This is a genomic window from Vibrio sp. 10N.286.49.C3 (genome assembly GCF_041469545.1).
Classification (GTDB): Bacteria; Pseudomonadota; Gammaproteobacteria; order Enterobacterales; family Vibrionaceae; genus Vibrio; species Vibrio tasmaniensis_A.
In genome coordinates this window covers 1-42,770 of the sequence record NZ_JBFRKT010000017.1, presented here as the reverse complement: position 1 = coordinate 42,770, position 42,770 = coordinate 1, and the positions used below count along the sequence as shown (strand labels likewise).

The window sequence follows — 42,770 nt, the reverse complement described above, 5'->3', positions numbered from 1 at the left end:
AAATACGCGAAACGGGGTAGCTCTATCTCTAAATTTAATTACGCAACAAAGCCGCAAGGAGGCTACCTAATACTTACAAATGCAGAAAGGCCGCTAAGCGACCTTTCTACGATAATGTTACGGACATTACTCCGTATTATCTGGTGTTCTATAAATCTGCAACCAATGTCGCGCTGCAGTACTTGTTGGAGGCGCTATTTCATGATCACGGATAGTACAATACCGACCATATTTTACTACAACCGTATGATTTGTTGTATTAATTTTACACTCTTGAAAAGAGCCCCATCTCGCCCGACTTTATTACCAGGCGCTACATAGATAGCCATACAAAACCTTTAAACTAGTTTAACAGCAATATTGTTCATATTTGATGTAGTGATGAATCTAAGAAAAACAAGGTTATCCGTAAAAAGACATACGTTTTAAAAAACTCACTAAAAAAAATTATTGGTGTTCATTATTCCTATGTTCAATTGCGTGACTCCGTAACGCAGAACAGCTCCTAATAGGGAGCTGTTCTTGTGTCTAAATTTGGGCCACACTAAGTGCCGTTACGTTAAATAAATGAAACAACTAGTCTACCGAGCTAAACGTGTATCCCTCACGAGGGATAAACGGAGCTCGGAAATCGCCTTTTAAAAAGTAATAGATATCTTGTGAGTTATCATGGACAACCTCGTAGCAGCTTTCCCCACTACCAAAGTTTGAACAATATTTATTATTTTTAATGCGCCATGTGCCTTCGCTGGGTTTTACATCACCACTACTCATCCACCACGTTGTGCCTGAATCGGAAAAATATTGAACTGTTTTTTTCCCGTAATGAACACCATGAATAGTATTATTGCTAAGCAACAAATCTACTTCTGGTGAATTAACCGGCACTTCTTTAGCTAAGACAGAACATGTTACTCCTAGAAGTATTACTGCAATGATTTTTTTCATTTATATCTCCATTATATTTATAATTACGTTAAATCGCATATATAGAAACCCAATTCAGATTTAATATCAATTTAAATTTAATATCAATTCAAAAAATGAATAATTAGAGCAAATTTGATTGGTATTTATACCCGTGATCATTGAAGATGCTTGATTTTCTTTAGAATCAGGATCATGCTACGAGCCATGAAAATTGCACTGACTCCTCAACAGAAACTACAACTCGGACAAATGCACGACAATGAACGTGACAGTCGAGTTTGCGACCGTATTAAGGCTGTTTTGCTAGCTTCTGAAGACTGGAGTCAGACTATGATTTCACAAGCCCTTCGTATTAATGAATCGACCGTTGCACGTCACCTCAGTGACTACGTTCTTTCTGAAAAACTTAAGCCTGAAAATGGCGGAAGCCAAAGTAAACTTTCTGCTACTCAAACCATGCACCTAATCGAGCATTTGACTGAGAAAACCTATTCTCATACTCATCAAATTGTCGCCTATGTTAAAGAGACATTTGGACTTGATTATACGGTTTCAGGTATGAACAAATGGCTTCACCACAATGGCTTTAGCTACAAGCAGCCGAAAGGCGTTCCACACAAGTTTGATGAAGCAAAACAACAAGCCTTCATAGATGGTTATAAATCACTAAAGGCAAGCTGTGGTAAGGGTGAAACGATAGTTTTTATCGACGCTGTTCACCCAACCTTATCAACCAAAATATCTCATGGCTGGATACGTACTGGTCAGGATAAAGTGATTGAAACAACGGGTGATCGCAGCAGATTGAACATTATTGGTGCACTGAACCTGTCGGATATTGGTGCCACCATTGTTCACGATTACGAAAGCATTAACAGTGAAAGTATTGTTCGCTTTTTCTGTAAGTTAAGAGAGAGCTATCTGTTAGCCCATAAGCTTCATATCATCTTAGATGGTGCAGGATATCACCGCAGTGACTTAGTCAAAGATGCGGCGTTTGTCCTAAATATCGAACTGCATTATCTTCCACCTTATAGCCCAAACCTAAACCCAATAGAGCGGCTATGGAAAGTAATGAATGAGAAGTCGAGGAACAATGTTTACTTCAAAAGCAAACGGGACTTCAAGGCGGCAATAGGTCAATTTTTTACTGTGACTCTTCCAGAGATCGCAGGCTCTTTGACATCTCGAATTAATGATAAATTCAAGTTCTCAAGCCTGCATCTTCAAGTTGATTGGGTATATAGCCACTATCATTATGTTCAATCGTGTGAATCTGTTCTTGTAGGCGTTGTTGATCAAATCAGCTTGAGGTTCAACGACGCCATATTTGACTAATAGTTAGCTTCTAACAGGCATACCTAGTCCTATGACTTTGTTTATAGCTTTGACATTCGCCCTAATGATCTGCTCCAGTTAGACTGGAGAAGGTATTAAGCGACATATTGTTTTTCAAAGTTAATTGGGCTTAGATACCCAAGAGCCCTGTGCCTTCTTGTTCGATTATAAACAACTTCGATGTATTCAAAGAGTGCTTGAAGCATCTCTTCTCGCATCATTATCGGCTCGTCTTGGACAGCTTCTACTTTCATTGAGTGGAAAAAGCTTTCAAAACAGGCGTTCCAACAATTACCACGACGGCTCATGCTTTGAGTTATACGATATCGACAAACTCTCCGCTTGCCATCTGTCTTGCGTTTTTGACTTTCCATTCACCTTCGCCATCAACCATTGGCCAGTCGCATCAATGGCTAGGTGCTGTATTGCTTTTCTCGTTTTTGGCTTAAATGAGACCTCTACTTTCTTTGCTCTACGATTGAGCCTGGTGTAATGCACAACCAATAGCTTACGGAGAAATGGATCATTTTCATGTCTTAAAAATTGTATCTTCAAGTTGAGTGAGTCGAGTACTAGCGATATTTACCTTGAACCACATAGTTTTCTCGCTTATTGCTCTTCAGATTGCTCCAGAGACGCAACCCAGCGCAGGATCTCTGCGGTGGCTTCAATAAGATCGCCAGGAATGTATTGGTCTAACTGCCCATCCGCATATAACGCACGTGCGAGCGGTACTTTCTGCATCACCGGAACCCCTTCTTCTTTGGCAATCGCAATCATACGCTTTGCCATCGCATCAGTCTCTTTTAGGGTAATCACAGGCAGAGGTGTTTCGCCCTTTTTATAGTACAAACCGATGGCAATGTGTGTTGGGTTTGTAACCAGCACATTCGAGCGTTTAACGTTATCTCTTTGGTTAGAAGTTTGCATTTCTTGGTGCAGTTGACGACGTTGACTTTTTATTTCAGGGCTGCCTTCCATCTCTTTGTATTCACGTTTCACTTCATCTTTGGTCATCTTTAACTGTTTAGTGTGGTCGAACTTTTGGTAAGAAAAATCGGCTGCGGCAATCACAATAAAGCCTACCGCAGAGATAATCATCAATTGTTTGATTAATACGCCAGTGATGATCGGTACACACTCTAACCCACAGGTAGGTATCTGCAGTAACGTGTTTAAGTTACCTTTCAGCGTTATCCAAATAATGCATGAAAGTAACGAAACTTTGAGAATGGACTTAATAAACTCAATGATACTCTTTAACGAAAAAATTCGCTTTGCCCCTTCGACTGGATTGATCTTCTTGATGTCCGGTTTGACAGACTCGCCACTAAATAGAAAGCCGAACTGTCCCATGTTAGCCATGATGGCGACTAAGGTTGCAATCAAGAGGATCGGCGCAAGCAGATAAACCATTTCTTTGGCGATGGCGATAGCTACGTCGAGTAGTGCATCTTGAAAGCCCTGATATGCCAATTTGCTTGGCAGTAAAATTAGGGCAGATATGTGCGACATATAGTAATCGGCGAATGCAAACAACACGACAATCAAAGACAGAATCAATGAAGATGAAATGATTTCCTGACTTTTTGCAACTTGCCCTTTTTGGCGGGCATCCCTGAGTTTTTTTGGGGTGGGGAGTTCAGTTTTTTCTCCGCTCATTATTAGGACCTGTTTATTTATTTTGGTTGAATTTTGTTCGAGATAAAGCGTTTTAATCAGGTGAGAGGCGGACGGCTAATTCCTTTTCGCCGAATCGTTCTAAGTAAATCCCTCTCAACAAAGAGTAAAACGTTTTAGCTGAACTCTTTGGACGGCGTTTGTGGTTTCTTTCCACTGCATTATAGGTTTATCGAATAGAGTTACCACATTTCAAAGCATCTATTTTTGCAAGAACAATCTACAAGTCGCTGCAAAAATAAGTTCGAGAGATAAGCAGACTCTAGCGATTACCAAATAGTGTTTAGCTGCTCTGAGAACAGTGCGATTTCAGAGAAAAGTGCTTGAAAGTGGTTCATCATCAGAGCCAGATACACAATCAATAACACACTGGCGATGGCACTTTTGATCGGCATTGCCAAGAAGAAAACGTTGAGTTGTGGTGCGAATCGGCTGATGAGCGCAAGCCCAAACTCGGCAAGGAACATCGCCAGTACTATAGGCGCAGACATCAAAACTCCAAGCCACATTAATTGCTCAAATTGGTCGTAGAAAAAGCGTGCCCACCCTTCTGTTATGGTTGGAAAAAAACCTATCACAGGCCATGACGAGTAACTGGAAAATAGCGCATAAAGAAAAGTGACAAAGCCACCGCCCGAGAAGAACAAAGTGATCAGAGTTTGAGTCAACAATACCGCCGTTGGCGTCGATTGCGAACCGAGGGTGGGGTTAAACATGCTCGCCATGGCTGCGCCTCGCTGGTTATCCACGAGAAAGCCTGCCGCCTCGATTGCCCAAAAGGGGATCGCCGCAATAAAGCCAATGAGCAGACCCAATAACACCTCTTTCCCCAAGATAACCATTAACCAGATTCCATCCGTTTCTGCAGGTAAATTTTGTTGATTAATTATAGGAAATATAAAAAGTGCAAGAGAACACAAGATTCCATTTCTCACCATGGTGCCACCCAGCATTTGCTTGTTTAAGATCGGCAGGAATATAAAACAAGCCATTAACCTAGGAAGCGTTAAGCTGTACAGGAACAGTGCGTGGTGCAAATCATCGTAACTCATCGTATTTGCGGGATTTTATCTAAGGTCAATGTTGCAAACGAATGCAGCTCGGCGCCCAACCACTGTGCGGTAACAAACAAGGTAATTATGACGGCAATCAGTTTAACGACAAATCCCAACGTTTGTTCTTGAACTTGAGTCAGTGCTTGGATGAGTGAGACTAAGGTGCCAACAAACGCCGCAACCAGAATCGGTGGCAGCGACAAGAATAGAACAAGCGTTAAAGCCTGAGTGGCAAAGTGGATTATTTCGGCCGGATTCATATTTCTCTCCTCACTATCCGTAGCTGAGTACTAAGCCATGAGTTAGCTTGGTCCAACCGTCAAGTAACACAAAAAGCAGTAGTTTGAATGGTAGCGAAATTGTCATCGGCGATACCATCATCATCCCCATTGCCAGTAGGATGTTGGACACGATTAGGTCGACAGCGATGAAGGGCAGATACAACAAGAAACCAATCTCAAATGCCCTAGTTAGTTCACTGACCGTGAAGGCGGGGAGTAACAACAATAAGCTGTCTGACTCTAAGCGGTCGAAGTACTTCTGTGGCCACAAGGTTCTCGCAGCATCGGTAAAAAACACCGTTTCAGTTTCACGGATGTGTTTTTTCAAAAACTCTCGATATGGCTGCAGTCCGCTTTCAATCAGCCCTTCAACACTGTCGGAATCTTCTAGGGATATTTCATGTTGTGTAACGTAGTCGTAGGTTTCAAATCCTACTGGTGCCATAATGAAGATCGACAAAATTATCGCCAATCCGTACAGCGCCATATTGGGTGGTATTTGTTGTACACCCAGTGCGTTTCTCAATAGAGAGAACACCACAGCAAGCTTTACGAAAGAGGTCGCCATCATTGCAATGAAAGGAACCAAAGCAAGTAGGGCGAGCGTGACGATTAGGTTCAGTTCATCAGGTAACTGGATCATGCTGGCTCCTGACTACCGCCAAACAATTCGAGAACGCGAACACCTAAGCGTTCATTGATGCTCACAAGTTCACACTCACCAATAATTCTTCCGTTTGCTCGCATAGTGACCGGGTTTGAAATTGGCTGGTTAAGCTCAAAGGTAAAGCCAGGTTGTAGCGCGTTAAGTTGTTCTAAAGTTATGGTTTGCTGACCAACATCAAAAGTGAGTTCAATTGGCAGTTGCTTGTGGTCGGTAAGTACTTCAGAGCTATTGATATCGTTCATATTGGTTTCTTTATCTAGGATGTGGAGTATGGTTTCGTCGAGTTGGCATCGCCAAAGGTTTTGATTGGATATCTGAAAGAGCACTTGATGTTGTGCGATGTGGCAATCATCGAAAAACACCACATCCCCCAATTCCAGTTGCTCGAATTGGCTGACTGCCAAACGTGTTTTGCCAAAACTCAACCAGAATGGTAGTGCAATATTTTGACTTAGGTAAGATGGTGCTTGTGGCAACGCGCCAAGTAGCACATCTCGACCTTCATGCACCCAGAGGCTAAGAGATGCGTCATCACGGTTGATGGTGAGCATCAATACATTCTCTTGCTGAGTTTGCTGTTCAAGAGGTTGTAACTTGCTTAAGACAGGAAGCTGCCCAAAAAGACGTTTAATCACATCGGTGTATGGTTCAATCTGGCTATTGAGTAACGCCAATTGCAATGAGTTTGGTAGTGATTCAAAAGCCGTTGAGTCAAGCATGTCATGTAACCACAACTGTAATTGCGCACCACAAAAATCTATTTTGATCGTTTGCCCTCCAATGAATAACGCCAAACGATAGCCAGTAAATTGAGGTTTTGGCCCTAGCGTAACCGACAGGCTGTTGCTCAGGCTATCTTGAAAGTGGCATTGTTTCGCACATAGTTGATTGCTTAGCGAGATGCTTGATGCGTCGACTTTAGGGAAATTAAGTATCATCATTCGTCCTCAGGCTTCCATTCATCATAAATACTGCGTTGTTGTCGAGAACGTTGTTGATCTTGTTGTTGGTTCATTTGCTCGCTGATTGAGATTCGAATCGGTTGTTCAATCCCCAAGCGTTGTAAGCGCTCAACCAATTCTTGTTTAGCGTTTGGGTTGATTAGCGAAAGGGCATGCTCTTGTTTAATTAAGACGCTGTAACCAGAACTGTCGTGCTTAATGGAGATCTCACCACCTTTCAATTGACCTTCATTGAGAAACAGTCGGACCTCCTTCTCGTTCGCTGTTGGGAGAGAAACATAGATCTTTTCGACCAACTTACTAATCAGATCGTTCACGTTTCTTGCCGAGCTGCGAGGTGTTTGCGCTTCCATACTCTTTAGGATCACATCACCTTGAGTAGTCGGTTGGTTTATATTCGCCGCCGAGTGCAGTTTGGTGCCCACTTCAGAGGTTGAATGATGTAAATCAATGCGCTTTAAGGGTTTTAGCTTCTCTTCAAATGCGGACAACGTAGCTTTCGCTTCTGTGTTAATCTGCGCGTTACTTAAGGTTACCGCTTCTTTTACTGTCGTATCGGGCTTTAGTCGCTGACCATTCAAGACGTTTTGCACAGAGGTAGCGGCTTTACCATCAAACTGGATTGGCGCTGGTTGAGTATTCAAGCCTTTTGGGAAACCGTCAATAATGTCTTTGGGATCGAGATACAAGCCATCAAGAGATGCGCTTGAATCCGTTGAATCCGTTGAAACCGTTGAAACCGTTGAATCCGTTGAATCAGTTGAATCAGCTTGGTCTTTGGCACTCTTTTGCTGAAGATTGGCTGGCTGAGTTTTAGGCTTCAGAGCATTGTTAAAGATAGACTCAAGTTCTTCCGAGACGTTAGTCGCGGGACTCTGTCGAACCTTTTTGGGAAATCCTGCTGTGTCTGGGTGATCGTGTTTGACTCGCATTTTTACCTTCTATGAAACAATGGCACTACGAAACTCTTCTTGTTCGAGCTCTTCTTGGTACTGCACTTGACGTATTTGTTCAGCGATTTCTTGTTCGTTTAGCTGAATGAATTTTTCTTTGGTTTTATGAGCGGCGATTGCTTCTTTTTTTCTCTCTTTGAGCCGTTGAGCTTCTTGCTCCAATACTTTTTTGGCTTCAGCGGCTCGCTGCTTTAAATCGGCTTCTCTTTCCCTCAATAGTGCGATTTCTTGTCGCAATATCTCGAGTTCTTTTAGCACCACCATTTTCTGCTTCGCTTTGGTAAATCGTCGCTCTTCTTCTTCTTTTCGCCATTGGTGATAATCGACTACGGACTGCTCGGATTTTCGCCTTATAGAGAGGGCGTTGTTGACTCGGTACTCTTGCTGCTGAACTGCACTGTCAGCTCGCTCGGCACGAATCGTTTTGATCTCTAGTAACTGCTCGATCATAAGCCCGCGAGTCCTTGTAACTGAGTCACGGTTTCGTCGAGCTCACTTGTTTCGTGTGTGCCTTGACGTAAAAACGCTCGGATATCATCACTTTGATCAATGGCCATATCCGCGCGGTTATCAGCACCATGTTGGTATTCGCCAATTTTAATCAGCAGTTCAACTTCTTCATATTTTGCCAGCATTTCACGCATATGAGCTGCCGATGCTTGATGAGTTTTATCCACGATTTGGTTCATTACACGGCTTGCTGAACGAAGCACGTCAATGGCTGGGTAGTGGTTCATTGCGGCCAGTTTCCGAGAAAGAATAATGTGACCATCAAGTATTGATCGGGTCTCGTCGGCAACTGGTTCTGTCATATCGTCACCTTCTACAAGTACGGTGTACAGAGCGGTGATGGAGCCTTTGTCTGATTGGCCAGCACGTTCCATCAGTCTTGGCAATGCAGCAAAAACAGAAGGCGGATAACCTCGTCGTGTTGGTGGTTCACCTGCTGCCAAGCCGATTTCACGTTGAGCTCGGGCAAAGCGAGTGACAGAATCCATAAGCAGTAGGACGCGTTTACCTTGGTCACGGAAGTACTCTGCGATGGAGGTGGCCACAAACGCAGCTTTGGCACGTTCCATTGCAGGTCTATCTGAGGTTGCTACGACTAACACCGCCCTTGTCATGCCTTCTTCACCAAGGTCGTGTTCGATAAATTCTTTAACCTCACGCCCCCTTTCGCCGATAAGGGCGAGAACTGTGACATCAACGTCAGCGGAGCGGATGAACTTGGCGAGTAGGGTACTTTTACCACCACCAGCCGCGGCAAAAATACCCATCCTTTGTCCTTCGCCGCAGGTGAGTAATCCGTCTATCGAACGAACCCCCATGGAGATGGGATTTTCGATCAATTTTCGTTGCATCGGTGGCGGTGCATCTTTGTAAACTGGATACCAAGCACTCGGTTCTTTATTTTGGGTGCCATCAAACGGGCGACCCAGTCCATCCAGTACCTTACCTAACAAGTGGTTGCCAACGCCTACTTCATGCATTTTTCCAAGTGGACTCACTTCGGTGTTGGAGGAAATACCAAGCATGTTTCCAAGTGGAGTAAGTAACGCGTGATGTTGCTGAAAACCAACCACTTCCGCGAGAAGCGACAAGGTTTGGTCAGGGTTGCGCAACTCACAAAGTTCCCCAACACGAACACCAGGAACCACGGCTTTGATGATGGTGCCAGTAACTTGAGTAACTCGGCCGCGGATTTGTATCAAACGAGTTTGTCTGATAGCAGATTGTTGCGTTTCGGTGATGTATGAGAAATCGTTCAATTTAGGAAATATGCGTAATAACTGGTAGTGATAGAGTAGAAAGGATGGGGCAGTATTTATAGTGACTATTGGTCGGGAGTTTTTAGAAAACTAAAAATGCCCTAAAAAAACACGTCTGATTTTGACAGCCTATTGCAAATACAACATTTACACTCAAGTCATATTGTACGAAAGGAGTGCAAATGAGTGAGTATTATCAACAATCAAATTGCAACGGGTAACAAGTTTGACACGCCAATTCGAAGCGGTCATGAGTACGTACGTTCTGGGGAGTCAATTGGTGGAAACTATCGAGGCGAGAGCGTCCGAGTACACAATGCTACTCAATCATTATTTGACGCAATGGAGGAGCTGACGTCATTAGGCTCAGAAAAAGCAGAAAAAGATCTAACCAAACGTAAAGTAAAAGATGGTGGTCTTCGGGTTAATGAAGCTCATGAGTTGGTGTCTGAATATTTAAGGAAAGTTCCTGATCTTGAGAAGAACCAAAAGATCAAAGACCTTGCTACCAAGATGGCGGGTGGCAACTTATCAACGATCGCGCAGCTACAAGCTTACCTTAATGGCTTTTCTGAAGAGAAGAGTCACCAGTACCTTGCATTAAAGGCGGTAAAAAAGTTTCTCGGAGCGAACCCAGAAAGTAAGAATCTGTTGGCGCTGATTGACCAAGCCCTTCTGAACTTTGAGCAAAATCCAGATTCTTGGTCTCAGATTGATACCGAGATTCGTGTGTCGAGCTTTGCTGATGAATATAGCAAAGAGCAAGACTTTAGCAGTTTGCACCAACTACGCGGTTTCTATCGTGACACAGTACACAGTTACCAAGGCTTAGGCTCGGCATACAAGGATGTGGTTGAGCGATTTGGTGAAAAAGAGGTGTCCACCGCCGTCGACTTTATGTTGCAAGGTATGAGTGCAGATTTAAGTGTTCAAGGCAGTAATATTGATTCGGTTAAGCTGCAGCTTTTGATGTCAGATATGCAAAAACTTAAGACGCTGAATACCCTTCAAGATCAAGTTAGTAATATCTATCAGATGTTTAAACCTCAGCAGGCAAGCCATGGCTTATCAAGTTACTGATTTAATGTCGGATGTCATCGACTTAGTTGAGCAGCGCTGGGTGGGAAGCGAAGAGATATGGAACTTAGTGAACGCCATGAAGTTGGGGGCCATTGAGCGACAAATTAGTTTTTTACGAGAACTGCACAACTTAGTTCGGCATATTTCCATTGATGTGTTTAACGACGAAGAACAGCGGCAAAACCTAATACAAGCAATACAAAAAGTGCTTGATGAAGCGATTGATTTAGAAGAAGAGGAAATTTGGAACGATGAATTGGATTGATGCGTCAGTGGATGATTTTTGCCGAGGAATGGGGCTTGAAGCCGTAAATTTCTCGTCGGCTGGACGTGTTCAGTTGAGCTTTGAACAAAGCGGCACCTTGTACCTTGAGAAATATCAGGATTGTTTGTTTCTTATGTTGGTAAAAGCGCTGCCATGGCATCAATCTAATGAGTCAATTAAAAAGGCACTGAGCTTTTGTCATTCAGGGCAAGGGTGGCCATTCACTATTAAAACTGGGCTGTTCGATGAACAAGCGTTAGTTTTCTCAGCGCAAATTGAAGGCGATGAAGTTACCTTACCAACCATAGAACAAGCATTCGCGTTGCTAGTTCGTTTGCATAACGACGTGGTGAACTCATGAATCGGATTAGTACATTAAACGTTGGTATTGAAAGTTTTGCTCATATCTCTCTTGAGCAAGTCGAAAGCGACTTTCCACAACGTTTTCAACTGCTACCTGACGGTCAAGCCATCGCGACGCACCTAGAGAAATTGTATGAACTTCGCCCTTCAGAGCAGTACTTGATGCCACTCGCTAAGCCAAAGATTACACATACAGACTTACTTCGCCCAGAAAAATACCGTCAGCAGTTTGATATAACTCTGCAAAGACTTCAAGACTTGGCGAAGAAAAATGGTTCTCATACGCTAACTCAAGCAGCGGAAACGTTGCAAACTACTCAATTAGATCAACGTTATCTCACCATGGCGTTGAATCTACTGATTCAGGTTTAACTCCCATGTTACAAGCAAAAGATGTGGAGCTATTGCTTATCCACGGGGCTCTCCAAGTTCAATATAAAAAACCTAAACAAGCAATTATGTTACTCGAAGCGCTGTTGGAAATCGAACCTCAGCATAAAGAAGCTCGCCAAACATTAGCGGTAGCATGCCTGGATTTAGGGCGGTACGCTCGTTCAATCGAACTGTGCGAAAGCTTGTTGGAAGCCAACAACTCTAATGAAGCTGGTTTATGGTTTTGTCTTAGCCAAGCCCGCTGGAAACAAGATGATGTTGAGGGCGCGCGCCGCGCTCATCGCTGTTATATAAAATCTCTAAATAGTGAACCAAATGAATAAGTTGATCGATATTATTAACAAGGTTGGGCAGCGTAAAGACATCATGCTTGCCGTGATGCTACTGGCAATCGTCTTTATGATGATCTTGCCTTTACCTACGACATTGGTGGATGTACTTATCGGTACCAACATGAGTATAGCGGTCGTCTTATTGATGATTGCTATCTACATTACATCCCCCCTAGAGTTCTCTGCATTCCCAGCGGTTCTGTTGATCACTACACTATTTCGCTTGTCACTTTCTATCACTACAACACGACTTATCCTGCTGCAAGGTGATGCTGGTCAAATCGTTTCTACCTTTGGTAACTTCGTCGTGGGTGGTAACCTGGTCGTGGGCATCGTAGTTTTCCTGATCATCACAATCGTTCAGTTTATGGTGATTACTAAAGGTTCAGAAAGGGTAGCGGAAGTCAGTGCTCGATTCTCCCTTGATGCGATGCCAGGTAAGCAAATGAGTATAGACGGCGATATGCGCGCCGGGGTAATCGATGTTCATGAGGCGCGTCATCGCCGTTCAGTGATTGAAAAAGAAAGCCAAATGTACGGCTCTATGGACGGGGCGATGAAGTTCGTAAAAGGAGACTCTATTGCTGGTCTGGTGATAATCGTGGTGAATATTCTTGGCGGTGTAACCATAGGTGTGACTCAAAAAGGCATGTCAGCGTCGGAAGCATTGGAGCTATTTGCTGTTTTGACCGTAGGTGATGGCCTGGTATCGCAAATTCCGGCTCTCTTTATCGCGATTACTGCCGGTATTATTGTGACGCGCGTTTCGAATGAAGAGTCCTCTGACCTAGGCTCAGATATCGGAGCACAGGTTACAGCACAACCAAGAGCTTTGTTGATTGGCGGTGTGTTGCTAGTGTTGTTTGCGCTTATTCCCGGTTTCCCGAAGGTTACCTTCTTTGTTCTTGCTATTGTAGTCGGTGGTGGCGGCTTTTTCTTACTCCATAACAAAAAACAACAAAGTAAATTAAGCAGTGCCGACTTACCAAGTTTTGTTGCCCAAGGCGCGGGCTCGCCAGCCGCCAAATCGAACAAAGCGGCACCTCAGCGCAACAGCAAAGGAAAACTAGGTGAACAAGAAGAGTTCGCTATGACGGTACCGCTGCTAATCGATTTGGATGCTCGCTTACAAGAGAGCTTAGAAGCCGTCGCTTTGAATGATGAGCTCGCACGAGTAAGACGAGCGTTGTACCTAGATCTCGGCGTGCCGTTCCCGGGGATTCACTTACGATTTAACGAAGGGATGAGCAACGGTGAATACTTGATTCAATTGCAAGAAGTGCCAGTTGCCCGCGGTCGGATTCAAAGCTTAAAACTGCTGGTGACAGAAGATAATGAGCAGATCGATTTGCTTGGTATACCTTACGAGAAAGATGACGATTTTCTACCGGGAATTTCGAGTATTTGGGTAGACCACAGTCATAAAGTAAAACTAGAAAACAGCCAAGTGGGCTTTTTAACTCCCGACCGTATTTTGACTTACCACCTATCTCATGTGCTAAAAGAGTACGCCCAAGATTTTATCGGTATCCAAGAGACTCGTTATTTGCTAGAGCAAATGGAAGGCAGTTATTCCGAATTAGTAAAAGAGACACAGCGTATTGTGCCTTTGCAAAAAATGACGGAAATCCTACAACGCCTTGTCTCTGAGGATATTTCTATTCGTAACTTACGAGTGATCTTAGAAGCAATGGTGGAGTGGGGACAAAAAGAAAAAGACGTGGTTCAGTTGACTGAATACATCCGTTCAAGTTTGAAACGCTATATTTGTTACAAGTACGCCAGCGGTCAAAATATGTTGCCAGCATACCTGTTAGATCAGAGCTTGGAAGATATGCTCCGTAACGGTATTCGTCAGACTTCGTCGGGCAGTTACTTAGCGCTTGACCCTTCCGTTACTCAACAGTTTGTCAGCGACGTTAAGCAAGCAGTTGGTGATTTGAGCCGTATGCCAAATAAACCAGTGTTAGTGGTGTCAATGGACGTACGCCGTTACGTGCGAAAATTGATTGAATCTGAATACTACGATCTGCCAGTGCTGTCTTTTCAAGAACTAACGCAACAAATTAATATTCAACCTTTAGGCAGAGTGGGAATGTAATGGCATGTGTACTCAGTCAGTCTTTAGTGACGTCAGGAATCAAAGTGAGGCCTTATTTCTGGCAGAAAAGCACTATCTTACTTGGCCATCGCTACGAATACGACGGTATGGAGCTCGTGTTCCGAGTAGACGATGGTGAAATTATCATCGTTTTGTTGCGAAGAATTACTCCAAACCAAGGTTTGAGCAATCCTTTCTCTGCACTGTTTTTACTCGCAGAACATGCTATCCGATTGTACCCACTCAACTGGATCATTCGTGGCAACGTTGACGTATTGCGTGGTAGCAATATGAGTAACCAAAGATTAGCGCAATTCTATTTGGGAGCCTGTGGTGCGAGTCACGATGAACAAGATGATTGGTACTACTTGCGCCTGAGTGACTACCGCCCACTTAAAAAGAGAAAGAAAGTAAAAACTCTCGACTGTTACTGACAGCATCTAATAGATGCTTCGCTTTAATATAGGTATCAAGATGAAGCAACCCTTTACCGAAACCATTGAAAAATCAGAACTTGCTATCCTTACTGCAGATGACAGAGCTGAAGTGTTCAATGAACTACTTGAAGGATTAGGTGTTGGTCCAGTAGCAGGAAATATTCTGCTTGATGGGTTAAACGCCGATCCCAAACTGATGAAACAAGCAGAACATGAATTGCTCGAGGAAGTACAACGCCGCAGACAACAACAACATCCGCTCCACGGCACTAATGCCGAAGGCTCTAGGCGCAAGCGGCCTGTGTTACTTCGTGGCATAGTAATTTAAAGGTTTTTAAATGACGGATATAAACAGAAGAAACCCAGTAGGTGGGGTAGGACCTCGACCAGAGCCGCAGACCTCATTTCAGGATCGTTTGGCTGATAAATTGGCTAATATTTTAGGGGAGCCAAATGCGGCTAAGTTGAAGGCGTTGATTAGTCAATTGCCTAAGGTGTTAGGGCGTAGTGAACAAGATAGCCTTGATCTTTATGCCAATTCATTGAGGAAACTACTAGAAAAACAAGCAGCATTTACTGGCACTGCTGCAGTTGATACTGCTGCTCATTGGATGAAATCGTTGCAAAATCAAGCGGTGAATGGTCAGATTTCACCTCAAGACTTGGTAAACGGAGTCAACAAAACACTTACTTACCAATTCCGAACTTGGTTCGAAAAGCAGTTAAGTGACAAGGTAGACAATTCGCTCCCTACAGACTTTATCAATCAGTTCCGATTAGGAAGCCAGAGTACCCAAGAAGAACAAATAGCTAACTTAGATGCCGATGCACTTAAACAAGCTACTGCGAAGATCAGTGTGTTTATAAATTCACTTTCTCAGCAAATGAGCTCTAGTAAGGTTCGTGAGAACGCTATTTCTTTTTTGCGTAATGCATTTCGCAATCTAGGTTCGGTAGACATCAACGAGCTAAATAACTCGGATTATTTATTAACGAAAGAAAGCTTCAAAGCAGCAGTTTTAGCACAGCTTACTAGATCTTTAAATAATGCAGGTCTTACGCTAAGTGGCAGTGATGCACAACTTTTGGCAAATAAAATCACTTGGCTTCCAGGTATGTCTAAGCAGGAGCTTAGAGGAGGGCTGAACGATCTGGTGAACCAAGTAAAAGGTCAATACGCAAATGCTTATGGAGCTGGTTCGGTTAGTAAGCTGCAAATAGTACTTGATGCGGCAATTGCAAAGCTAAGGAGCTCATCTACGGATATAACGCTCTCTAGCTTATTCTCGAATATGGCTGTGAGTCTTATAAACACTCAAGTCGATGCCTTTTATAGCAGTCTTCACGAAGTGCAGAAGTTCCAAACTCCACAACAACAGGTTGACCAAATAAAACAGCATACAGCACGAGATATAAGATTTCAGTTTGAAAAAATGATGTTGAGGAAAGATGTTGGTATCGACTTTGCCACTCGTCATAAAAAAATGATGAGTAACCTAGCCGCTCTGAAAGCTCGTTTAAGTAAAATCACAGAAGATGAAAAGAAAATAACGGTAGGGACTGACGGTCAAAGGAAAGCAGATGTTAAAGCTGAGCACTCGTTAACCTCTCGTGATTTGTTATCTGTGATTGATTCGACTATTGGCGATCGTTTTGATGAGCGCGTGCTGTTTTCTTTAAATGAGCGTCGAGTGAACCGTCTTGAAAAGCGTAACGAGAAGAAAGAGGAACTCCAAGAGCTTACGACTAAACTAAAAATATTTGGTCAAGTCCAGACTACCATCAGTACAAAGTTATCGGAGATAATTAACTCAAGTACTGGTGGTGGGCATTATTATCCAGACAGGCAGCATTTTACTTATAAACATTTCGGATATGAGACTCAACAAAAGTTTGAAAAAGGTAAGGAGTTTAAGTATTTAGAAAAACATATAACTCCAAGGGTTGGTTCTGATGGAGTTAAATACTTTACTCACAAACAATTTTTAGAGCATGCAGGAGTGACTGTTAGTCGCGATGTATATTATAACAATACAGATAACAAATACCTTAGTAATTTTTCTAGCTCGGTTTCAAGTAAGTCGAAGCCAATTAACGATTCTGTACAGTTAAAAACTACTGCGTTAAGCGACATCAGTTCCCAATACAACGCAACTGTTGAAGCTATGAACAAATTTGTTCAAAAGTACCACAATATTTTGCAAGCAATCCTACGAGCGATTTAAGGATAAATAACCATGACTACACAAAACCCGGTAACTGACCCATCTCAAATGCAAGCAGAGGAACTCCTTTCGTTTCTTGAGGAAGGTGGAACGTTAAAAATGCTGCACGATGTATCAGCAGATACCATTGAGCACATTTACGCTGTTGGATTCAATTTTTTCCAATCAGGAAAAATAGAGCAAGCCGGTAAGATATTCCAACTGCTTAGCATGCTTGACCACTACCAAGCACGATTTTTTATTGGTTTAGGAGCTGCTCGTCAAGAACTGGGTGAGTACCTGCAGGCGATTGACGCCTACAGTTATGCAGCGCTTGTAGATATTAATGACCCACGCCCACCTTTCCACTCTGCAGAGTGTTACCTAAAACTTGAGCAATTAACAGAGGCAGAGAGTGGGTTTTACAGCGCGAAGGGGATGTCTGCCGGAAAACCAGAGTATGCAGATTTGCATCAACGCGCAGGCATCATGTTAGAAGCGGTGAAAAACAAAAGGAGTAACTAGAATATGAATTCTATCGCACTAGACCGCACTCAGAGTCAGGCATACTTACCGGATTCTGGTCAAACAATGTTAGATAAGGTTACTAAGACTGCATCTCACGTGTCAGCTTCAGTAACGGTTGAAAACGTAAAAGGTAAAAAATCTGAAGTACCGAACACTGGTAAAGTTAAAGTTCAGCTTGATGCACCGAACGCTGCAGTTAGCGATAAGGTCAATGAATTAACGCTGAAAGCCATGAATCAACTACAAAAAATCGTTGATTCGATTGCCAAGGTTTTACATGCGGTCGCCGACAACACGGGCTCACTAGCAGTGAAAATCCTGGCAGGGTCAGCCGATGACTTTGAGGTAGAGCTAGCTGCTATCACAGACAAACTGAAGAGCGTACAAAACAAGCTTAAGATCCAAGAAGTAAAAGTAGCGAAAGCGAAACACGAACAAGAAATAAAGGATAACGAACAAAAACTCAAAGAGTCTGAAGCTGCGGCTAAAGAAGCGAAAAAATCGGGTCTGGTTTCCAAGATATTTGGGTGGGTCAGTGCCGCAGTTTCGATTATAGTGGGCGCTGTAATGGTGGCAACTGGTGTTGGAGCAGCAGCTGGTGCACTAATGATTGCCGGTGGTGTATTGGGTGTAGTCAGTATGGCTATGCAAGAACCAGCTGTTCAAAATGCAATGAAAGAAGCTGGCATTAATGTCGATGCTCTCAGCAAAGTTATGATGGCTTTAGAGATTGCGGTTGCGGTTATTGGGGCTGTTGTGACGTTTGGCGGCGCGGCTGCGGGCGGTATTGCTAAATTGGCGGGGAAAAGTGCCAGTAAAGTAGCACAAAAAATCACTGATATTGCGACTAAAGCGGCAGCTAATATGGCAAAAGTTGCAGATATGGGTTCTAAAGCAGCCACGACGACAGCTAAAGGTATTCGATTTGCTGCAGAGTCATTAGATCTTCTTTCTAATGTTGGTAAAGGCTCTGCCGATAGTGTTCATTCCAATAATAAAGCTAAAGTGACAGAAATTAATGCGGATCTTACTCAGCAGAAAGCGGAGAAGGTGCTGACTCAATCGGTTATTGATAAGCTTAAAAAAGAAATCGCTAAGATGATGGAAGGTTTCCAAGAGTTGATGAATGTCATCATGCAGATGATTCAGGCGAAAAGCGAAACGATGGAAACGGTAATGAATCGTCCAGCGACGGTTTAAGGAGAATTTATGTTAGATAAAATTGGTAAGACTGGGAATGCAGATCTATACGGTTTGGGTGAGATAGATAAAACGACTAAGGTTGAAAAAGCCCCCGAGACAAAAACCGAAGCAGCGGTTCGTGGTAACGATGAGACGGCGGTGTCAGGTGCTAAACATTATCTTTTGGAAAGACCTAAAGCGCCGAAAAGTGGAGAACAAGCTCGCGTGGTTGAAAAGCTGATGACCGCTTTGGCACCAACAGCAAATCTGCTTATGAAAACCCTAGAAAAAGCACTTCATGGTCAATCTGGAACTCAATCATCGTCAAATACGGTTTCGGAATCTCTTGCTTTGATGACCTTACTGTACCAAGTTTCGAAGTTAAGCCGAGAACAACAAACACTTGAACGTGAAATCGCGGTTGAAGCGAATGTAGCGAGCCTTAAGAGTCAAGCACAAGAGCTAAATAAATCTGCTAAAGCGATGATCGCAATGGCTGTAGTTTCAGGAGTTCTAGCCGGTGTAACGGCAATTTTGGGCGGAATAGGTTCTGCTAAAGCTGGTAAACAAATTAAAGCGGAAGCATCGACTAATACATTACTGAAAACACAAAAAGCTGGTGTAGATAAGGCTAATGATTTGTTGAACAATGGTGGGTTATCGAAAACTCAACAGCAACAGTTAAAGCGTGTTCAGGATGTCGGGCAAGACCGTCTTGGTAATTTGACTGATAAATTGACAAAAGGGGGGCGAAAGTTTGACAAAGCTACCACCTCTAATCAAGCGCGAAATTCGATTCTTCAGTCTCTTAGTCAGATGGCAAACTCAGCATCAAATGTAGAGCAAACTAAAGCTCAGGCTCGCGGTAAAGAAGATGAAGTTCTAGCGACACGTGCACAAGCATTGAAACAGAAAGCTGACGAAAATATTGGTTTTCAAGATAGTATGCTTAAAGAGCTGCGGGATCTGTTTCGCTCAATTGCTGATAGCCAAAACCAAGCATGGCGAGCATCTGCTCCTACCGTTTAAAACCACTGCGGATTAGAGTCCCCTTCTTCTAAAGTAGGTTGGCAATTTTTAGTAAGTCAGTAATGCAAGTTACTGGCTTTTTTCATGCATTTTATTTGGCAAATTCACACCTAGACTGAAATGCCGCCTAATTTCGTTAGACGTATGTATCAACTCTTCAATAAGCGTTTTAACTCGTTAAGATTTTTGTCCTGAGTCAGCAAGAACTCTTCCTTGAGGAGATCATTGACACGCTTATCTACGCTTTGTTGCGATTATCAACCCAATAATAAAACCCACTCCTAGCATAAGTTCATAGCCATTTTACTTTAGATTTTCCGCGATGTGTGGAATCCACTCATTCTCGGCGTTGTTGATCAAATCAGTTTGAGGTTCAACGACGCCAAAAACTTTGAGACCAGTCGAGTCAATCGCTATATGGCGAATAGCTCCTTTGGATTTATTGCGATATTTGACCTGAACTGTCTTCGAACGGTTGCTGATACAGGTGTAGTCAGGGGACGTCAGTGGAACATCCAATAGCTCAAAGATAGAACCAATAAAGCCTTGAAGAGCACGTAATGGCGGATAGAAGATCCCCTTAATCATCAAGGCAGTTTCAATCGCGGTATCAGAATACTGGAAACCTCTACCACGCTTGCACAGAGCCTTATTGTATTCCGCCCAGTTAGTTATCTTCTTTTCCGCTTTACCCATGTCACCACCGTTCTAACTACCATAAAGGATCAGATCACAAGACTTGGAAAAGGTTCAACTGATTTAAGCAACAATGCATTCATTCTCTGTTACTAGGAGGACGATGAGCTTAAGAAATTACAATGCACAGGTGGGTGAAACTTATGCGATGAGCAAAGCGTTGAACAAGCTTACTGGGTTATAAAACTTGTCGTATTGACTAAGAAGCACACGAAACGGTGCGAATCTGTCTCTAAACTAAATTAAGCATCAAAGCCTCTTAAAGTTCATTGAGTATAAAAACTTCCGCCCGTATTTAATATCTTGCCATTCCCTCATCTTTATAATTCTTCTCACTACGAATAAGAACCCTCAGAAAAATACACAGAAGGAACACAATGGATATTTATCAGGAAAGTATCAGTTTTTTAGGTAACGGCGTGGATTTTGATGAAAACGGATTATTTCAATGTGAGTTATCATCGGATACGAATAATCATGATGAAGCACTTTTCTTAACCGTATTTAAGAACGAAACCACCATTAGCTTACACATGTCTCTCACCAGCCCTGTGGAGTTGCCAACCCCTCTTCCAGAAACGATTGCTATCGCGATTGGTGAACATGCTCTGGAACCTTTCCGTGGTGGTTTCGGTATCGGTCTAATGCCTGATAGCCGAAGGTTAACGAGCTACAAGGTTATTTTTCTCTCAAACAAACCTCAAGATTATGTGCAGAACACTTTTCAGCAACTGTTAGAAAGAATGGAGCAATGGCACCATTTTATTGAGCAAGCGGATAACGCAGAGACAATCCCAGAAACACTTCCTGCTGGGATCTTTGTTTAAGTTCCCTTATTTAAAATACGAGTTTAATGTATGTCTACAATTCAAATTAATAGCCAGCATCGAGGTAATTTAGACCTCGCAGATATTCAAAATATTAAAAGTAGCGCCAAAGAAGGCGATACCGTTAAATTTGGTTCTGTATTTGGTAAAGAGTACAGCGTAACTAAAAATAGCGATGGTGACGTTACTCTAAAACAAAAAGAAAACCGAAGCTTTTTTAATCGTTTCTTTAGTAAAGCCGATTCTTCAAAAAACGGTGATTTAAAGCTGAATCAGATGAATCAACAACTGCATAAAAAAGAAGGCAGCGGCAACGTTAAGGTCTTAACTTTGACCTATAACCAAGCAAACCAAAAGATGCCGGAAGACACAAAGAACTACTTCCAGAACCTGATTCAAAAAGGTGACTATGATGTGGTTTTGTTTGCGGAACAAGAGTCTAAATTGCTTGCTAACGATCTTGAGCTTGATGGTATGAACCTTCTGAGTCAAAACAAAATGAAAGTTATGACGAAAGGTCTTGGTGAAGGTGTTAGCTACACTTCAATGTCCGTTTTTGCAAAAGACGGCGTCGATATTAACGTCAAAAAAGAGTCTGAATACCGTCATGGTATCGGTGGTCGAAACATGGAATTCTTCATGGGTATCACTGGTAACAAAGGTGGCGTAAAAACGGCTCTAGAGATCAATGGTCAAGCTCTAAACGTCATTTCTGCACACTTGGATTCTAACAAAGAAGTCAAACGTGAATTCGAAGGTAACAAGTTGATGGAAGGGAGCAAACCGCATGAAGAGGTTCTGATCACTGGTGATCTGAATGAGCGTGAAAAACGCACCGCTCAAGGTTCTGATGTGATGTACGATCCAGTCGCACATGATGATACGCATTTAGCCAAGCATGGCTTTAAGTTCAATCCTCTTAATAGTCACACTTACATGCAGCTTGATAAGCACACTGGTAATATTAAACAAAAAGAAGGTCGTGACCGACCTGACTTCGGTGAGCTCGATAATACTGGCTTAACAAATAAAACAGGCAACTTACAAAACCATGAAACCAGTGTTATCACTGAAGGGTTTGATAATGTCAGCGACCACAAGCCAGTACAGTCTACATTTGAAGTAAGAGGCTCCTCTCAAAAGCTGATTGAAAACGCACAAACACATACAGCAGAAGACTTCAAAAATGAAGCAGCGTACTTAAATCCTGGTACTGATCCGGCAAAAGCGACGTTTGATGATGTGACCTCAGCGAATCAAGCTCGCCTTGGTCTAGAAAACTTGAGTAGCGATGAACAAGCGTTTGTAAAAGAGAACTTCACTAGCTTTATCATCGGCAAAGATGCCATCTTTAGCCAGCTAACAAATGGCTTTATGGAAGAGATGCGTCAGCTTCACACTGCTAACCTGACCACCGGTCAACTACAGACTCAACAAATTGAATTGACCGAGAAATACGAACAGCTTAACCGCAAAGTAAACGCTCAGTTTAACCAGCAGTTCATTGCCAACCTTTAAGATAGACTCACCAGAATACCTATTTGTGAATCTATCTAGATGAATAGGAATGATGAATACAAAAGGTGATCGTAAGATTGCCTTTGCGTTCGATAGTAATCAACCTATATATACTCAAAAAGCGTTTGACGCATTTCGTTTCTTGTCATGATCTGCTCGCCTTGGCTCGCTTCAATTTTAGCTGGATAGAAGAAGTTTAAACTCAAGAATTTGTCGATATAAAGGATTAACGAGTGGTTAAAACTGAATTACGCAACAAAGTCGTCTGCTGTCAATAAATTATAATTTTGGATTGTTAACTTTAGCTAACAAGACCTGTTTACGACAGAAATGTATTCCCTTCGTTGTGAGTGATGGCGGGTAATAAGGATAAAACTAAGTGGTATCTAGGACTTTTTTTTTATTTTTTTGTTGTTAAATTATTGATTTTATTGATTTGTGTAAAAGTGATGCAATCGAGTTCATCCTTTATTTATAAAGATATTTCATTAGAATATAGATAGTTAGCAAGAACGGATAGAAAGCATGTTGCATATCGAGGGTTCAGCGCATTATATGATGAGGTCAGTTATGTTTTTGAGAAGCATGATTGCTTGATTTACTTTGGCGAACTGCCAAAGCAACGATTGCCCTTTTCTAAATGGTGCCAGTAAACGATGTATTTCATAAGTAGATAGTCGCGACCGTGCAAAGAGGCTATGCGTGCTCCATACGAAGGGGGGTCTCTGTATTGATGATACTAATTGCAGTGGTCAAATTGCTCCAGCCCTTGATAGATAACAACGGATAACCATAGCGAGTATAGCGAAATGCCCCTTATTACTGGATTAAACCGCTTTGATGCCATGGGTAACCATAACTTTGTCACTGACAATTTAGATGAATACTTGTCTCCTATGAAAAAGAACTCTTATTGCTTAATATTCCTTGCATTGATGCTAAGCGGTTGTGCAACCAAAAACCCAGTGTCAAATGGGTTTTCTAATCATCTTCAAGGAGCACTATTTGGTTGGATAACGTTTGATAATTACACCGCTCCAGTGAGTACATTTCTAAGCGTCGATGTGTGTCAGGTTTTAGATAGTCAGTGTTTTACTGTTTTACAACAAGAGTATCAAGGGGTTCAGTTACCCGTTCAATACTCGTTTGTTATTGCTCCGATTCAAGCTGGAAATGGCGAGATGAAAGTGCGCGCGATATTGCGTTATCAAGGTGAGATTATCGCAAAAAAGGAAGAGCGATATATCTTTACGCAAGGCAGTGTATATACCAACTTAAACCTAGAGGCTTATAATAATTACTAGGAAGTAATATTTTCCTTTATTATTATGTTTAATGCGTTGGAGGATATCCTAGTTCTAGGTATATTTAAAATAAGGTCATTGGGTTTTTTATTATGTAAGCATCAGTTCCTTTGAATATATATGGCTATCCCCAGGTGCTTTAATAAAGCATGTCGCACTTATTGGTTGGAATGTAAATCAAGCGAACTTTAAAAATACCACGTTCATGTGTTTAATGTAAAATTTCTTTTTGTATCACTAGTTGAAAATTAGAAAATACTAATTAACTATCAAAAATATGTCACGACGATATCAAAAATACTTTTTTGCCAGAATTATTTTTGCTATCGAAGTTAGCGCTTGGTTATTCGTTATTATTCGGGTTGGATGGTAGTGTTATGGACTATTTATTGGTAATCGGTCTGCATTTGCAATCGCACTGCTGGCTTCGACAGTTTCTCTTGTTTGAACTGGAGGAATTAAAATTATGAAGGGTAGAAAATGGATGTGTTAGGCCGACTAAACGCCGAAAGGGTCGACTCGCACTTGCGAAAAATTCATGGTGCGTGCTGCTATGAAAAATACGATGAAGTGTTTCATTCTAGCCAGTCTCATATTGTTATCGTTCACAATGGTCAATTGAGGGTGCAAACCGGGGGTTGTACGCTAGACGTGGTCGCTGGTCGAGGGGTTTATCTTTCTCAAGGGGATTACTTACTAGAATACACACCGATAGGCGGTCAATATGCGGCTTCGGTTATCGAATTTGACAATGAACTGGTGAGTCAACTATTGCAAAAGCATAGTGACCTTTTGATGTCGTTGCCAAAGGTTGAGGATGTACAGTCTGGATTATTCCCTTTTACTCTAAACTTATTGATAGAACAGACGTTATTAGGGATTAATACTCTAGAAGAGCAATCTTTTCCTGATGCTATTATGCGCTTAAAGTATGAGGAAATGCTCATCTTGTTACTGCATGGTGACCAAGGTGAACACCTCTACGCGTTGTTATCACAACTGACAAATCGAACCTCAGAGAGACTCCGTCGCTTTATGGATCTTCATTATCTTAAAGAGTGGAAACTGACAGACTATGCTCAAGAGTTTGGTGCGAGTCTGACTACGTTTAAAGAGCTTTTTAACGAATATTATGGTATCTCCCCTAGAGCTTGGATCAGTGAACGTCGTTTATTACACGCTCACAAACTATTGCTCACAAGCAAGATGAACATTGTCGATGTTGCGATGGAAGCGGGGTTTTCAAGCCAGTCTTACTTTACACAAAGTTACCGTCGTCGCTTTGGAACGACACCAAGTAAGGTCCGTTCTGGAGATGATCCGGTAGTAATTGTTAAGCGAAATGTCTGACGACTAAAATTTTCTGACTAATTTTGAAAGGCATTAACGGGTGTAAACCCTATTATGCTCAGCGTAACGATGAACAAAACTATTATCTCTACTTCCTTCTGGATTGCTCGAAGTAGATACGGAGAAGATTAAAATGAAAAAGCAGCATTGGCGACGCCGTTCGCTTTTTCCTAACAACATTGTGCTGCAGAGGAAGGTCACTGTATTGCAGCGAGGCGCAAGGTACGAGGGCTTACCTAAATCAACACAAGAGCTTAACGTTGTTAATGTAAACCACAGACAGCTACTCAGTGAAGGTGTTCTGAGTTACGACCAATTGTCTTTACTGCAGCGCTTGCTTGATCGTAATGTTGTTGATTGTTTATGTGCAAGTCAGCTAATTAAAACATATCAAAAGCTTGGAACGTGTTTAGACCGCTCTGCTATGCGCCTTTTCTTAGAAGTGGGTGGGCAACTAAGTGACGAACGGGTGTTGAACTCTTTTGAACAAAGACTGGATTACATTAATCAGCGATTAGGTTACCGCTTCAATCTAGCGTCACCTAAGACACTAATTCTTTCGATGTATTTAACCTTAAATGAATGGTGCAATCAGCAAACGGATCAGAGGGCGCTACAAGACTCCATCAAGCTTGAACAGTTAATCAATCAACTGAGTATTCAGAAAGAGTATTGGATGAGATTGTCCGGAGAAGCGAGTAGCACATTTTTTGCTGAACAACAGTTGGATCTCATTGAGAATCAGCATAGTGAATTGCATGACCAACTTCGCGTTCTCAATGAGCAACAAAATCAAGTTATTGAATCTCATCGAGCACTAGTTGAAGAGTGGAAGCCAACTCTAGATAAACTCAAGGACTTATATGAGTACAGTAGAATATCAGATAAATTTATATCTGAATGGAAAATATGGTGTAGCCAGGCTCGAGTACAAGCTCCTGAGCTGAGCGATATTTGGGATGCATGTGAGCTTGTGTTCAGCGATCTAAATGCCGTCGCTAAAATTTGGCAATGGTTTCAAGATATGCAAACCGTTGGCAGAGTGGATCATTACTACGTTGATATTCAAAACAATGAGTGCGGGCAAGCTTGTAACAATCTCAGGCAGATTTAAATAGGACTAAATATGTTAGATAAAATGATGAAATCCCTAGCGGAAACGTTAAGGGAGGGGGATTTTATTGCCTCAAGTAATGGTTCCTATGATATCGAAGTTGACCAGATGCAGCTTAATATTAGCCAGCACTCATCATGGATCTTGTGGGAAACCGTACTCCCATTTTATTTTGAATCGCACCTTGATTTTCAAAAAGAGCAGGCGCTAAAACATTGTATGCAGCTCTCCTTGAAAACGTTGCGAGATACACGCAGCACGTTGACGGTGAATGACAAAGAACAGTTGATTATGCAAGGGAAGATGATTATGGAAAGTGCAACGACAGAAGAGCTTTGCACGCAGCTTGCTCAGCACGTAAATTTAGTGGAGCAGTTCAATGATTTGCTCGAACATCAACGTGTTAATCATACTGTTAGTCACAGTGTTTGGATCCCATAATGCTTGCAGTTTTAAAGTCACAAATAAGCAGAATCGTGCTGTCAGTAGTGTACGTTTCAAGTTTGATAATAGCAGTTCCTTCACATACCTCTGAGCTTGATTGGGTCGATCAACCGTTTCGTTATTACGCGGACAATGATTCACTAAAAGAACTGCTGAATAACTTTGGCGCAAACTACCGTGTTTCAGTGTCGGTTAGCGACAAGGTAAATGACCGAGCCAGTGGTCGATTTTCACCAGAAGATCCAGCCGAGTTTCTCGATTATCTGGCACAGGTTTACAACTTGATGTGGTACTTCGACGGTGCAGTGCTGCATGTATACAAAGCGACAGAAACCCGTTCACAATTGTTGCAGCTCGAACTGTTAACAGCTCGCGAATTACGTAGCACCCTGATCTCGACAGGAATTTGGGATTCTCGTTACGGCTGGCGTGCAGCGGAAAATAAGGGGCTGGTTTACTTAGCTGGCCCACCGAGATACGTCGATTTAGTTGTGCAAACGGCAGAAGCACTGGAAAGCAGACTGGTACAGAAATCCAATTCAACAGATGAATTGTTTGTCGATATTATTCCCTTGAAGTATGCATCTGCGACAGATCGAGAGATCAGTTATCGTGACCAAGGTGTCACGGTTCCTGGGATTGCTTCGGTACTAAGCCGAGTGCTTTCAGGTGTTCAAACTCAGGTTAAAGTGGCGAAAAAGAACGAAGAAGTAATAACCAATACGCCTAAGAAAATTGCTAATGATGTCTCTTTACATAGCGGTGCATCGGTTGAAGCAGAACCAGGTTTAAATGCAATCATTGTGCGTGATACAAAAGCTCGATTACCGCTGTATCACAAGTTGGTGGCGCAGTTAGATCAACCGCAGTCAAGGATCGAAGTCGCACTTTCTATCGTTGATATTAGTGCTAATGACTTAAGTCAGTTGGGTGTTGACTGGCGAGCTGGTCTTGCAGTGGGTAACAACAGTATTTTGGACCTCAAAACAACTGGTGACGTAGGTAATGTTGATGTCAAGCTTGGTAGTGGGCAAAATTTTAAGTCTCTGCTTGATGCGACGAACCTAAATTATTTATTGGCTCAAATTCGTTTGCTTGAATCTAGAGGTAGTGCGCAAGTGGTTTCCAGACCAACCTTGTTAACACAAGAAAATGTGGAAGCGGTCCTTAATAACAGCAGTACATTTTATGTCAAGTTGATAGGCAAAGAAACCGCAGCACTAGAGAAAGTGACTTATGGAACGTTATTGAAAATTGTACCTCGCATCGTTGGCGACCGTTTGGTTGAAAGACCTGAAATCAATTTGAGTCTGCATCTAGAAGATGGTGCGGAAATCCCCGATGGTGACATTGATGGTGTTCCTTCAATTCGTAAAACAGAAATTAGTACTTTGGCAACGGTAAAGCAGGGGCAAAGCTTGCTGATTGGTGGAGTATACCGTGATGAAATTAGCAACAAGCTTCGAAAAGTTCCTTTGTTAGGAGATATTCCATACCTCGGCGCTTTGTTTAGAAGCACGGAAAGCTCCACGAGAAGAACAGTACGTATGTTCATTATAGAACCAAGAATTGTTGTCGATGGTATCGGAGACAACGTACTTATCGGAAATGAATATGACTTAAGGCCAAAGATTGGCACGTTGAATAGTATTTCCAATAACAGTGCAGGCCTTAAATCAGCACTTGCTTTGTACAGCTGTACAAAGGAAGTACAAGCAGTACGTTATCAGCAAGATTTGTTGTCACAAGGAAAGTCATCGTTGTTAGCAGAATGTGAGCTTCCTACGGGGCAGAAAGGGTGGAGAGTACAAATTAAAGAGTGTAATGGCTCAGAGAATCATTGCGTTCGACCATTAGAGGAGCAGTAACCTCAATGCAACAATGGAAAATTCGTATTCTTTCCGGTGTTCATTCCGGAGTGGAAGTCACTTTACCCAACGATTCATTGGTATTGGGTAGTGATGACTTTACCGCTGATTTAGTCTTAACCGACTCTGGCATTAAAGCAAGTCACCTCGTTTTAGTTTGCGATGGTGAAACGGTTTCACTACGTGAGTGTGAAGAAGTCTCAGTCAATAACGAAATTATCGCCGTTGATGCCGGTGGCGTTGATTTGTCGCGAAAAGCCTTGGTTTCTGTGGGTCGTTTAACATTTGCTGTTGGTTATTTGGAAGATGATTTAGTTATTGAGATGGCAAATGACGTAGCAAGCAAGCAAGCGAAACCAATTGGCCATAAACCATCATCGGGTTGGAAGAAAATGCTGCTCATCGGATTGATTTGTGGCCTGATCCCAAGCGTTATCTTTATAGGTATTTGGTACGACCAAGTGCATGCGAGCGACAAAGACGTAATCACAGAAGCGGAGCCGATAGTCTTGGTACGTAATATTCTTAGTGAACTCGAGTTGAACGATGTTCGCGTTGAATGGAATGCCAATGCTCTACAGGCTGTACTTGAAGGTTACGTAGAAGATAGAACGCAAAAGGTACAACTGCTTGGTCGAATTGATGCATTAGGTATCAACTACAAGAGTGACCTGAGAACGATGGAAGAGATACGTCGTGGTGTGCGTTTTATCTTACGAAACCTCGGTTATCACCAAGTAAAAGTAGAAAATGGTAACGAGACAGGTACGCTGCTGTTAACGGGTTACATTGATGATGCAAGTCGTTGGAACCAAGTTGAGCAGATCTTAGAACGAGATGTCCCAGGGCTTATCGCTTGGAAAGTAGAGCTACAAAGGGCGGGGGCATACATGGTTACTCTAAAAGAGTTGTTAGGAGAAGCGGAGCTCTTAAAGAAAGTTCAGCTTGTTACTAGCGGTGATCGTATTGAAGTTCGTGGCGAGCTTGATGATGTTGAAACAACTCGATTTTATGGTGTAACGAGAGATTTTCGAGAGCAGTATGGCGAGAAACCATATCTTGTCTTGAAATCTATTCCTAAAGTGAGCAAAGGAACAAACATCGATTTTCCGTTTCGTAGCGTGAATTTTGGCCTATTTCCTTATGTCATCCTCACTGACAATGTTCGTTACATGGTAGGAGCTCGCACTCCTCAAGGGTACCGTATTTCAAGCGTTACTCCGGCAGGAATTGAACTCGTAAAACGCGGGCGGGTAATCACTATTGATCTAGAGTATGAAGGTGAAAATAACAATGACTAATCTTGAGCAGTTATTACAAGGCGATTCAGGGCAGCAAGAAAAAGAGGTGATCATTTTTAAGTTCAAGCAAGCGCAATCAGCGATAAAGCGTCAGCTCCATCTTGGCTGTTCACCAAAAGAATACCAGTTGCTACACAAACAGCACGAGGCTTATCAAGCAGCATTAGCGGTAATTGAAACATTTCTAGACAACAAATAAAAGAAGGCGATATATATGTCATTTTATGATTCGAGTAAAGGCGTTAACCTCGACGCAGTTAAAGCTAAATTGTTACAGCAATCAAAAACAGCGAATGAAGCGGTAAACACCGCGATCAAAAACTTAGAAACGAACGCAGACGATCCTTCAAAGCTTGCAGAGCTACAGCATACAATCAACAAATGGTCTGTGGTATATAACATCAATGCGACCACAACACGTGCAATCAAAGACGTGATGCAATCAATTCTGCAGAAGGTATAACCTATGGATAAAGGCATGTGTTTACTTCTGGCTGAGACAGCGTTGATGGCAACCGGTCTGCATCGTCATGAAGAGGCAAATACCATTGCGGAATGCCTTGAGTTGCAAGGTGATGCAGAAGAAGTCGTTGCTATGATTCGTTCAATGAGTTTGATGAATCGTGGCTTGTACGAGGACGCTCATCGTTTACTTGAACCGCTTTGCGTGACACGCCCAGACTTAATCGGTCTGGCTGCGCTAGCGGCAGGAAAAGCTGGGCTCTTAAGCAAAGCCGAATCGTGGTTAGATATGGCATTAAAAGGCAATGAAGAAAACCAAGCCTTTGCCATGAGTTTTTCTAAAGACATCAGGAACCTTTAATGAAGGTTGAAAGCCACGGAATCAACAACATGCTCAGTCAGGTGCCGAAAGCACCCCGGAATGATACACCTGATGCGAACAAGATGAACCGTTTGATGAGTGAGAACCCACCAGATAAGAACATACCGACTACGAAAAAAAATACGGATAGTGTCACGCGGTCTAAAGGTAGAACAGCAGCTATTAAAGAGTGGTACGAAGCACTAAAACGTTCTGGAGACTTCAGCGCAGCAGCGCTTAGCAGAACGCTTAAAGACGCGTTTATTTCGCCTAGTGAGAAAAAAAAAGCCTTATGGTATGCCTTTAGTCAGGAACAAAGCGCAAAAGGCACTGATAAAGCATCACCAGAATTGTTGGCATTATTTAAGCATGAGCTGTTGGGCAGTTTTTCAGGGCGCTTGCTAGCGACTCCCCCTAAAGACCGCCGAGAGTTGAAAGCGTTGCTTTCTGAACATTTCCCACTTGGTGCGCAAAAAGAACAAGCGCTTTGGCACTGTTGGGGTGAGTTGAAAGACATCCCTGCCCAAGCTCCAGTATTGGAGGTGGTCCGAAAAGAACTGAGCTTTGTTATACAAAAGAATGCCATGGTCAAGAACATGTTGAGTTACAGCCACAAACTAGACCTCTCATAGGAACGGATATGATTAATACGCAGTACACAGAAGTGATGCAAACCAACCTCGAGCAAGTGCAAGACGCACAAGCTGAAGCGGGACTTAGTGAGCGTTTCGAGCAAGCGATGCTATCGCCTGAGGGAAACCACGGTTTAGAAGGTGGCTTGTTAGAAAACATTAGCGAACTGAAAAACACCATCGACAATGCAAAAACTAACTTAACCGATAGCATGGCAATGGTTGGTGACGACCCTGCTCAGCTCTTGCAGATGCAATGGGCGTTGAGTCGAATTACCTTTCAAGAGGAGCTGATTGCCAAGACGGTAGGTAAAACGACACAGAATGTAGAAACATTGTTGAAGGCCCAATAGTCATGATGAAGACAATACGTGCCGTGTGCATGTTACTCGTGTTATTTTTAGCTGGCTGTCAGACGGAGCTATACACTGGAGTAAGCCAGAAAGAAGGCAATGAAATGCTGTCTATTCTGCTTTCTGAGGGGGTCGTGGCAACCAAAGAACCGGATAAAGACAACACCATAAAATTGATGGTAGATAACGCTCAAGTCGCATTTTCGGTTGATGCTCTGAAACGTAAAGGCTACCCGAAAGAGCAGTTCTCAACACTCAAAGAAGTGTTTCCGAAAGATGACCTGATTTCGTCTCCGATTGCAGAAAGGGCGAGGCTTATATACGCGAAATCGCAAGAACTATCATCAACGCTGTCACAAATTGATGGAGTGTTAGTGGCACGCGTTCACATTGTACTTGAAGATAAAAACCTTCGTCCAGGTGAACGTCCAACTCCTGCTTCTGCATCAGTGTTTATTAAACACGCAGCGGATGTGGCACTCGACTCTTATGTACCTCAAATTAAGCAGTTAGTGAACAATAGTATTGAAGGGCTTAACTACGAACGTATTAGCGTTGTCATAGTACCATCTTCGGAAGTTCGTGTGACGGCTCAAAGCAAGCAATTTGAAAGCATTTTGTCTATTCAAGTGACCAAGGACACGGCAAGCAACTTGATTGCTATCCTCGTTTTCTTGTTACTACTTATCATCGGTTCTAACGCAGCGACGTTTGCATGGTGTCGTAGGAATGCGCAACGTGGTTAATTCTGATACGCCAGTTTCTCAGATTTATCATCAGTTTAATTATTGTCCTTGCAGTTATATTGATGAGAGTTGGATAAGCAAGAAACAGCCTTGGTTATTACGAGTCCAAGACTGGAGACACCAGGCTGCGATCAATCAATGGTGTATTGAAGAATGGCAGCTATCAACGATTACTGATCATGTTTTTAATCATCCATTTAATAGTTTGGTGTTACTTCCAGTTGAAACGACTAACAAATTACTGTTGCTGATTGGTGGGGCAATGTATTGTGAATCGATGCGCCAAGTTGTCTTGAAACAACCAAAGCAGTGCCTCAATCATATTTTTGGTGTCGATGAAACGCGTTTTTTAATTCAACACGGGCCAATGATGATCTCAAATTGGCCAAACGGTTGGCAAAAAACATTGCCGGCGAGTTTAGATGAAGCCAGCTTTGAAAAGGCAGCCCGTGAACTTGGGTATCTATGGGTCACATTTTTACTGGAGAAATCACCATCAGAGCTTGTACAAAGGTGGCAGTTCAAGCTCGATTGTTCATTAACCCAAACAAAACTCAGTGCTGATTGGTTCGATGAAACGCATCGAGATCTTGCTTATCGACTTATAAAGAAAATCGCAAAACAGGTAATCCCTCAATGGTTTCATTTGTTGAAATAAAAACTGACAACTTGCAGTTGGCTACAGGTCTAAAGATTCTCAAAGCAAAGGATTATGTGAGTTATTTAGATTCGCAACACTTGGTTGAAGCTGCACACTCTAAAGCCGAGAGCATTATTACAAAAGCTGACGATGCTTATGAGTTAGAAAGACAGCGTGGTTACCAGGATGGTATCGATCAAGCGAAGATAGAGAGCGCAGAAACTATGATGTCAACGCTTGCACGATGTAATGAGTACTACTTGCAAGTCGAACAGAAAATCACTGGCGTAGTGCTTGATGCCGTAAGCAAAATTATCAGTAGTTTCGACGATGTGGAAACAACGGCAATAGTGGTGAGGGAAGCGCTTCAGCTGGTCAGTAATCAGAAACAAGTGATTCTGCACGTGCACCCCGAGCAAGTGACAGAGGTGCGAGATAAGGTTTCCTTAATACTCAGTGACTTCCCGGAGGTCGGCTATGTTGACGTTATTGCAGATGCGAGACTCAAAAATGGTGGGTGCATACTGGAAACTGAAGTCGGTATTATCGATGCCAGTATCGACGGGCAACTGCAAGCTCTTAAGCAGGTGATCACTAAGCAATTCAGTGAGCGCCAACAGATACAGTCTTGACGTGCTTATCTTTAACTCTCGAAAGCTCAGAAAAACGCTGGGCTTTTTGAGCTTTACTTTCTATTCACTGTACCTTTCTACCATTTCTCTAGTTTTATCTTAGCTTCCCATCCGATCTTTATAAACGGCTTAAAATGAAAAAAAGCCGACCATATCTGGCATATTCTGTGACTGTTATTGAGCACAATACTTACATCAACGGGGACTCTGATTATCTTAAAGGCTCTATTAACTATCGCCTCATAAGAGAGTAACGTTCGTTCAGAATACTGAATTTGTTTTTCTAAAAACGGTTAATCTAACAAAATTAACCAGCAACAATGGAAAATAAAATAATGTGATAGGTGTATTTAAATTCGAAATTTTATATCTTTTATTTTAAATAGATACATCAATATTAAATATCAGGATGGTAGGTGAGTATGGATAAGGTAAATACCTTACTAATTGAGCTTGGCAACACACTCGATATTGAACGGGTGACTGCATATGATTATCAAATGTGGACAGTATATATGTCTGCAGGCAAAGAGATTGAAGTTCAAGGCTTGGATGAGAGAGAAGAACTGTTACTTTCAATCAAGGTTTGCCAAGATGAAGAGTCATTTGAAATTAAAAAACTGAAAACACTTTTGGAATATAACTTCTTATACCGGGAGTCAGGTGGGGTACAGTTCTGTATAGACCCTAAAAACAATGAAGTACACATGCAGATAAGTATACCACTTACCTCAGAAGTGAGTCGTGTTTCTATCCTGATTACTCAGCTTATGGAGCTTTGTGAACTGTGGAAGCAATATCTAACGGCTCAGTTTCAATCGATTGAGCAACATAAAAAGCTGCATACTTTCATCTCTGTTTAAAAGGTTAGGGTTATGGTAAATATCAATACATCACATATGCATTCGCTGAGCGAACTCACTGCACAGTTATCTACACAAAACCAATCGGACGACAAAGAAGTTCGGGCTCACGGAGGCAAGGACATCTTTGTTAAAGAAGGTGCGCCGAAAAACACAAGCGTAAGCTCTCGTATCAATCACCAAAACAAAGCGAAATCGATCGTCGTTGATCTATTGGTTAAGCAAGGTCTGCCAAAAGGTGTCGCCAAAGCTATGATGCAAAACGTACTGAATGGTGAAAATAAGTTGACTCTTGGAAACCTTAAAGACCTAGAGCGATTATCGACAGGGCCTAGAGAGAATTGGCCAAGTGTTTCAAGCACTTCAAAACCATCCAGCGCAGGTAAAACCGCTCCAGCAGATGCCTTGATTAGAAAGCACCAAGCTACACTGCAAAAGTTGGGTGATTTCGCTTGTACTGACCTTAATACCTTCGGTGATAAGAGATCTGAGTTCTATCAAGCGAAAGCGAAGCCAAGACTAGAAGGCTTCTACGCAAATCCAGCAAGAGTTCAACAAGATAAAAAAGCGACCATGTCAGCAAACATGGTTCAAGTGGCGGCTCAAAGAGGCAATAGCCCTCAGATGGGGACACTTCAAAACATTGCGAAATCCGTTCAGGACGCAAAAGCCGGTTGCTGTACTACGTTTGCCTTTGCCGCGGCCGCTGAAATGATTCAAGGGATGCAGGGTGATGCGAATCAAAACACTAAGGTCGAAGTAGTGGCATTCAAGAAAGGACACTCAGGCACGCACTTGTATGTTTTGGTTGGTAGACAGGACGGTAGTGATATCAAAGACCCAAGCTCATGGAATAAAGATGTGAAAATTGTAGACCCTTGGGCAGCTTCAGCATTTGGTGCGAGAATGTTTGGTGATATTGCTCATCCACCGGTTTCCAACATGTTCCCACCATCTGAAGTGATTTTTTCTAGCCACAAACTGGACTAAAGATTCCATAATCGGTTGCTAATATTTACTACCAAAAAGGAGCAGTATTACTTTGCTCCTTTTATTTTTTTAATGTAAGTGATATCAATCTGGAAAATTAACTGCTCAAGTCTATCCATTCTCTAGCGCACATTTTCGATACCCTTTTCGGCACTTCAAGAAACCTATTCCACGCAACGCATACCTTGGAAACAATGTCCTCATAGTCTTCGAAGCTTTGGTTCGCTAAGTAGTGTTGTCGTAACCAACTCCATACTTGTTCTATCGGGTTAAGCTCTGTCGAATATGGGGAAAGTTTGATGATACTGACATTATCAAATTTGTGGGCGATATCATCGGTATGCCAACCTGCGCCATCCATTATTACTACAGCATGCCTTCCTTCCTTTGTCTGTGATATCGGATATTTGCTTTAAGTGTTAGATCATAATGTCTTTATTGACCCAAGGCACAACCATAGCTTCTCCAATCCCTCAGCTAGGACAAACAGAACCGAACAGGTAAGCGTACTCAAATTGCTGCTGTTTTGGCGCCCTTGGGCGCGTTCCTGTTTCAGCCCACAAGCGTGTCGTTGTGTTTTGTTGTCCGAATCTAGCTTCGTCTTGAAACCAGACATCAACACTCTCCAGCCCAATATGACCGAGGATCTTAAGGATCGTTTCTATTTTGAATTTTTTAAAATCGTCTTGGATTTGCTGTGATTGTTTGGGGTGTTTGGATCGAGAAGTTATCCAAGAAAAGCCCATGTGGTCGAGAAGATAATAGATAGAATTAGGGTGGTAGTATTTATCAAAGTTTTCCACGATGTAATCATGTATATCGCTCCCGACAAGGCGCCCGCCAGAAGGGGACTCTGCTTCTTTCTTAATGAACGCGCTGAGTTGTTTTCGTTGCTCTACATTGAGGTATGCAGGCCTGCCTGTGCGAGGTTTCTCTTGAAGTCCTTCCAATCCTTCTTCAAGAAATGTCTGGACCCATTTGTTTACACTAGTTCGACTGACTTTGAGGTATTTAGCAATTTGAGTGTGCTAGTGACCTTCTTTGAAGTGGGCAAGTGCTAGTAAACAAACCTTCATTTGAATGGTTTTTTGTTGGCTTGCTAGTTTTTTAAAATCTGTCTTATTAAGGCTATCCATAGCTATTTTCTGCAAGAGTTCGACGACCTCAATTAGATCATATTTTTACTTTAATGGGTGTTACTGATTGCCTGTTTGAAGTCCTTTTTGGCTCGTTATGTGCGGTGCGGGCGCAAAAGGCTGGTTTGATATTCGTGAATACATTATCGGACACCATTCATATGATCAGTGCTTATGCTTCATCAAATAAGCTCGTGTTGGGGCAGATAAAAACTGAGTACAAGCTAAGTGGCATTTGATTGCGAAGCCAATAGCGATTAACTATCGCGGGGCCCTTTCAATACCTCGTCTAGGCTCGGAATCATCGCTGATATCAAATTAACGGATAATAATAGGCTATTCGAATATCAAAGGTTGGCACACAATGAGGGACTATCCGTCAACGGCCAACCTTATATATGATTCTATTGAAACTGTTCTTCAGTTCAGCTTGAGTTGCTTATCCTCTTTCAAATCTATTGCCCGAGATACTTGGCTTGGCGAGAATGTCGGGTTTTGAAAGCGAGGCAACAATTTGTAGAGCCAATGCTTCTAAATCAAAAACTGTTAAACAAGGTATACAAACCAAGGGAACTCGTCCTTTGGGAGCGTGTAACGGAAAAATTTCATCGTCAATAACTTGGGTATGATATTGACGATTAAATCCAGCCTTCTGCTAAGTACATCAACCTTAGCTGACTTGGTGAACCAAGCTTTTCTAGCGCCGAGAGTTGGCCTTGATCGAGGTTCGGGCTTTTATCCAAGTATACTCGTCCGTTCGGTGTATCTAGAGGGAGCTTGTAAGTCAACGTCTTATTGATATCCTGTGCCTTTCCTTGGTCGATAGATCTTACTGCTGGCATTAGCCAGTCCCAATCTTCTTTGAGCAACTTCTTAAGTGCACTGTTGGCCTCTGACTCAGTTTGGCTCGGTGTATCTTCGATACTCAATTTATTCGTTGATCCAACATCTGGCACCAAGTTCTCACTTGCATCAGAGCCCAACATTTTCTTAAGCGTTAAGCGCGCCAATTCCATATCCTGAGCTTCTTTCGGTGCTTGAGGTGATGTCATAGATTTGTCTTCTTTTGGGCCTAGGTACGCAATCAAAGCACGTCCTGATGCAGCATCTTGCATACTAAAGGAGAACTTCCCTTTGCTGTTAGACACTTCAATTCGAGGTAACACACCAGACATAGGTTCTTGGTGAATTTGCTCTTGAACTTCGTTGTTCAGACAGTAGGAACTCGCTTGACCGGCTACAAACCCAGAACCAGTGATTAAGCCAGATGCTGCTACACTGCCTAGCGCTTCTTTTGCAACAACAAGGACACCAGTTGTGCCCACAGAGGTGACACCAAATGCACCAAGGCTTCCCGTCGCCATACCTAAGGTCGCTCCAACCGCACCTTCAGCAGATTGAGTGGCGTGCTCGTGCGCTAATGCTTGTTGTATCGGCAATGCCAACCTTTGGTCATGACCGGGCAATTGCGCAATCTGTTCTAGTTGGTGATAGTGCGCCTCAGCATCACCATTGACTGCCGACTTATGTAATTCACGTCCCGTGGCGATCAACAAACCAACACCTGGTAACGCCAAGTTAATTACTGCGTTGATACCAGTCCCTTTGATTGTTTCTTTTGCCATCTCAAGCAGTTCAGCACCTAAGCCGTCCATTTTGCCTGGGTATTGGTTTTCGATGCTGACTTGTAAGCGTGGGTCTTTGCTGATCGAATCGAACGTGCTTTTTAGATTTTTATAAGCTTTATCGTCAATCTTCACTTCATCTAATAGGCTTACGACTTCGAGGACCTTACGCGCAGTTAAAGGCTCGCCACGATACCCTGCTGTGCTCACAAGAGAGAATGCCAATAATGCCGTTTCTGGTTTTTCTTCTTTTAGCAGCGCCTGTTTTAAATCAAGGTGGGTCTTAATATTTTCTTGGTGGTACTTTTGATATGTAGATCGCAATATGGTGTCACTCACTGCCGTGAACTTTTGCCCTTTATGAAAGGTCGACGGCTCTTTGGCTTTACCGTGCTTACTGATCACCCGCTTATCTTTTTGTGCCGCGACAGTACGAAATTGATCCAAGCTCGGAATCTGGCTTTGGCTAGTTGAAATTACCATGGGTGAACTCCTTAAACTCTAAGTGTCTCAATGTGGGATTGTTCTGGATTGATAAATTGGGTTGGGTCTTGGTCTAACATTGCAAATCGAGCCTGCCAGAGTAGGGTTTGCTCATTTAGAAGGTGAAACCAAGTAGATAGGCTCGCTGCGTTTAAGTACTCAATCGGCTTTCTGCCCGCAAGAACCAATTGCCTACCATTTGGTGCAAGTGAAAGGGTCAAGCTCCCATCCGCGATACCGAAATAGTTAGCATGCGCAATGAGTTCAAGACCTTTCAGTCTCAGTTCACCGCTTTTTTCGAGACCGCCAAAAACCACCGATAAAACAAAATCGTTTTGATCTGCCTCACTAAAGTAAATAACGTAACGATCATCAACTAATAATTGGCAACGATTTTCTTCAGCAAAATAAAGTGGAGGTAGTTCATTTATTTCACAAAACTCTTTTATTAGAACTTGTAATGTGTTCATCGTTTATTCCTTCTGTTTTATCTTACTAGTAAACAACAAATAGTATAATTACGATGTCGAAAGTGGCTTTTATTTTGTTGATTTTCTAAACTGTCGTGATGTGTAGCACAAAGAACAAATGAATTTAATCGTCTTTGTTACGCAATTAAGCTCTCTAGTGTGAGGTTCCCCTGAACAGTTCTTGATGCTCAAGAAGAGTTATGCTGTAAAGCTCTTTGCGAAGTGTTTGGATTCACCGCAGTGGGTAAACAAGGATCGGACTCTGTCGTCAGAGTCTGTGTTTACCCGCTGAAGTCTTCGAGAGCAGAGCTTAGTAACGGTTCTATTGGATTTAGTGAGTTGCCAGCTTGCAAGCATACTTACAGCAGGAGGGGGGGGGGATAGCAAACTGGCTAAATCACTGGTTCTTATAAATTATCGTTTTTACTTCATCTAGCTGTTCTTAGTCAAGGTAAGGAGGTAGCTCGCCCCCTTTCATTTCGATATATAAAAAAAATAGGCCAATACTGAGAGCCCCCCTTGGCACTCTTAACCTATACTACCCTCTCGGTGTTTATATAGGTTCTAAGAGGTCACAATGCCTACTATCTCAGCGATTCATCAACCGATGAACTCAACAGCAATAAAGAAAAGCAACCACGCAGAATCAACTCAAAGTATCGTAAAAAGTGTACATGCTTCATCAGCAAAACAAACCTCTATAGGTTCAAGCGTCGCAAGCCCAACGACTGGCAAGTCTCATTTCAATCACGCCTATACATCACCAAAAGGGACACAAGAATTCTACTCGCAAAACAAAATGTCTTTTTCACAAAAACTAGAAAACTTTTTATCCGAGTATTTGATAAGTAAACCTGGCAGTGAAAAGAAAAGAGTAAAAGAACTGTCAAACATTGCGAATGTAACGGTAAGCAAAGATTTCAACGTCACCTGCCCACTTCCAAGTAAAGTCGGGGGCTTTAAACAGTTACTTTCAGATATAACAAAAGGACACTCTCCAACTAAAGGTGAGTTCTACCCTAAATTTAAAGCTCTAGTCCAACAATCTTTCAGCGAGATTATTTCTCTAGCACCGAAGAAAGGCCATAAAGATACTATCGAACTCAAGTCGCCATCGGTCGTATCACCTTTAGTTGATAGGCCTGTGTCAGATACTAATGTGACATCAAAAACCGCGCCTACTTCACTAGGAGTAACATCAGAACCAAGCCTAGAGACATCTAAGGGCAGCATAAGCTCATCAGAAAAAACAACCATAGAAAAGAGCAAGCAAGCTGACAATCAAAAAAACGCGACTAAAGAGCAAGTAACAGACGTTAAGTTACAAAACTATTATGAGCATGAGAGCACTTCTATCAAGAAAGAATTTGAATCACTATTTAACGCATATGCTAGCTCAAGCACTAAACATGCTGAATACGCACAGAGCTATTCTTATGATTGGTCAATGACATACTCTAATGGGTGTTACCAACTTGAATCATTACCTAAAACGGCTGAAGAATTTGCAAGTAAGTTTTGTAAGCTAACTGAAGAGCACTCCCCTAATGGTTCCTTAGGAAAGTTAGTAAAAAAAGCGTTAACAAATAAGACAACATTAGGGCAGATGTTGAGAGTTAACAAGGCCTCTACGCTAGGTCCTATGTCTCAACTGTTGCCTACAACACTGAAGGTGGTATTAAAAAGCAACTTATCTACCGAAACCGCTGCAACCTTCCAAAAAGTAGTAAAACAGGAAGTGAGCGAACAAGAACAACTTAATGCACTAAAACAGAAACAATTACCGTCACAGCTACAAAAGCTTGAACTTCAAACTAACCTCTACCAGTCTAATGTAAAAGAGTTTCCAGAAGCAGATTTAAAATGTCGTAACTTCCAAAAAGCTTTAGTAAAAGCAGTGAACAGAACTAATTCTGTTGATAAAAATAACGAACTACAAAGAAAAACAGAATTTAGAGGGCAAGGAACAGTGTTTAAAGAACTAAGCCCTAGCATAGATTTACCTGTAAATGATCAAAGTAAACACGCGCTATTCGATACGAACAAAACCTACGGTATTGGGGACTTTGATAACATTGTAAGCAGTAATTTTGTAATCAAAGAAAAGACAGACTCATTCGAGAATCACCTATCAAGGTTAAATCAGAACATTGGCTTCCATATCGAAAAACTTCCAAATGAAGCCGAAGTCGCCAATGTAAACACACTCGGCATTAACCCATTAAATATTGATGTAGATAGAATGATGGCAAAATTGACGAATCTAAAACCTCTATTGTTAGAGCCAAAACCAAGTTGGAGAAGCCGACTAATTCAGCTGTTTCACCCTAAAGGTGCCGAAAACGAAGCTGAACGTCTGTCTTATCAATATATGGATATTTCACACTTGCAGGCACTGAAAGACGATATATCAACCAGTTCGGAGGCAATGAAATTAACCGACCTATCGAATAAACCTTGGATGCAATATTTAGTGGCAAAGCAAGTTGAATCACTAAAATCAGATTGCCAAAGTTATAAATTGGGGCCATTTACCATCGCCTCTCCAGCGAAAAAGCAACTAGATGCACTGCTAAGTTCGAACGAATGGCTACAGAGCAAAGCTTAAAAACAAAACTTGATGATCGCACGTGATCCCTTGTTTTCGCAAAGTAAATTATTGAGGTGTAATGTTGAAATTTGAAGCCGTATTATCAGAACTTGCTGAACTATGGGGAATTGAGATCCCCGTTGAATCCGATGCGATTGAAATAATCGATAATCAGGAAAGCCTTTGGGTTCTAGAATCGCCAAAGCAATCAGATTTATTTACCTTGTATACCCCTCTACATGTCATTGTAGACCAATATAAGATGAGTGATTGGTTAAGTTTAAATATGCAGCGGGACTTACTTGGAAGCTGCTGGATTGGACTAAACAACGAAGAACTATGTCTAGGCGTGTCCTTACCAAAGGATAAATTTGACCATAACGAGCTGAATAATATTTTTGAAAATATGCATTTAATTAAAGATAAGGTTCATGCTTTACATGATTGCAATGAAAATGTTCATATTGATCTGGCTTTAATTAATATGAAATTTATGTAGCTAACGGGTAGATAAAGTTACGACTCATTTTATCTGAATCGCGAGGTGACAAGTTTGCGTGTCATCAGCACGGCTTTGTTGCGTAATTCAGTTAGAGACAGAGCAGCCCCATTTCGTGCGTTTCTTAGTCAATACAGCAAGTTTCAGGCATACCTAACCCAGTGAGCTTGTTCAACGCTTTTATCATCGCGTAAGTTTCTCCCACTTGTGCATTGTAATTTCTTAAACTTAAACGACCACCAAATAACTGTTTAACTCGATACATCGCTGTTTCTGACAGGGAGCGTTTGTGGTAACCATACCGCTCTTTCCAATAC

43 protein-coding genes and 5 pseudogenes are annotated in these 42,770 nt (G+C 42.2%); 33 read left to right on the top strand and 15 right to left on the bottom strand.

The annotated features are described in order from the left end of the window. Positions 1–576 precede the first annotated feature (576 nt). A complete protein-coding gene (locus tag AB4180_RS08720; RefSeq protein ID WP_017097360.1) occupies positions 577–948 on the bottom strand; it encodes a hypothetical protein in 372 nt (123 codons plus the stop codon). Positions 949–1,122: 174 nt separating this feature from the next. Here AB4180_RS08720 and AB4180_RS08715 point away from each other — a divergent pair. Further along, positions 1,123–2,165 (top strand): annotated as a pseudogene (locus tag AB4180_RS08715) (IS630 family transposase). A gap of 198 nt (positions 2,166–2,363) precedes the next feature. Here the strand turns inward: AB4180_RS08715 and AB4180_RS08710 are convergent. From AB4180_RS08710 to sctN, 9 genes and pseudogenes are all read right to left on the bottom strand, one after another. Continuing rightward, positions 2,364–2,763, bottom strand: a pseudogene (locus AB4180_RS08710) (IS3 family transposase); the annotation flags it as partial. A gap of 114 nt (positions 2,764–2,877) precedes the next feature. After that, a complete protein-coding gene (gene sctU / locus AB4180_RS08705; protein ID WP_017096437.1) occupies positions 2,878–3,930 on the bottom strand; it encodes a type III secretion system export apparatus subunit SctU in 1,053 nt (350 codons plus the stop codon). 287 nt (positions 3,931–4,217) lie between these two features. Beyond that, the gene (gene sctT, locus AB4180_RS08700) at positions 4,218–5,000 is read right to left on the bottom strand and encodes a type III secretion system export apparatus subunit SctT (RefSeq protein WP_029222875.1); all 783 of its coding nucleotides are present in this window, start codon (positions 4,998–5,000) and stop codon (positions 4,218–4,220) included. Next, a complete protein-coding gene (sctS, locus tag AB4180_RS08695; RefSeq protein ID WP_017096439.1) occupies positions 4,997–5,263 on the bottom strand; it encodes a type III secretion system export apparatus subunit SctS in 267 nt (88 codons plus the stop codon). The genes sctT and sctS overlap by 4 nt, the downstream gene beginning before the upstream one ends. Positions 5,264–5,276: 13 nt before the next feature. Further along, positions 5,277–5,927, bottom strand: a complete 651-nt coding sequence (gene vscR, locus AB4180_RS08690) for a SctR family type III secretion system export apparatus subunit VscR (protein WP_017096440.1) — start codon at positions 5,925–5,927, stop codon at positions 5,277–5,279. Continuing rightward, positions 5,924–6,889: a type III secretion system cytoplasmic ring protein SctQ gene (sctQ, locus tag AB4180_RS08685; RefSeq protein WP_029223742.1), complete on the bottom strand. Its 966-nt coding sequence runs from the start codon at positions 6,887–6,889 to the stop codon at positions 5,924–5,926. Before sctQ ends, vscR begins: the two co-directional genes overlap by 4 nt. Then, positions 6,889–7,845: a type III secretion system needle length determinant gene (locus tag AB4180_RS08680; protein ID WP_102249939.1), complete on the bottom strand. Its 957-nt coding sequence runs from the start codon at positions 7,843–7,845 to the stop codon at positions 6,889–6,891. Before AB4180_RS08680 ends, sctQ begins: the two co-directional genes overlap by 1 nt. A 9-nt stretch (positions 7,846–7,854) precedes the next feature. Then, positions 7,855–8,316, bottom strand: coding sequence for a type III secretion system stalk subunit SctO (sctO, locus tag AB4180_RS08675; protein WP_017096443.1), 462 nt, complete (start codon positions 8,314–8,316; stop codon positions 7,855–7,857). Beyond that, positions 8,313–9,635, bottom strand: a complete 1,323-nt coding sequence (gene sctN / locus AB4180_RS08670; protein ID WP_017096444.1) for a type III secretion system ATPase SctN — start codon at positions 9,633–9,635, stop codon at positions 8,313–8,315. Before sctN ends, sctO begins: the two co-directional genes overlap by 4 nt. Positions 9,636–9,821: 186 nt before the next feature. On the opposite strand from sctN, the gene sctW reads away from it, so the two are divergent. From sctW to vopD, 12 genes are read left to right on the top strand one after another with little or no spacing between them, the layout of a single operon-like run. Then, positions 9,822–10,715, top strand: a complete 894-nt coding sequence (gene sctW / locus AB4180_RS08665) for a type III secretion system gatekeeper subunit SctW (protein ID WP_017096445.1) — start codon at positions 9,822–9,824, stop codon at positions 10,713–10,715. Next, positions 10,696–10,980, top strand: coding sequence for a TyeA family type III secretion system gatekeeper subunit (locus tag AB4180_RS08660; protein WP_017096446.1), 285 nt, complete (start codon positions 10,696–10,698; stop codon positions 10,978–10,980). Before sctW ends, AB4180_RS08660 begins: the two co-directional genes overlap by 20 nt. Beyond that, a complete protein-coding gene (gene sycN / locus AB4180_RS08655) occupies positions 10,967–11,341 on the top strand; it encodes a type III secretion chaperone SycN (RefSeq protein ID WP_017096447.1) in 375 nt (124 codons plus the stop codon). The genes AB4180_RS08660 and sycN overlap by 14 nt, the downstream gene beginning before the upstream one ends. Further along, entirely contained in the window at positions 11,338–11,715 is a 378-nt protein-coding gene (gene vscX / locus AB4180_RS08650; protein ID WP_017096448.1) for a type III secretion system protein VscX, read from the top strand. The genes sycN and vscX overlap by 4 nt, the downstream gene beginning before the upstream one ends. Positions 11,716–11,720: 5 nt before the next feature. Continuing rightward, positions 11,721–12,059: a type III secretion system chaperone VscY gene (gene vscY, locus AB4180_RS08645; protein ID WP_017096449.1), complete on the top strand. Its 339-nt coding sequence runs from the start codon at positions 11,721–11,723 to the stop codon at positions 12,057–12,059. Continuing rightward, entirely contained in the window at positions 12,043–14,169 is a 2,127-nt protein-coding gene (gene sctV / locus AB4180_RS08640; protein WP_102249940.1) for a type III secretion system export apparatus subunit SctV, read from the top strand. The genes vscY and sctV overlap by 17 nt, the downstream gene beginning before the upstream one ends. Then, positions 14,169–14,603 (top strand): LcrR family type III secretion system chaperone, encoded by a 435-nt coding sequence (locus AB4180_RS08635; protein WP_017096451.1) that lies wholly within the window; start codon positions 14,169–14,171, stop codon positions 14,601–14,603. Before sctV ends, AB4180_RS08635 begins: the two co-directional genes overlap by 1 nt. A 40-nt stretch (positions 14,604–14,643) precedes the next feature. Beyond that, on the top strand, positions 14,644–14,934 hold the full coding sequence (locus AB4180_RS08630; RefSeq protein WP_017096452.1) for an LcrG family type III secretion system chaperone: 291 nt from the start codon (positions 14,644–14,646) through the stop codon (positions 14,932–14,934). 10 nt (positions 14,935–14,944) lie between these two features. After that, positions 14,945–16,831 (top strand): virulence-associated V antigen, encoded by a 1,887-nt coding sequence (locus AB4180_RS08625; protein ID WP_017096453.1) that lies wholly within the window; start codon positions 14,945–14,947, stop codon positions 16,829–16,831. Positions 16,832–16,843: 12 nt separating this feature from the next. Continuing rightward, positions 16,844–17,335 (top strand): SycD/LcrH family type III secretion system chaperone, encoded by a 492-nt coding sequence (locus AB4180_RS08620; protein WP_017096454.1) that lies wholly within the window; start codon positions 16,844–16,846, stop codon positions 17,333–17,335. 3 nt (positions 17,336–17,338) lie between these two features. Next, positions 17,339–18,538 (top strand): type III secretion system translocon subunit SctE, encoded by a 1,200-nt coding sequence (gene sctE, locus AB4180_RS08615; RefSeq protein ID WP_017096455.1) that lies wholly within the window; start codon positions 17,339–17,341, stop codon positions 18,536–18,538. Positions 18,539–18,547: 9 nt separating this feature from the next. Next, on the top strand, positions 18,548–19,549 hold the full coding sequence (gene vopD, locus AB4180_RS08610; RefSeq protein ID WP_017096456.1) for a type III secretion system translocon subunit VopD: 1,002 nt from the start codon (positions 18,548–18,550) through the stop codon (positions 19,547–19,549). Between the two features lie 381 nt (positions 19,550–19,930). Here vopD and AB4180_RS08605 read toward each other — a convergent pair. Then, positions 19,931–20,245: pseudogene (locus AB4180_RS08605) on the bottom strand (transposase); the annotation flags it as partial. A 377-nt stretch (positions 20,246–20,622) separates the two neighbouring features. Here AB4180_RS08605 and ati1 point away from each other — a divergent pair. The 18 genes from ati1 to AB4180_RS08515 all read left to right on the top strand — a co-directional run bounded on the left by ati1 (position 20,623) and on the right by AB4180_RS08515 (position 35,650). Next, entirely contained in the window at positions 20,623–21,072 is a 450-nt protein-coding gene (ati1, locus tag AB4180_RS08600; protein ID WP_017096458.1) for an Ati1 family type III secretion system chaperone, read from the top strand. A gap of 30 nt (positions 21,073–21,102) precedes the next feature. Further along, positions 21,103–22,590 carry a VPA0450 family T3SS effector inositol phosphatase gene (locus AB4180_RS08595; RefSeq protein WP_017096459.1) on the top strand — a complete coding sequence of 496 codons (1,488 nt, stop codon included), beginning with the start codon at positions 21,103–21,105 and terminating at the stop codon, positions 22,588–22,590. Positions 22,591–23,399: 809 nt separating this feature from the next. Further along, a complete protein-coding gene (locus tag AB4180_RS08590; protein WP_017096461.1) occupies positions 23,400–23,894 on the top strand; it encodes a YscW family type III secretion system pilotin in 495 nt (164 codons plus the stop codon). 480 nt (positions 23,895–24,374) lie between these two features. Beyond that, on the top strand, positions 24,375–25,244 hold the full coding sequence (locus AB4180_RS08585) for an AraC family transcriptional regulator (protein ID WP_017096462.1): 870 nt from the start codon (positions 24,375–24,377) through the stop codon (positions 25,242–25,244). Positions 25,245–25,377: 133 nt separating this feature from the next. Further along, positions 25,378–26,358, top strand: a complete 981-nt coding sequence (locus AB4180_RS08580) for a T3SS regulon anti-activator ExsD domain-containing protein (protein WP_102249941.1) — start codon at positions 25,378–25,380, stop codon at positions 26,356–26,358. A gap of 12 nt (positions 26,359–26,370) precedes the next feature. After that, complete coding sequence (locus AB4180_RS08575; RefSeq protein WP_017096464.1) at positions 26,371–26,799, top strand: YscB family type III secretion system chaperone; 429 nt, start codon at positions 26,371–26,373, stop codon at positions 26,797–26,799. After that, positions 26,799–28,670: a type III secretion system outer membrane ring subunit SctC gene (gene sctC / locus AB4180_RS08570; protein WP_102249942.1), complete on the top strand. Its 1,872-nt coding sequence runs from the start codon at positions 26,799–26,801 to the stop codon at positions 28,668–28,670. Before AB4180_RS08575 ends, sctC begins: the two co-directional genes overlap by 1 nt. 5 nt (positions 28,671–28,675) lie before the next feature. Continuing rightward, entirely contained in the window at positions 28,676–29,971 is a 1,296-nt protein-coding gene (gene sctD, locus AB4180_RS08565) for a type III secretion system inner membrane ring subunit SctD (protein WP_017096466.1), read from the top strand. Continuing rightward, positions 29,964–30,170, top strand: a complete 207-nt coding sequence (locus AB4180_RS08560; protein ID WP_017096467.1) for an EscE/YscE/SsaE family type III secretion system needle protein co-chaperone — start codon at positions 29,964–29,966, stop codon at positions 30,168–30,170. Before sctD ends, AB4180_RS08560 begins: the two co-directional genes overlap by 8 nt. 15 nt (positions 30,171–30,185) lie before the next feature. Then, complete coding sequence (gene sctF / locus AB4180_RS08555) at positions 30,186–30,434, top strand: type III secretion system needle filament subunit SctF (protein WP_017096468.1); 249 nt, start codon at positions 30,186–30,188, stop codon at positions 30,432–30,434. A gap of 3 nt (positions 30,435–30,437) precedes the next feature. After that, positions 30,438–30,794 carry a YscG family type III secretion system chaperone gene (locus tag AB4180_RS08550; protein WP_017096469.1) on the top strand — a complete coding sequence of 119 codons (357 nt, stop codon included), beginning with the start codon at positions 30,438–30,440 and terminating at the stop codon, positions 30,792–30,794. Continuing rightward, the gene (locus AB4180_RS08545; protein ID WP_017096470.1) at positions 30,794–31,426 is read left to right on the top strand and encodes a YopR family T3SS polymerization control protein; all 633 of its coding nucleotides are present in this window, start codon (positions 30,794–30,796) and stop codon (positions 31,424–31,426) included. Before AB4180_RS08550 ends, AB4180_RS08545 begins: the two co-directional genes overlap by 1 nt. An 8-nt stretch (positions 31,427–31,434) precedes the next feature. Further along, positions 31,435–31,779, top strand: coding sequence for a type III secretion system inner rod subunit SctI (sctI, locus tag AB4180_RS08540; RefSeq protein ID WP_017096471.1), 345 nt, complete (start codon positions 31,435–31,437; stop codon positions 31,777–31,779). A 2-nt stretch (positions 31,780–31,781) separates the two neighbouring features. Beyond that, a complete protein-coding gene (gene sctJ, locus AB4180_RS08535; RefSeq protein WP_029223148.1) occupies positions 31,782–32,525 on the top strand; it encodes a type III secretion system inner membrane ring lipoprotein SctJ in 744 nt (247 codons plus the stop codon). Beyond that, positions 32,509–33,183, top strand: coding sequence for a SctK family type III secretion system sorting platform protein VscK (gene vscK, locus AB4180_RS08530; RefSeq protein WP_017096473.1), 675 nt, complete (start codon positions 32,509–32,511; stop codon positions 33,181–33,183). Before sctJ ends, vscK begins: the two co-directional genes overlap by 17 nt. Next, positions 33,162–33,797, top strand: a complete 636-nt coding sequence (locus AB4180_RS08525; protein WP_017096474.1) for an HrpE/YscL family type III secretion apparatus protein — start codon at positions 33,162–33,164, stop codon at positions 33,795–33,797. Before vscK ends, AB4180_RS08525 begins: the two co-directional genes overlap by 22 nt. 422 nt (positions 33,798–34,219) lie before the next feature. Beyond that, positions 34,220–34,660 carry a type III secretion system chaperone gene (locus tag AB4180_RS08520; RefSeq protein ID WP_017096475.1) on the top strand — a complete coding sequence of 147 codons (441 nt, stop codon included), beginning with the start codon at positions 34,220–34,222 and terminating at the stop codon, positions 34,658–34,660. Between the two features lie 12 nt (positions 34,661–34,672). Then, a complete protein-coding gene (locus AB4180_RS08515) occupies positions 34,673–35,650 on the top strand; it encodes a hypothetical protein (protein WP_017096476.1) in 978 nt (325 codons plus the stop codon). Between the two features lie 97 nt (positions 35,651–35,747). On the opposite strand, the pseudogene AB4180_RS08510 reads toward AB4180_RS08515, so the two are convergent. The 3 genes and pseudogenes from AB4180_RS08510 to AB4180_RS08500 all read right to left on the bottom strand — a co-directional run bounded on the left by AB4180_RS08510 (position 35,748) and on the right by AB4180_RS08500 (position 39,364). Beyond that, positions 35,748–36,786 (bottom strand): annotated as a pseudogene (locus tag AB4180_RS08510) (IS630 family transposase). Between the two features lie 638 nt (positions 36,787–37,424). Then, the gene (locus tag AB4180_RS08505) at positions 37,425–38,894 is read right to left on the bottom strand and encodes a hypothetical protein (RefSeq protein ID WP_017096479.1); all 1,470 of its coding nucleotides are present in this window, start codon (positions 38,892–38,894) and stop codon (positions 37,425–37,427) included. 11 nt (positions 38,895–38,905) lie between these two features. Beyond that, the gene (locus AB4180_RS08500) at positions 38,906–39,364 is read right to left on the bottom strand and encodes a CesT family type III secretion system chaperone (protein WP_017096480.1); all 459 of its coding nucleotides are present in this window, start codon (positions 39,362–39,364) and stop codon (positions 38,906–38,908) included. Between the two features lie 577 nt (positions 39,365–39,941). Between AB4180_RS08500 and AB4180_RS08495 the strand changes: the two genes are divergently transcribed. Together AB4180_RS08495 and AB4180_RS08490 are read left to right on the top strand one after the other, a co-directional pair. Next, positions 39,942–41,972 (top strand): hypothetical protein, encoded by a 2,031-nt coding sequence (locus AB4180_RS08495; protein ID WP_102249943.1) that lies wholly within the window; start codon positions 39,942–39,944, stop codon positions 41,970–41,972. A 61-nt stretch (positions 41,973–42,033) separates the two neighbouring features. Further along, on the top strand, positions 42,034–42,453 hold the full coding sequence (locus AB4180_RS08490; RefSeq protein WP_017104176.1) for a type III secretion system chaperone: 420 nt from the start codon (positions 42,034–42,036) through the stop codon (positions 42,451–42,453). A 124-nt stretch (positions 42,454–42,577) separates the two neighbouring features. Here AB4180_RS08490 and AB4180_RS08485 read toward each other — a convergent pair. Continuing rightward, positions 42,578–42,770, bottom strand: a pseudogene (locus tag AB4180_RS08485) (IS5/IS1182 family transposase); the annotation flags it as partial.

Excerpts from the sequence above, each read along its gene's own strand:
- AB4180_RS08720 (WP_017097360.1), bottom strand. The coding sequence starts at position 948 with ATGAAAAAAATCATTGCAGTAATACTTCTAGGAGTAACATGTTCTGTC.
- sctU (WP_017096437.1), bottom strand. The coding sequence starts at position 3,930 with ATGAGCGGAGAAAAAACTGAACTCCCCACCCCAAAAAAACTCAGGGAT.
- sctT (WP_029222875.1), bottom strand. The coding sequence starts at position 5,000 with ATGAGTTACGATGATTTGCACCACGCACTGTTCCTGTACAGCTTAACG.
- sctS (WP_017096439.1), bottom strand. The coding sequence starts at position 5,263 with ATGAATCCGGCCGAAATAATCCACTTTGCCACTCAGGCTTTAACGCTT.
- vscR (WP_017096440.1), bottom strand. The coding sequence starts at position 5,927 with ATGATCCAGTTACCTGATGAACTGAACCTAATCGTCACGCTCGCCCTA.
- sctQ (WP_029223742.1), bottom strand. The coding sequence starts at position 6,889 with ATGATACTTAATTTCCCTAAAGTCGACGCATCAAGCATCTCGCTAAGC.
- AB4180_RS08680 (WP_102249939.1), bottom strand. The coding sequence starts at position 7,845 with ATGCGAGTCAAACACGATCACCCAGACACAGCAGGATTTCCCAAAAAG.
- sctO (WP_017096443.1), bottom strand. The coding sequence starts at position 8,316 with ATGATCGAGCAGTTACTAGAGATCAAAACGATTCGTGCCGAGCGAGCT.
- AB4180_RS08660 (WP_017096446.1), top strand. The coding sequence starts at position 10,696 with ATGGCTTATCAAGTTACTGATTTAATGTCGGATGTCATCGACTTAGTT.
- sycN (WP_017096447.1), top strand. The coding sequence starts at position 10,967 with ATGAATTGGATTGATGCGTCAGTGGATGATTTTTGCCGAGGAATGGGG.
- vscX (WP_017096448.1), top strand. The coding sequence starts at position 11,338 with ATGAATCGGATTAGTACATTAAACGTTGGTATTGAAAGTTTTGCTCAT.
- vscY (WP_017096449.1), top strand. The coding sequence starts at position 11,721 with ATGTTACAAGCAAAAGATGTGGAGCTATTGCTTATCCACGGGGCTCTC.
- AB4180_RS08635 (WP_017096451.1), top strand. The coding sequence starts at position 14,169 with ATGGCATGTGTACTCAGTCAGTCTTTAGTGACGTCAGGAATCAAAGTG.
- AB4180_RS08630 (WP_017096452.1), top strand. The coding sequence starts at position 14,644 with ATGAAGCAACCCTTTACCGAAACCATTGAAAAATCAGAACTTGCTATC.
- AB4180_RS08625 (WP_017096453.1), top strand. The coding sequence starts at position 14,945 with ATGACGGATATAAACAGAAGAAACCCAGTAGGTGGGGTAGGACCTCGA.
- AB4180_RS08620 (WP_017096454.1), top strand. The coding sequence starts at position 16,844 with ATGACTACACAAAACCCGGTAACTGACCCATCTCAAATGCAAGCAGAG.
- sctE (WP_017096455.1), top strand. The coding sequence starts at position 17,339 with ATGAATTCTATCGCACTAGACCGCACTCAGAGTCAGGCATACTTACCG.
- vopD (WP_017096456.1), top strand. The coding sequence starts at position 18,548 with ATGTTAGATAAAATTGGTAAGACTGGGAATGCAGATCTATACGGTTTG.
- ati1 (WP_017096458.1), top strand. The coding sequence starts at position 20,623 with ATGGATATTTATCAGGAAAGTATCAGTTTTTTAGGTAACGGCGTGGAT.
- AB4180_RS08595 (WP_017096459.1), top strand. The coding sequence starts at position 21,103 with ATGTCTACAATTCAAATTAATAGCCAGCATCGAGGTAATTTAGACCTC.
- AB4180_RS08590 (WP_017096461.1), top strand. The coding sequence starts at position 23,400 with ATGCCCCTTATTACTGGATTAAACCGCTTTGATGCCATGGGTAACCAT.
- AB4180_RS08585 (WP_017096462.1), top strand. The coding sequence starts at position 24,375 with ATGGATGTGTTAGGCCGACTAAACGCCGAAAGGGTCGACTCGCACTTG.
- AB4180_RS08580 (WP_102249941.1), top strand. The coding sequence starts at position 25,378 with ATGAAAAAGCAGCATTGGCGACGCCGTTCGCTTTTTCCTAACAACATT.
- AB4180_RS08575 (WP_017096464.1), top strand. The coding sequence starts at position 26,371 with ATGTTAGATAAAATGATGAAATCCCTAGCGGAAACGTTAAGGGAGGGG.
- sctC (WP_102249942.1), top strand. The coding sequence starts at position 26,799 with ATGCTTGCAGTTTTAAAGTCACAAATAAGCAGAATCGTGCTGTCAGTA.
- sctD (WP_017096466.1), top strand. The coding sequence starts at position 28,676 with ATGCAACAATGGAAAATTCGTATTCTTTCCGGTGTTCATTCCGGAGTG.
- AB4180_RS08560 (WP_017096467.1), top strand. The coding sequence starts at position 29,964 with ATGACTAATCTTGAGCAGTTATTACAAGGCGATTCAGGGCAGCAAGAA.
- sctF (WP_017096468.1), top strand. The coding sequence starts at position 30,186 with ATGTCATTTTATGATTCGAGTAAAGGCGTTAACCTCGACGCAGTTAAA.
- AB4180_RS08550 (WP_017096469.1), top strand. The coding sequence starts at position 30,438 with ATGGATAAAGGCATGTGTTTACTTCTGGCTGAGACAGCGTTGATGGCA.
- AB4180_RS08545 (WP_017096470.1), top strand. The coding sequence starts at position 30,794 with ATGAAGGTTGAAAGCCACGGAATCAACAACATGCTCAGTCAGGTGCCG.
- sctI (WP_017096471.1), top strand. The coding sequence starts at position 31,435 with ATGATTAATACGCAGTACACAGAAGTGATGCAAACCAACCTCGAGCAA.
- sctJ (WP_029223148.1), top strand. The coding sequence starts at position 31,782 with ATGATGAAGACAATACGTGCCGTGTGCATGTTACTCGTGTTATTTTTA.
- vscK (WP_017096473.1), top strand. The coding sequence starts at position 32,509 with ATGCGCAACGTGGTTAATTCTGATACGCCAGTTTCTCAGATTTATCAT.
- AB4180_RS08525 (WP_017096474.1), top strand. The coding sequence starts at position 33,162 with ATGGTTTCATTTGTTGAAATAAAAACTGACAACTTGCAGTTGGCTACA.
- AB4180_RS08520 (WP_017096475.1), top strand. The coding sequence starts at position 34,220 with ATGGATAAGGTAAATACCTTACTAATTGAGCTTGGCAACACACTCGAT.
- AB4180_RS08515 (WP_017096476.1), top strand. The coding sequence starts at position 34,673 with ATGGTAAATATCAATACATCACATATGCATTCGCTGAGCGAACTCACT.
- AB4180_RS08505 (WP_017096479.1), bottom strand. The coding sequence starts at position 38,894 with ATGGTAATTTCAACTAGCCAAAGCCAGATTCCGAGCTTGGATCAATTT.
- AB4180_RS08500 (WP_017096480.1), bottom strand. The coding sequence starts at position 39,364 with ATGAACACATTACAAGTTCTAATAAAAGAGTTTTGTGAAATAAATGAA.
- AB4180_RS08495 (WP_102249943.1), top strand. The coding sequence starts at position 39,942 with ATGCCTACTATCTCAGCGATTCATCAACCGATGAACTCAACAGCAATA.
- AB4180_RS08490 (WP_017104176.1), top strand. The coding sequence starts at position 42,034 with ATGTTGAAATTTGAAGCCGTATTATCAGAACTTGCTGAACTATGGGGA.